General features: G+C 70.4%; 53 protein-coding genes (1 of these 53 only partly in view). 18 read left to right on the top strand and 35 right to left on the bottom strand.

Annotation, left to right across the window (positions count from 1 at the left end; genetic code table 11):
* The 4 genes in view from KF684_05960 to KF684_05945 are tightly spaced (at most 3 nt apart) and all read left to right on the top strand, a layout consistent with a single transcriptional unit that may run on beyond the window.
* Positions 1–1,179, top strand: the 3' portion of a protein-coding gene (locus tag KF684_05960) for a PilN domain-containing protein (GenBank protein MBX3352461.1). 153 nt of this gene lie to the left of the window's left edge; the window shows 1,179 of its 1,332 coding nt (coding positions 154–1,332); its start codon lies beyond the left edge, outside the window; its stop codon occupies positions 1,177–1,179.
* Positions 1,176–1,817 (top strand): hypothetical protein, encoded by a 642-nt coding sequence (locus KF684_05955; protein ID MBX3352460.1) that lies wholly within the window; start codon positions 1,176–1,178, stop codon positions 1,815–1,817. Before KF684_05960 ends, KF684_05955 begins: the two co-directional genes overlap by 4 nt.
* Before the next feature lie 3 nt (positions 1,818–1,820).
* Positions 1,821–2,612: a hypothetical protein gene (locus tag KF684_05950; GenBank protein ID MBX3352459.1), complete on the top strand. Its 792-nt coding sequence runs from the start codon at positions 1,821–1,823 to the stop codon at positions 2,610–2,612.
* Positions 2,612–3,415 carry a hypothetical protein gene (locus tag KF684_05945; protein ID MBX3352458.1) on the top strand — a complete coding sequence of 268 codons (804 nt, stop codon included), beginning with the start codon at positions 2,612–2,614 and terminating at the stop codon, positions 3,413–3,415. Before KF684_05950 ends, KF684_05945 begins: the two co-directional genes overlap by 1 nt.
* A 9-nt stretch (positions 3,416–3,424) precedes the next feature.
* Here the strand turns inward: KF684_05945 and mqnB are convergent, their stop codons facing one another.
* From mqnB to KF684_05900, 9 genes are all read right to left on the bottom strand, one after another.
* A complete protein-coding gene (gene mqnB / locus KF684_05940; GenBank protein ID MBX3352457.1) occupies positions 3,425–4,147 on the bottom strand; it encodes a futalosine hydrolase in 723 nt (240 codons plus the stop codon).
* Positions 4,144–5,067: a hypothetical protein gene (locus tag KF684_05935; protein ID MBX3352456.1), complete on the bottom strand. Its 924-nt coding sequence runs from the start codon at positions 5,065–5,067 to the stop codon at positions 4,144–4,146. The genes mqnB and KF684_05935 overlap by 4 nt, the downstream gene beginning before the upstream one ends.
* Entirely contained in the window at positions 5,064–6,122 is a 1,059-nt protein-coding gene (locus KF684_05930) for a bifunctional oligoribonuclease/PAP phosphatase NrnA (protein MBX3352455.1), read from the bottom strand. The genes KF684_05935 and KF684_05930 overlap by 4 nt, the downstream gene beginning before the upstream one ends.
* Positions 6,119–7,069 (bottom strand): hypothetical protein, encoded by a 951-nt coding sequence (locus KF684_05925; GenBank protein ID MBX3352454.1) that lies wholly within the window; start codon positions 7,067–7,069, stop codon positions 6,119–6,121. Before KF684_05925 ends, KF684_05930 begins: the two co-directional genes overlap by 4 nt.
* 77 nt (positions 7,070–7,146) lie before the next feature.
* Positions 7,147–8,418 (bottom strand): DUF1501 domain-containing protein, encoded by a 1,272-nt coding sequence (locus KF684_05920; GenBank protein MBX3352453.1) that lies wholly within the window; start codon positions 8,416–8,418, stop codon positions 7,147–7,149.
* Between the two features lie 13 nt (positions 8,419–8,431).
* The gene (locus KF684_05915; protein MBX3352452.1) at positions 8,432–9,979 is read right to left on the bottom strand and encodes a DUF1800 domain-containing protein; all 1,548 of its coding nucleotides are present in this window, start codon (positions 9,977–9,979) and stop codon (positions 8,432–8,434) included.
* Between the two features lie 73 nt (positions 9,980–10,052).
* Positions 10,053–10,610 (bottom strand): AhpC/TSA family protein, encoded by a 558-nt coding sequence (locus KF684_05910; protein MBX3352451.1) that lies wholly within the window; start codon positions 10,608–10,610, stop codon positions 10,053–10,055.
* A 5-nt stretch (positions 10,611–10,615) separates the two neighbouring features.
* Complete coding sequence (locus KF684_05905; protein ID MBX3352450.1) at positions 10,616–11,053, bottom strand: alkyl hydroperoxide reductase; 438 nt, start codon at positions 11,051–11,053, stop codon at positions 10,616–10,618.
* 94 nt (positions 11,054–11,147) lie between these two features.
* Complete coding sequence (locus KF684_05900; GenBank protein MBX3352449.1) at positions 11,148–11,705, bottom strand: OsmC family protein; 558 nt, start codon at positions 11,703–11,705, stop codon at positions 11,148–11,150.
* A gap of 183 nt (positions 11,706–11,888) precedes the next feature.
* On the opposite strand from KF684_05900, the gene KF684_05895 reads away from it, so the two are divergent.
* Complete coding sequence (locus KF684_05895) at positions 11,889–13,778, top strand: hypothetical protein (protein MBX3352448.1); 1,890 nt, start codon at positions 11,889–11,891, stop codon at positions 13,776–13,778.
* Positions 13,779–13,838: 60 nt separating this feature from the next.
* Here KF684_05895 and KF684_05890 read toward each other — a convergent pair whose 3' ends face one another.
* Complete coding sequence (locus tag KF684_05890; GenBank protein ID MBX3352447.1) at positions 13,839–14,816, bottom strand: peptidylprolyl isomerase; 978 nt, start codon at positions 14,814–14,816, stop codon at positions 13,839–13,841.
* Positions 14,817–14,940: 124 nt separating this feature from the next.
* Positions 14,941–15,732, bottom strand: coding sequence for a DUF1559 domain-containing protein (locus KF684_05885; GenBank protein ID MBX3352446.1), 792 nt, complete (start codon positions 15,730–15,732; stop codon positions 14,941–14,943).
* A 321-nt stretch (positions 15,733–16,053) separates the two neighbouring features.
* Between KF684_05885 and KF684_05880 the strand changes: the two genes are divergently transcribed.
* From KF684_05880 to KF684_05855, 6 genes are all read left to right on the top strand, one after another.
* Entirely contained in the window at positions 16,054–16,629 is a 576-nt protein-coding gene (locus KF684_05880) for a sigma-70 family RNA polymerase sigma factor (GenBank protein ID MBX3352445.1), read from the top strand.
* On the top strand, positions 16,626–17,432 hold the full coding sequence (locus KF684_05875; protein ID MBX3352444.1) for a hypothetical protein: 807 nt from the start codon (positions 16,626–16,628) through the stop codon (positions 17,430–17,432). Before KF684_05880 ends, KF684_05875 begins: the two co-directional genes overlap by 4 nt.
* 93 nt (positions 17,433–17,525) lie before the next feature.
* Positions 17,526–18,818: a CofH family radical SAM protein gene (locus tag KF684_05870; GenBank protein MBX3352443.1), complete on the top strand. Its 1,293-nt coding sequence runs from the start codon at positions 17,526–17,528 to the stop codon at positions 18,816–18,818.
* 1 nt (position 18,819) lies between these two features.
* The gene (locus tag KF684_05865) at positions 18,820–19,311 is read left to right on the top strand and encodes a hypothetical protein (protein ID MBX3352442.1); all 492 of its coding nucleotides are present in this window, start codon (positions 18,820–18,822) and stop codon (positions 19,309–19,311) included.
* Positions 19,308–20,084 carry a DUF2071 domain-containing protein gene (locus KF684_05860; GenBank protein ID MBX3352441.1) on the top strand — a complete coding sequence of 259 codons (777 nt, stop codon included), beginning with the start codon at positions 19,308–19,310 and terminating at the stop codon, positions 20,082–20,084. The genes KF684_05865 and KF684_05860 overlap by 4 nt, the downstream gene beginning before the upstream one ends.
* A 40-nt stretch (positions 20,085–20,124) precedes the next feature.
* Complete coding sequence (locus tag KF684_05855) at positions 20,125–21,579, top strand: SpoIIE family protein phosphatase (protein MBX3352440.1); 1,455 nt, start codon at positions 20,125–20,127, stop codon at positions 21,577–21,579.
* 27 nt (positions 21,580–21,606) lie between these two features.
* Here the strand turns inward: KF684_05855 and KF684_05850 are convergent, their stop codons facing one another.
* The 4 genes from KF684_05850 to KF684_05835 all read right to left on the bottom strand — a co-directional run bounded on the left by KF684_05850 (position 21,607) and on the right by KF684_05835 (position 27,655).
* Positions 21,607–24,339: an adenylate/guanylate cyclase domain-containing protein gene (locus KF684_05850; GenBank protein MBX3352439.1), complete on the bottom strand. Its 2,733-nt coding sequence runs from the start codon at positions 24,337–24,339 to the stop codon at positions 21,607–21,609.
* A gap of 79 nt (positions 24,340–24,418) precedes the next feature.
* Entirely contained in the window at positions 24,419–25,390 is a 972-nt protein-coding gene (locus KF684_05845) for a hypothetical protein (protein ID MBX3352438.1), read from the bottom strand.
* 146 nt (positions 25,391–25,536) lie between these two features.
* Complete coding sequence (locus KF684_05840; protein MBX3352437.1) at positions 25,537–26,151, bottom strand: hypothetical protein; 615 nt, start codon at positions 26,149–26,151, stop codon at positions 25,537–25,539.
* On the bottom strand, positions 26,141–27,655 hold the full coding sequence (locus KF684_05835; protein MBX3352436.1) for an alginate export family protein: 1,515 nt from the start codon (positions 27,653–27,655) through the stop codon (positions 26,141–26,143). The genes KF684_05840 and KF684_05835 overlap by 11 nt, the downstream gene beginning before the upstream one ends.
* A gap of 187 nt (positions 27,656–27,842) precedes the next feature.
* On the opposite strand from KF684_05835, the gene KF684_05830 reads away from it, so the two are divergent.
* Complete coding sequence (locus tag KF684_05830; protein ID MBX3352435.1) at positions 27,843–28,616, top strand: hypothetical protein; 774 nt, start codon at positions 27,843–27,845, stop codon at positions 28,614–28,616.
* Between the two features lie 29 nt (positions 28,617–28,645).
* The gene (locus KF684_05825) at positions 28,646–30,106 is read left to right on the top strand and encodes an aldehyde dehydrogenase family protein (GenBank protein ID MBX3352434.1); all 1,461 of its coding nucleotides are present in this window, start codon (positions 28,646–28,648) and stop codon (positions 30,104–30,106) included.
* A 92-nt stretch (positions 30,107–30,198) separates the two neighbouring features.
* Here KF684_05825 and ccsA read toward each other — a convergent pair whose 3' ends face one another.
* The 15 genes from ccsA to KF684_05750 all read right to left on the bottom strand — a co-directional run bounded on the left by ccsA (position 30,199) and on the right by KF684_05750 (position 47,588).
* On the bottom strand, positions 30,199–31,959 hold the full coding sequence (gene ccsA, locus KF684_05820) for a cytochrome c biogenesis protein CcsA (protein MBX3352433.1): 1,761 nt from the start codon (positions 31,957–31,959) through the stop codon (positions 30,199–30,201).
* On the bottom strand, positions 31,956–34,556 hold the full coding sequence (locus KF684_05815; GenBank protein ID MBX3352432.1) for a hypothetical protein: 2,601 nt from the start codon (positions 34,554–34,556) through the stop codon (positions 31,956–31,958). Before KF684_05815 ends, ccsA begins: the two co-directional genes overlap by 4 nt.
* 123 nt (positions 34,557–34,679) lie before the next feature.
* Positions 34,680–35,201, bottom strand: coding sequence for a DUF456 family protein (locus KF684_05810; protein ID MBX3352431.1), 522 nt, complete (start codon positions 35,199–35,201; stop codon positions 34,680–34,682).
* A gap of 136 nt (positions 35,202–35,337) precedes the next feature.
* Positions 35,338–36,216: a hypothetical protein gene (locus tag KF684_05805; GenBank protein MBX3352430.1), complete on the bottom strand. Its 879-nt coding sequence runs from the start codon at positions 36,214–36,216 to the stop codon at positions 35,338–35,340.
* Between the two features lie 228 nt (positions 36,217–36,444).
* Positions 36,445–36,681, bottom strand: coding sequence for a hypothetical protein (locus KF684_05800; GenBank protein ID MBX3352429.1), 237 nt, complete (start codon positions 36,679–36,681; stop codon positions 36,445–36,447).
* Between the two features lie 36 nt (positions 36,682–36,717).
* Positions 36,718–37,392 (bottom strand): thermonuclease family protein, encoded by a 675-nt coding sequence (locus KF684_05795; GenBank protein MBX3352428.1) that lies wholly within the window; start codon positions 37,390–37,392, stop codon positions 36,718–36,720.
* Positions 37,382–38,125: a hypothetical protein gene (locus tag KF684_05790; protein MBX3352427.1), complete on the bottom strand. Its 744-nt coding sequence runs from the start codon at positions 38,123–38,125 to the stop codon at positions 37,382–37,384. The genes KF684_05795 and KF684_05790 overlap by 11 nt, the downstream gene beginning before the upstream one ends.
* Positions 38,126–38,151: 26 nt before the next feature.
* Positions 38,152–38,748 (bottom strand): hypothetical protein, encoded by a 597-nt coding sequence (locus KF684_05785; GenBank protein MBX3352426.1) that lies wholly within the window; start codon positions 38,746–38,748, stop codon positions 38,152–38,154.
* Positions 38,749–38,810: 62 nt separating this feature from the next.
* On the bottom strand, positions 38,811–39,206 hold the full coding sequence (locus tag KF684_05780) for a DUF393 domain-containing protein (protein ID MBX3352425.1): 396 nt from the start codon (positions 39,204–39,206) through the stop codon (positions 38,811–38,813).
* Positions 39,199–40,692, bottom strand: a complete 1,494-nt coding sequence (locus tag KF684_05775; protein MBX3352424.1) for an aminotransferase class V-fold PLP-dependent enzyme — start codon at positions 40,690–40,692, stop codon at positions 39,199–39,201. The genes KF684_05780 and KF684_05775 overlap by 8 nt, the downstream gene beginning before the upstream one ends.
* 43 nt (positions 40,693–40,735) lie before the next feature.
* Positions 40,736–42,457: a M3 family oligoendopeptidase gene (locus KF684_05770; GenBank protein ID MBX3352423.1), complete on the bottom strand. Its 1,722-nt coding sequence runs from the start codon at positions 42,455–42,457 to the stop codon at positions 40,736–40,738.
* 105 nt (positions 42,458–42,562) lie between these two features.
* A complete protein-coding gene (locus tag KF684_05765; protein ID MBX3352422.1) occupies positions 42,563–43,873 on the bottom strand; it encodes a hypothetical protein in 1,311 nt (436 codons plus the stop codon).
* A gap of 74 nt (positions 43,874–43,947) precedes the next feature.
* Positions 43,948–45,378 carry a hypothetical protein gene (locus tag KF684_05760; GenBank protein MBX3352421.1) on the bottom strand — a complete coding sequence of 477 codons (1,431 nt, stop codon included), beginning with the start codon at positions 45,376–45,378 and terminating at the stop codon, positions 43,948–43,950.
* Positions 45,379–45,581: 203 nt separating this feature from the next.
* Positions 45,582–46,850, bottom strand: a complete 1,269-nt coding sequence (locus KF684_05755; GenBank protein MBX3352420.1) for a CCA tRNA nucleotidyltransferase — start codon at positions 46,848–46,850, stop codon at positions 45,582–45,584.
* Positions 46,851–46,946: 96 nt separating this feature from the next.
* The gene (locus KF684_05750) at positions 46,947–47,588 is read right to left on the bottom strand and encodes an RsmD family RNA methyltransferase (GenBank protein MBX3352419.1); all 642 of its coding nucleotides are present in this window, start codon (positions 47,586–47,588) and stop codon (positions 46,947–46,949) included.
* A 137-nt stretch (positions 47,589–47,725) separates the two neighbouring features.
* Between KF684_05750 and KF684_05745 the strand changes: the two genes are divergently transcribed.
* The 4 genes from KF684_05745 to KF684_05730 all read left to right on the top strand — a co-directional run bounded on the left by KF684_05745 (position 47,726) and on the right by KF684_05730 (position 50,478).
* Positions 47,726–48,034: a hypothetical protein gene (locus KF684_05745; protein ID MBX3352418.1), complete on the top strand. Its 309-nt coding sequence runs from the start codon at positions 47,726–47,728 to the stop codon at positions 48,032–48,034.
* Between the two features lie 40 nt (positions 48,035–48,074).
* Positions 48,075–48,497: a DUF2752 domain-containing protein gene (locus KF684_05740; protein ID MBX3352417.1), complete on the top strand. Its 423-nt coding sequence runs from the start codon at positions 48,075–48,077 to the stop codon at positions 48,495–48,497.
* A 102-nt stretch (positions 48,498–48,599) separates the two neighbouring features.
* The gene (locus KF684_05735) at positions 48,600–49,967 is read left to right on the top strand and encodes a hypothetical protein (GenBank protein ID MBX3352416.1); all 1,368 of its coding nucleotides are present in this window, start codon (positions 48,600–48,602) and stop codon (positions 49,965–49,967) included.
* 34 nt (positions 49,968–50,001) lie between these two features.
* Positions 50,002–50,478: a DinB family protein gene (locus KF684_05730; GenBank protein ID MBX3352415.1), complete on the top strand. Its 477-nt coding sequence runs from the start codon at positions 50,002–50,004 to the stop codon at positions 50,476–50,478.
* A gap of 99 nt (positions 50,479–50,577) precedes the next feature.
* Here KF684_05730 and KF684_05725 read toward each other — a convergent pair whose 3' ends face one another.
* The 5 genes from KF684_05725 to KF684_05705 all read right to left on the bottom strand — a co-directional run bounded on the left by KF684_05725 (position 50,578) and on the right by KF684_05705 (position 55,193).
* Entirely contained in the window at positions 50,578–51,264 is a 687-nt protein-coding gene (locus KF684_05725; GenBank protein MBX3352414.1) for a hypothetical protein, read from the bottom strand.
* 182 nt (positions 51,265–51,446) lie between these two features.
* The gene (locus KF684_05720; protein ID MBX3352413.1) at positions 51,447–52,130 is read right to left on the bottom strand and encodes a hypothetical protein; all 684 of its coding nucleotides are present in this window, start codon (positions 52,128–52,130) and stop codon (positions 51,447–51,449) included.
* Between the two features lie 236 nt (positions 52,131–52,366).
* Positions 52,367–53,050 (bottom strand): hypothetical protein, encoded by a 684-nt coding sequence (locus KF684_05715; protein MBX3352412.1) that lies wholly within the window; start codon positions 53,048–53,050, stop codon positions 52,367–52,369.
* A 311-nt stretch (positions 53,051–53,361) separates the two neighbouring features.
* On the bottom strand, positions 53,362–53,733 hold the full coding sequence (locus KF684_05710) for a hypothetical protein (protein MBX3352411.1): 372 nt from the start codon (positions 53,731–53,733) through the stop codon (positions 53,362–53,364).
* Positions 53,734–54,179: 446 nt separating this feature from the next.
* Positions 54,180–55,193: an IS110 family transposase gene (locus KF684_05705; GenBank protein ID MBX3352410.1), complete on the bottom strand. Its 1,014-nt coding sequence runs from the start codon at positions 55,191–55,193 to the stop codon at positions 54,180–54,182.
* A 288-nt stretch (positions 55,194–55,481) separates the two neighbouring features.
* On the opposite strand from KF684_05705, the gene KF684_05700 reads away from it, so the two are divergent.
* On the top strand, positions 55,482–56,087 hold the full coding sequence (locus tag KF684_05700; GenBank protein ID MBX3352409.1) for a hypothetical protein: 606 nt from the start codon (positions 55,482–55,484) through the stop codon (positions 56,085–56,087).
* Positions 56,088–56,133: the final 46 nt, after the last annotated feature.

Genomic DNA, 56,133 nt, shown 5'->3' with positions numbered 1-56,133 from the left:
GGCGCCGGGGGTTCCGGGGGCGCCGAAGCGATCGCGACCGAGGGCAAGGCGACCGGCGTGACGCTCGTCTGGCCTTCGCACCGGACGCTGCGTCGGGATGTGGCTCTGGGGGAACAGACTCTCGACGAGCTGCGCGCGGCGGTGTCCGAAACGCCCGACGCGTTCTTCCCCGTCTCGCGCGACGAGGCGCTGCTCTGGGACGCCCACGAGTACACCGACGCCGACGGCGTGCGCCGGGCCATCCTGTGCGCCGTGCGCCTGCGCGACATCGAGCCGGTGCTCGATCGTCTCGGGTCGGCCGGGCTGACGCTCGGGCGCATCGTCCCCAGCGCCGCGTCGTGGAGCGCGCTTCGCTACGCGTTCGACGAGATCCCATCTCGCGTGCTCGAGCGCGCCAGCGGCGGGTGGTCGATCGCCGAGTACGAGGGCGTGCGATGGACGGGCCTGCGCGCCGGTTTCGGCGCCCCGCCGCCAGACGCGAACGACGCCGACGCGATGTGCGACTGGTCCGCGACGCCGCAGGGCGTGGGCGAGTCGAGCGCGTTCCACCCCGGTTCGATGCACGCGGAGCACGCGGCCCTCGGGGCGGCGATGCTCGACCTTGCGCGCATCGACGCGCAGGACGGCGCGTCGATGCCCACGATCGACCTGCTGCGCGCGCGCCCGAAGCGCCGGTTCCGGCTCGGCGCGCTGGGCTGGTGCGGCGTGGCCGCCGCGGCGCTCGTGCTTTCGCTGCTGACGCTCAACGACGTGAGCGAGGCGCGAGCCACCGAGCGGGCGCGTGTGCTCGCGGCCGAGGTTGATCGCCTGCGACCGGGGGTCGAGCGCGTCGAGGCGCTGCGCGCACGCAACGACGCGCTGGTTCAGGCGCACAACCGGCTCGTGGGCATTGAATCGAACTACCGCCCGATGGCGCGCACGCTCGAAGAGCTCACGCGCGTCACGCCGGCTTCGTCGTCGTTCGACCGGATCAGCTTCGCCGACAGCGGGTTGAGCGTCCGGGCGATCTCGACGGCGACCGCCGACCTGATGGGCGCGATCGAGGGTTCGCCCCTGTTCGTGCGCGTGCTGCCGATGGGCGGGCGCAGCGTCGCGCCAGGCGGGGTCGAGACCGTCGATCTGGGCTTCAACTTCGAGACGCCCCCTCCCTTCGCGTCGGACGCAGGGGGGACGCCGTGATCACCGCCGAGTCGCTGCGGGCCAAGCTGCCGGCTGTCCTTCGCCCGTTCACGCGCGGCGTGTGGCCCTTCGTGTGGGTCGGCGTTGTCGCAGTCGGCGCGCTGGCGGTGTTCGGCGCCCAGACCTATGACCGCGCCGCGTCGGCGCGCGAGCGGGCGCACACCCAGGAACGCCTCGTCGCGTCGATGCGCACCCTGATCGCTTCGGAGCCCAACGAGCTCCACCGGGCCGAGACGCTCGCGTCGTGGCTGAGCTCCGGCGCCCCGGCGCGCGTGCAGGCCCCCAGCGTCGAGATCGGTCTCACGCGCCTGCGCGAGCGAATCCAGGCGATCGCGTCGTCCTCGGGCGAGGGCGTGCGCGTGCTCCCGGAGCGCGGCGTCACGATCCAGCGAGAGGTGCTCGTCGAGTCGCTGGGCGAGGGTCGTTCGGTGCATCTCGTGCGCGTCCCCATCGAGATCGAGTCCCCGACCATCGAGGGCGTTGCGCGATTCATCGAGCAGATCGAGCGCGTCGACACCCTCTGGCTGCGCCCCGGCAACGCGGAGCTGCAGAGGCGCCAAGGGCGCCGAGGCGACAGCGCGGAGCTGCGCATCACCGCGGCGTGGGCGATCATCGAAGTCACCCCGGAGGGCGCCTGACCCATGCCGAGCGTGACCCTTCGACTGTCGTCGCTGCGTCCGCCCTGGTGGAAGCGCCCCGGCGCGCTCGGGGCGATCGCGACCGGCCTGTGCGTCACGCCGCTGCTGCTGGCCGCGTGGCTCGCGCTGGCGCCGCAGAACCGGCTGCCCGAGGGCGATGCGCCCGGCGCGCCCCCGATCCTTACGCTGCGCGACTTTGATCGCAACGGTCTGAACCCGGAGGCCTTCGCGATGATCGCTCGCGGGAATGTGCTGTCCGGGACGCGTTCGGAGTTCACGCGGATGGAAGAGGCGGCGGTGGCGCAGGCCCCAGCGCCAGACCGCGGCGCGTCGGAAGCGGCCAAGCGCCTCGAGAACGCGAAGCGCGACCTCGCGACGCTGCGGCTGGTGGCGGTGCTACGCGTGGGCGGCGAATGGATCGCGCTCTTCGAGCCCGAGCGACGGGCCGCGCACGAGGACCTGCTGAGTCTTCGCGTCGGGAATGTCTGGCAGAACTGGTCGGTCGGCGCGATCACGCGCGACACGGTCCGCATGGGGTTCGAGGGGCACTCCGAGACGATCCAACTCCGGCCGAACACGGGGCGTACGACGCGTGCCGCGACGCCCACCCCCCCGCGCGGGCGCATCCAGGCCGAGAGCCGCCCTGTCGACGGCGCGCCGGTGCGCGTCGACCCGCCGATCTCGCGCAGCGATGCGCGCCGACTGCTGCTCGACAGCGTCAGCGGCGAGAGCGCCCGAGTGCGCGCCCTGACCGAAGAACTCCTCAAATCGCTTGATCGGGACAACGATCGATGATGAACACCCGCCGCCCCCGCCCGGTCGCCTCGCTGCTCGCCCTCGCCCTGTCGGCGGCGCTGCTCGCCCCCGGCTGCGGGAGAGAAAAGACCTCGGAGAACGCGCTCGCATCGGGCGCCGGGGGCGCCGGGGGCGCAGGGGCGTCGGTTGCGCCGACGCCTGCGCCCTTCGTCGTCTCGCGCGAGACGCCCGAGTATGCGGCGAGGAGCATCCGAGAGCTCACGCTGCGAGGGTTCGATCCTGATTTCCTCGAGCCGTTCGTGGACCCGAGCCAGAAGTGGCCCGAGCGCGAGGGCGGTCCCGCGGTCGGCGGCGTCCCGGCGTTCATCGGCTCCGCGCTGATCTATTACTCGCGTCTGGAGATGCTGATCGGAGCCGTGCGCGAGCGGTTCGGCGAGGAGGCCGCGGAGCGTGTCTCGGCGGACGCGAACTACTTCCAGCTCGAGGTAATCGGCAACGGCGTGCGCGAGATGTTCGCGGCGAGCGAGCTGAAGCAGCTTAACCAGATCGGGCCGATGGCCTATGTCGCGCCGCTCGACGAGAACGGCGAGCAGCTGGGCTACTCCCTGGTGTTCCGCGAGAACCAGGGCGAGTGGATGTGGGTGATGTACGAGGCGAACACGCCCTGGAACAACTCACGCATCGGCACGCTCTCGGGGCTCGTGGGCAAGCCCCTGCGCGACAAGGGCCCCGTCATGGCGCGCGAGATGGAGCGCATCGCGAACGGCGTGCGCGACAAGAGCATCGCCAGCGTCGACGAGGTCCTCGCCCAGGTCCGCGCGCTCGCCAGCACGCAGGGCTGAATCGGTCCATCAGATCGAGGCGCAGAACCGCGTCAGGCGCGCGAGCGCCGACGGGATGTCCCACCCCTGGCCCTCGCGGTCGCCCGTGTGGTTGCTGATCGCGCGGACCTCGACGAAGGGGACGCCCATCCGCATCGCGACCAGCCCGACGGCGGCGCCCTCCATCGCCTCGGCGAACGCCCCGGTGCGCTGCGCGATCTCGCGCGCGAGCGAGTCGTGGCCCGAGCAGGTCGACACGGTCGCGATCGCGCCGACGCGCTCCGCCATCGGCGCCAGCGCGCGAACGAGCGCAGGGTCCGACTTCGCGGAGACTCCGCCGCCCGGCATCGGCGCAAAGCCCATCTGCGCCAGGTCGCGGTAGCCGGAGGGCGTCGCGATGCCCTCGTCGGCGAACACCGACGCGTCGCCCACGATCAGGTCGCCCACCCCAAGCGCCGGCGAGTCGTCGCGCGGCAGCGAGCCGGCGATGCCGATCGACATGACCAGCCCGTGGCGCGCAGGGTCGAGCGCGAGCGCGGTCGCCGCCCCGGCGTTGGCCTTGCTCACGCCCCCGAGCACGAGGTCGACGCGATCGGTGACGCCGATGGGCGTCCACCACGGCGCGTCGTCGGGCAGCGCCGGAGCGCCCACCCCGCGCAGCGCGGCGTCGCCCTCGGCGCGGACCGCGACCACGAGGAGCGCGCGGCGGGAGCCGGTGAGGAACGGGTCGAGCGCGCGGGACGCGCCGGTCATCGGGCGCGGCCCTTGCGAGTCTCGCCAGCCCGGTCGTCCTTGCGGAAGATCAGGCAGTAGTTGAACCCGCGCAGGAAGAAGTTCTCTTCCACGGCGGCCTTCCTCCAGTTGCCCTGCTCCAGCTTCTTGTTGTGGCGCACGACCGCGATGATGTCCACCGGCGTGAACCGCTGGCGCAGCAGCGCGAACAGCTCGAAGCCGATGGGCATGAACTCCACGCCCGGGGAGTTGGGTGAGCGCTTCTTGAACGAGTCTGAGACATAGAGCCCGAGATAACGGTTGTTCTTCAGGACTCGGTGCGCCTCGTCGAAGACGCGCGCCATCGCGTCGTAGTACTCGCCACCGATGCGCCCCTTGGCGTCGGGCGCGCTCGCGTCGAGGCGGCCGAGGCAGCGCGGGTCGTCGGTGTAGTCGATGTGGGTGGAATAGGGAGGGTCCATGAAGACGAAGTCGGCAGTCGCGTCTTCGAGGGGCAGCGATCGCGCGTCGGCGCGGAAGATCAGGCCCGGGCGCTGCGACTGGGGGTTGAGGTCGTAGCCGAGTGCGCGCCGGGACATGGAGAGCGCGACATCGATCGTGGTGCCGCTGCCGGCGAAGGGGTCGACGACGAGCTGGCCCTCGCGCGTGTAGCGGGTGAGGAGTTGCCACACGACCCAGGAGGGCGTCGCGCCGGCGTATTGCTTGCCGGGGCGGTCGTCGCCCTCGTAGTGCTGGCTGGGGTATTCCCAGAGGGTTGTCGGGAAGACGCTGAGTTCGGGCTTCTTGAAGCGGGGTGCGCGCGGGGCCTGCTGATCCTGCGATGCCCCGGGCTTCTTGCCCCGGATCTGCGAGGGAGTGAGGTGCGTGCGCTTGGGCGCAGGGCGTCCGTTGGGATCTTCTCCCCCTGCTCCCTGCTGCCTGCTGCCTGCTCCCTTCTTCACCGCAGCTGCTCCGCGATGGTGGCGATGATGCGTTCGCGCGCCTCGTCGACGGGGATATCGGCGCGTGCGCCCGACGCGCGCTTGTGCCCGCCGCCCCCGAAGCGCTGGGCGACGATGTTCACGTCGACGTCGGGCTCTCCCGGCGTGGCGGGGGGCTTGCTGCGCAGCGACGCCTTGCAGGAGCGGTCGTCGACCTCGGTGAGCACGGCGGTGGCGCGGACGGTCGCGACGGAGAGGATGCGATCGTTGAGCGAGCCGGAGTCGGAGGTCTCGAGCCCGAGCTCGACGAGGTCCTTGCGCCGGATGACGATGGTGGCGATCTGGTCGTCGTGGTCGAGGCGGAGCGTGGTGAGCGCGCGCGCGAGGAGTTTGACGCGCTCGGGAGGGTCCGACTGCTCGCTGATGCGCATGAGCAGGTTGTGGTCGACGCCGGCGTCGAGCAGGTCGGCGGCCAGGTGCATGGTCGAGCTGCGCGTGTTGCTGTAGCGGAACCAGCCGGTGTCGGTCGCGATGCCCAGATAGATCGCCTCGGCGACATCGCCGGGGAGTTCGGCGGCGCTGCGCCGTTCGAGCAGGCCCACGCACACAGCGGCGACCATCTCGGCGGCGGCGGCGGCTTTGGGCTCGACCAGGCGCAGCGACGCGAGGTCGGCGTCGCCCGACGCGTGGTGGTCGATGATGATCGTGCGGTCGGCGTGCGCCTCGATCCAGGGAAGCGTCGCGCCCATCTGCTGGCGCGAGCCGGTGTCGACCATCACCAGCGCGTCGGGCTCGCGCGACGCGAGCATCGCGACCGGGTCGGAGCCCTCGGGCACGTGCACGCGCGGCGTGTCGCGCAGCAGGGGGTCGAAGATGTCGATCCACGGGCCGGGGAACACGGCGTAGGCGTCTTTGCCCAGGTGCAGGAGCGTGCGGACAAGGGCGAGGGTGGAGCCCAGCGCGTCGCCGTCGGCCTTGCGATGCGTGACGACCGCGACGCGCGTGGCGCGACGGAGCCGCTCGACGATCTGGGCCGTCGTGGCGTTGTTGGTGTAGGGCAGACCGTCGTGCGTCATGCGTTCGCTCCGGAAGCGCCGGCGTGTGCGTGGCCGGCGAGTTGTTCGGCGCGCGCGATGTCGCGCCACATCTGGTCTTTGAGCGTCTCGATCGACTCGAAGCGTAATTGGTCGCGCAGCCACGCGTCGAAGGCGAGCTCGATCGCCCAGCCGTACTCGCGTGATTCGTCGGCGAAACCCTTCCACCCGATGAGGTGCGCCTCGACCGACAGGGCGTGCTCTCCGAAGGTGGGGTTCGTGCCCACGCTGATCGCGGCGGGGTGCGTCGACCCGTCGGCCAGCGTGGCTCGCCCGGCGTAGACGCCCTGCCCGGGGGGAAGGCACTCGGTGGCGATGTTGGCGGTGGGGACGCCCAGTTCACGCCCGCGCCGGGCGCCGCGCACGACCGAACCCTCGATCGCGTAGGGGCGCGTGAGCACGCGGGCCGCGTCGGCGACGCGCCCGTGCGAGACGAGCCAGCGCACCAGCGTGCTGCTGGCAGGGACCTCGCGCGAGTCGCACAGCCGCGCGGTCGCCGGGGGGACGACCTCGACGCGAAAGCCGCGCGTCTCACCCAGCTCGCGGAGCGTGTCGATGTTCCCGCGCCGGCCCTTGCCGAAGTGGAAGTCGGCGCCCTCGACGAACGCGACCGGCGCGTGCTCGCGCACAAGGTCGTCGACGAACTCCTCGGCGCTGCGCTCGAGGATCCCCGACGAGGGATCGAGACGGACCACCTCGTCGGCGCCGGCTGCCCGGAGCGCGCGTTCGCGCTGCGCGAAGGTGGAGAGTTGTGCGGGGGCGCGCCCGGGCGCGAGGACGCGCAGCGGGTGGGGGCAGAACGCCATCGCGACGACGGAGGGGGAGTCCGCGTGGGCCGCCGCAAGCGCTCTCGCACGCGTGAGCAGGGCGACATGGCCGGCGTGGACGCCGTCGAAGTTGCCGACGAGTAGGACGGTCCGACGCTTCATGCGCAAGGGCGGAGCGTAGGGGGCCAGCCCGGGGGTGGGCCACCCATTCATGGAGTTCTGCGGCCCGGGAAGGGCCCTCAGGCCCTGCGGAACAGCTCCGCCTTGCGGAACGACCCGCCGAGCACCGCCCGGGGGTCGGCTTTGAGCCAGTCCTGCAGGACGCCGGTGTAGATCGAGCGGAAATCGATCTGGTAGCGCAGGTCGCCGTCCTCGAGGTCGCTCATGGGGGGGTGGTCGTTGAGGACCCCGGCGCGGACCATGGGGCCGGCGAGGAAGACCGGGGCGGCGGCGCCGTGGTCGGTGCCCCCGGAGGCGTTCTGGGTGACGCGCCGCCCGAACTCGGAGAAGCACATGGTGAGGACGCGCGCGTCGTCGCGCTGGGCCTTGAGCTCTGCGTAGAAGGCGCGGAGCGATTCGCTGAGCTGGGTGAGGAGCTGGGCGTGCCGGCCCTGAACGCCTCCCTGCTGGGCGTGGGTGTCGAAGCCACCGAGCGAGGTGTAGTACACGCGCGTCGGCATGCCCGAGCGGATCATCGCGCTGACGAGTTGGAGCTGCTGCGCGAGGGGGTTGCGCGGCCAGGTGGTCATGGGCGTCGCGCGGGCGGCGCTGCGGATGGTGTCGCTGGAGACCTGCGCGTCGAGCGAGGTGCGCGTGAGGAAGTCGAGCGTGGGGTTGGCCGGCGCCCCGTTGGCGCTTTCCGGCGCGAGGGCGTCGAGCGTGTCGCCTGTCCAGCGATAGAACTCGGGCGATTCGATGCTGACGGGCTGGCTGGTGCGCCCGAGCAGCGCGAGGGGCGCTTCGCGACCGAGCGAGATCGCGGGCGTGGGCTCGCAGGGCTGGGTGCGCGGGCGCGCGCCTGCGCATTCGTTGTCGACGAAGCGCCCGAGCCAGCCGGCGCCCGTGCCGCGCGGGTCGGCGGTGTGCCAGATGTCCATCGAGACGAAGTGGGATCGGTTGGGGTTGGGGTAGCCGACGCCCTGAACGACGGAGAGCAGGCCGTCGTCGTGGAGCGACTTGAGCCCGGTCATCGAGGGGTGGAAGCCGACGCTGTCGGTGAGCCGGATGACCTCGCGCTCGGGGATCGCGATGACCGGGCGTGAGCGGTGGTAGACCGAATCGCGGAATGGCACGACGGTGTTGAGCCCGTCGTTGCCCCCCGAGAGTTGCACGACGACGAGGACGCGCTCGTCGGGGACGCCAGGGCGTGAGCGCAGGTCGGCGGCGCCCTGGGCCATCGCGTGCGCGGAGCGTGCGAGGAACGCCGGGACGGTGAGCGTTGCGGAGGCGAGCGCGACGCCGCGCATGAGGAAGGAGCGCCGGGTCCACGCGTCGGGGAGGTACGGGTTCATGCGCGGCTCGCTTTCAGCACAGCTGGTACTCCGGGCGCGCGCCCACCGAGGCGAGCAGGGCGATGAGGACCGAGCGATCGACGCGTTGCGGCAGGGGATCGTCCGGCGACTCGAGGGCGAGGCGATCGGCGCACCACTGCGCGAGCGCGTCCTCGGCGGCGCGGGACTCGATCGGGAGCATCGCGGCGCATGCCGCGCCGGCGAGTTCTCGCGCCGTGCGCGCGTGCGCGAGCGAGGGGACGCCGGCCAGGGGGTCGTAGTCGCGCCCTCGCGCAAGGAACGCTGCGCCCGGGCGGTCGGCGTTGCGCGGGTTCAGGCCGGTGAGCAGGAAGACCACCGCGTTCTGACGCGTGAGCAGGGTGGAGGTGTTGATCCACGCGCGCCCCCCGGCCCAGCCGGCGACCGTGGGGGGGAAGAACAGGTCCTGCCCGCTACGCGCCATCGCGTCGAGGAGCAGGCGCGCGTCGCGCGGGGGCGTGCGCAGCGTGCGGAGCGTGCCGACGACGATCTCGACGGGCGATTTGATGTGCGTGGTGGTCGCGGCCTTCTCGTAGAAATGCCTCGACATGAAGAGGCGCGTCAGGGCGGGGCGGATCTGGTAGTTCGTCGATCGAAGCATCGCCGCGAGGGACGCGACGACGCGCTTCGTGTCGGCCGGGGCGTCGCCCGGCTGCGCCGGCGTTTCGCTGTCGACGAAGAAGCGGTACAGCGCGTGCGCGAGGAAGGGGGCGCACGCCTGCTGCTGCAGGATGAGATCGACGAACGCGTCGCCGTCGTAGCGGCTGTTCGTGCGGAAGAGTCGCTTGGGGTTGGGGTCGTGCCACTCGCGCCGGAAGAGGAAGTCGTTGCCCTCGAAGGTGTAGCCGGTGAGGGCGCGGGCGCCCTCTTTGATGTCGCTCTCGGTGTAGTTGCCCGGCCCGAGGGTGAACAGCTCGAGGATCTCTCGCGCGAGGTTCTCGTTGGGCGCGCGCAGGTTGGAGGTGTGATTATCCAGCCACGCGAGCATCGCCGGGTCGCGGATCATCGCGCGCAGCAGGTCGGCGAAGGAGCCCGCGCCGTGCTTGCGAAAGGTCTGGTTCTGCAGGTAGAGGTGGTAGCTGTTCTGGACCTTGCGGTAACTCGTGGCGAAGTGGCCGTGCCAGAAGAGCGTGAGTTTCTCTTCGAGAGGCCGGGGCGTGGCGATCATCCGTTCGACCCACCAGCGCCGTATCTCGCCCATCTGCTCGCGGTCGCGCCGTTCCATCTCTTCGCGGGCCGTGCGAAGGCGCGCGATGGCCTCTTCGTCGCGCCGTGCGCGGGCCTGCTGGAACGCGCGCCGGGTCGCTTCGTCGGGCGGGCGGATCACCGAGCGATCGAACTGGTCGTCGCGCGGCGGCGAGGGGTCGGGCGTGTTCGCGTAGTTGACGAGGGTGTCGACGGCCTTCGCGACGCCCAGCTCGGCCAGCCGGTGCGCGTCCTCGAGCGGCGCGCCGAGCCCGGCGCGTCGGAGCAGCGCGCCTGCCTCGCGCGGGCCGAAGGCCTCGTCGCGCACCGGGGCGAGATGGTCGGTCGGCTGGGCCATCGGCGGGACAACGCTCCGGGGACGCCCGTATTGCTTCGGCGATCCGGGGGGCGGGTCGTCGGAAATCGCGGGTTTAGCGCGCGCCGGCGAGGGCGATTTCGCAGTATTCGGGCCTGTCGGCGGCGGAGCGGTGCCGGAACGCCTGGGTCACCACGCCGTCGCGGATCATAAAGACCCCTGGCATCTGGAAGCCGTCCCCGACGAGTTTGCCCACCCAGTGGCGCCCCACGGTCGCGGCCCACGCGCCGCGCAGCACGCACTTGAGCCCGAAGAGCTGGGAGAAGGTCCCGCGCTCGAGCTCGAACGCGCGGTACAGCGCCCGGTCGGGGTCGGAGACCCGCTGCATGCCCTGCAGGCCGTATTTCGCGAAGTGGGCGGCGGTCTCGCTGTTCTCCGGCCCCATGTGCACGAGCACGAGGCGCACGCGCCGGGACTTGAGGTCGTCGCGCTTCTTCGAAAGGTCGGCGAGCGCCTCGCGGCAGAAGGTGCACCCGCTGTGGCGCAGGAAGACGAGCAGCAGCCCGGCGTGCGTCGCGTCGGTGCGCGAGAGTTCGAGCAGCGAGCGCCCGTCGTTGGCGCGCGTCGACGCGAGCGTGTCGGTCAGGGAGATGTGGTCGTGCTCTGCGCGCATCGGTCTCAGGCGTTCTCGGGGTGATGACGGCGCCAGGCGGCAAGGAGGATAAGGCCGAAGGGGACCCACCAGACAAGGTCGTTCGTCAGAATCGTCCAGCCGAATGACCAGGGGAATTGCCCGGTCGACGCGAAGTACACGAAGCCGATGGGGCCGAAAACCTTGCCCAGAAAGCCGACGAGCGTGATGGGCCAGTGCGTGATCGGGTCGCGGCTGGCGGCGAGGTAGCCCACACCGAACACGCCGATCACCATACCCAGGCACTGCCAGATCGGGATCCAGAGCGTGAAGTCATCGGGGTAGGCGATCCCGACCAGATCAAAGCCCTTCGTGGGGAAGAGCACGACCGCCGCGCCCCAGAGAAGGTTATAGATCCCGGCGATGACGAGGGTGGCGCGCATCCAGCGGGGAGCCGGCGGCGTCGGGTTGGCGGCGTGGGGCATGGCGAGTGTGTTCGCGGGCGGCGTGTCGCTGGGCGCACGAAAAACCGCCCGTGAAGGGCGGGCGGCTTTCCGTGAGGGACGCGTGCTGGCCGGTTCAATCGACGATCAGCGTGGGCTCGAGGCGCACGGGCCGGCTGACGTTGAAGAAGTTGGGCGAGGTGGCCATGACCATCTCGTGGATGCGTTCGAACTGCTCGCGCGTGCCGCTGCCCTTGATGCGGACGGTGTAGCGGAGCGAGTCGTAGCCGGGCTTGACGGTGGCGTCGAGTCCCAGGAAGCCGCGCAGGTCGAGGTTGCCGGCGCTCTCGATCTGGAGGGACTCGATCTCGATGCCTTCGAGCGCGCAGAGGGCGGCGTAGCCGACGCTCATGCAGGCGTTGAGGGCGGCCATGAGGACCTCCTGGGGGTTGGGGGCGGAGTCCTCGCCGCAGAGCTGGTTGGGCTCGTCGGTGTGGATCACGAAGCCGCGTGGGTGGGTCTCGCCGCCGAGGCGCCAGTCGTCGACGCGGGTGACGGTCTTGACGCCGCCCTGCCAGTTGGTGGTGACGCGGAAGCCGCAGATCCCGGAGCGATGGTCCTGGTCGACGGCGTCGATGAAGCCTCGCAGGGCGTTGGTGTCGATGCCGTTAAGGCGTTGCGTGGCGGTCTGCATGGTGTGACTCCTTGTGGTTCGGGCGGTGTGAGGCCGCCGGTGGCAAGGAGAAGCGGAATCCCGGGCCCGGGGGCGCCGCGACCCGCGGATTTTTTCGGAGGTGTACTCGCGTCGGCGCTGAACGAAGAATGCCCCGGACGCGTCACATGGGGTTGGCAAGCGTTGACGCGTGGAGGAGTTGCGATGCTGACACGATCGGTCGGGAAAGTGCTGCGAGGGAAGGCGACGCCCGTGCAGATCATGCTCGCGTGCGTGATCGGGGGGGCGATCGGCTTCCTGCCCGAGCTTTCAACCTCGGTCGGGCTGACAATCGCGCTGCTGCTGCTCCTGGTGGTGCTGAACGCCAACCTGGCGGTCGCGGGTCTGGTGGGCCTCGCGTCCAAGCTCGTCGGGCTGCTCGCGCTGCCCCTGAGTTTCGAGGTCGGGCGTTTCCTCCTCGACGGGCCCACAGGCGGGCTGTTCAAGGCGATGATCAACGCGCCGGTGCTCGCGCTCTTCGGGTTCGAGCACTACGCGACGAGCGGCGCGCTCGCGCTGGGCGCGCTGTTCGGGGCGGCGTGCGGCCTGATGCTGATCGCGATCGTGGGCGCGTTCCGGCGGAAAATGGCGACGCTCGAAGAGGGCAGCGAGCGCTACAAGGCGTACACGTCGAAGTGGTGGGTGAAGGCGCTGCTGTTCGTGTTCGTCGGCGGCGGGCACGGGAAGAAGACCTACGCGGAACTCGCGAACAAGCGGGTCGGGAACCCGATCAGGCCGCTGGGCGTGGTCTTCGCCGCGCTCGTGGTCGGGCTGTTCTTCATCGTGCAGTCGTTCCTGTCGGGCCCGATCGTCACGATGGCGGTGAAGCGCGGGCTGGAGCGTGCGAACGGCGCGACGGTCGACCTGGCGGGCGCGGACTTCGACCTTCGCAGCGGCCGGATGACGCTCACCGGTCTCGCGCTCGCCGATGTGAACGATGTCACGCTCGATTCATTCCGCGCATCGCGCGTCGAGGGCGCGATCAGCGCCAGCGACCTGCTGCGCAAGCGGTTCGCGATCGACACGCTGACCATCGCCGAGGGCGTGAGCGGGGCGAAGCGCGCGATCCCCGGGCGCGTGCTCAGGCCCGCCCGGCCCGCGCCCCCCCCGGACGACTCCGAGAAGACGCTCGACGATTACCTGCGCGAGGCGCAGCTCTGGAAAGAGCGGCTGGCGCAGGCCAGGCAGTGGATGGAGCGCGTCAGCGGGCCGGCGCGCGACCCGTCGGACGAGGCGCGCGAGACGCTCGAGGAGCGCCTGCGCCGGCGCGCACGCGAGCAGGGCTACGCGCGCGTCAAGGCCGATCATCTGCTCGAGGGCGCCCCGACCGTGCTGATCCGCGAGGTCGTCGCCGAGGGCGTGCGCGTGGAGAAGCTGCCCGGAGAGGTGTTCGACGTGCGCGGCGAGAACCTGTCAACGCAGCCATGGCTCGCCGGCCAGCCGCGCCTGCGCGTCGCGTCGCGCAGCGGCGACCTGCTCGTCAATCTCGGCGTGGACGAGCCCCGCCCCGGGGCCGCGGACGCGGCGCTGCCCCTCGAAATCGTCGTGCGCGGCGTGGCGGGCGATCGCATCGGCCAGGCGCTCAAGTTCGTGGGCGAGCCCCCGGTGCGCGGCGGGACGGCGGACTTCGTCGCGCGCGGGTCGATGCTTCGCGGCGTGATCGAGCTGCCGGTGACCGTGACGCTGAAGGACACGACGCTCTCGATGCCGCGCGTCGGCTCGGAGCGGGTGTCGAATCTGACCTTCCCGTTCGGGCTGCAGGGCCCGATGGACAACCCGCGCGTGATGGTCAGCGAGCAGGCCTTCGCCGACGCGCTGCTGCAGGCCGGCGCCGGCAAGCTGGCGGCCGAGGCGCGCTCGAAGGCGGACGAGGCGGTCGGGCGCGCCGCCGGGAAACTCGGCGAGCAGATCGGAGAGAAACTGGGCGAACAGCTCGGCACGGACGCGAGCAAGGGCGTGCAGGACGCGGCGAAGGGCGCGCTCGAGAGTCTGCTGGGCGGCGGGCGGAAACGCGACGAGGCGCCAAAGAAGGACGAGCCGAAGAAGCCCGAATGACAACACGCGCGACGATGTCGCGCGTGTCGGGGGTGGTTCGGGGTTGTCGAGTCGCGGCGATCAGCGCGCGGGTGTCGCGTCGATCGGTCGCGTCACGGGCTTGGGTCGCTCGGTGAAGGGCGGCGCGTCGACGGTGTAGGCGCGTCGGATGACCGGGGGCTCGATCGGGCGCTCGCCGCGGACGGGGGACTGCTCGAGCTTGAGGATGACATCGGCGCCGGAGACGGCTTCGCCGAACCCGGTGTATCGCCCGTCGAGGAACGAGGTGCCCTCGCGCGAGAGCGCGATGAAGAACTGCGACCCGTTAGAGTTGGGGTCGTTGGAGCGCGCCATGGAGAGCACGCCAAAGGTGTGCAGGAGGTTGCTGGCCTCGAGGTCGATGAAGTACCCGGGCCCGCCCGAGCCCTGGCCGGTGGGGTCGCCCGCCTGCACGACGAAGGGCGCGCCGTTGCGCGTCATCGCGACGATGCGATGGAAGATGATGTCGGTGTAGAAGCCGCTCTCGACGAGGTGGAGGAAGTTGAACGCGGTGTTGGGCGCCTCGTCGGGGCGCATCGCGAAGCGGATCTCGCCCTCGGAGGTTTCCATGACGACGTGCTTGTCGGTGTACGCGCGCAGGCCCGAGTAGACGGCGCCGGGCGTCGCCTGCCAGTTGATGGTGGCGTTGGCCGGGTTGGTGCCCTGGGCGTACTTGGGGGTGGTGAGGGGCTGGAGCACGACCGGCGCCCCGATGGCCGCCTCGCCCACGAAGAGCTGGGCGTAGAGGAGGCGCGGGCTGCTGGTCGTCCACAGGACGGGGAACAGCCCGGCGAGGTCGACCTTGCCAGCGTCGGCGTCGGCGGTCTCGGCCGGCTGGGCGGCCCCGTGCTGGAAGAGCCGGATCTGCACCGGGCCGGTTGTCCCCGTGGGGACCTCGACGGTCATGGGGATCGAGCGGCTCTTGCCGTAGTACATCCGGTCGGGGGTGAGCTGTGCCATAGCGTCGGCGGCGAGGAACGAGGAAGCGAGGACGGCGAAGGAAAGAAGGTCGCGTCGCATGCGTGCGTGGCTCCGTTAAGCGGGTGGCGAGTTGAAGGATACCCCGGCGAGCGCGCCGCGGAATGAGAAACGCCGCGAGGGTTCGCGGCGTTGCTGGGTGGATCAGTGGGTTGGACGCCCGGGATCAGCGCAGGTGCGCGCCGAGGCCTTGCGCATTGCCTGGGCCGGTCGGGGTGTTGGGGTTCCAGGGAAGGCCCGGGAAGCGACCGTCGTTGCCGTCCTCGAGGATGTGCCACGCGCGGGCGACCGCTTCAGCGGCGGTGGCGTCTGCCTCGGTGCGCGGGAGCGACTGGAGGATGGACCCGTCCGGATCGGCGGCCCACGCGACCGAGAGGTCGGCGAGGAGCACGTTGGCGCCGATGGTGTGGTTGAAGTCCTGCGCGGTGCGCATGCCGTCGGAGATCAGCGCCATGTTGGGGGAGAGATCGGTGAGGTACACCGGCCCGACCAATGCGCGGAAGTGGTAGTTGCCGACGATCGCGACGGAGTTGTTCAGCCAGGCGACCTCGTAGTTCTGGAACGAGTGCATGCCTCGATGGCTCGGGCAGTAGTAGAGCGTGGGGGTCCGCAGGTAATCCGCGGCGTAGAGCCAGCCGAGCCCATCCCAGTCGCCAGGGCCCTTGCCGGCGTGGAGGAGCATCATCTGGTGGGGGCGATAGGTGTCGGGGGTTGCGCCGGCGGCGAATTCGCTGCGAGGGAGCTGCCCGTTGTTGTCCTCGGCGTAGAGCGCGAGGCCAAGACCCATCTGTCGAACGTTGGAGCGACAGGCGACGCGGCGAGAGGCCTCGGCCGCGTGGGTGAGCACGGGCAGCATGATCGCCATCAGCAGACCGATGATGACGATCGAAACGAGCAGATCGATGAGCGAGAAGCCGGCGCGTGCATTGACAGACACGCGCGACATGGTCGCGTTCATCGGACGTCGTAGAGCGGCTTCCGCCGCGGGGCCCTTCAACAGAGCGCTGTATGTCGTCAAGGCGCTCACCTCCACTTGGTGACGGGCGTCGGGGCCCGTACACCTCAAAGTCTACCCGAACCTTCTCATCGGCACAACCCCCAAATCGGGTAAACAGTCGGGGAATCTTTGGGGAAGATTCTCGGACGGTTTCAGGGTATTGTTTGGCGACGAAATGGGTGGACGCGGGATCCGAACCAAAGATCCCGGCGTACAGAGACCTGTGCCGGCAGTGGGTAGCCGGTCTTGGTCGGGCGAGCCCCCGCAGGGCTCGGAGATGGGATGAGTGATCGGGCCGCCCAACTCGACGCGGACTACGAGCTGATGCAGCGCGTCAGCTTGGACGATGAGTCCGCGGTCAGCGAGCTATACGACCGTTTTGGTCCGTTGGTCTATCGCATGGCGTATCAGATGATGCCCACGCGGTCCGACGCGGAAGACGCGGTCCAGGAAGTGTTTGTCCGGCTCTGGCGGACCGCGGGTCGGTACGACCCCAAGCGTGCGGCGCTGGTGACCTGGGTGATGATGTTGTCGCGGCGCATCCTTGTCGATCGTCTGCGGCGCCAGAAAGCGCGGATCAAGGCGTCCACACTCAGCGACGCGATGCCTCCCCAGGCGTCCGGCGAGGTGGTGGGCGAAGGCGTGGAGCGCGACGAACGGTTCGCCGCGCTGATGAAGAAGATCGAACAGTTGCCCGAATTGCAGCGGATCGTTGTCACCCGTTCGTACCTCGACGGTATGACCCTGCGGCAGATCGGGATTGAGTTGAACAAGCCTCTGGGAACGATCAAATCTGCCTTGAGTCGCGCGCTCGTGCGTCTCAGGGAGAGGGGGAGTGGCGAGGAGATGGCGGCATGATTACTCGAGACCTCTTTGAACTTGCGTCGCTGGATGTCCTCGGTCTTCTCGACGACGAAGAGCGCCGTGAATTCGAGCGCGCGTTCCGCGCCGCGCCGCCCTCGGTGCAGGCGCAGGTCCGTCGCGAGCAGCTCCGCGCTGCGCACGCCGTGCAGTCCGACGAATGGCTGCCCGAGGTCGAGGCGCCCATCGGCCTGAAGGGGCGCGTCGTCTCGTCGGTGCGCGACGCGATCGTCGCCGCCCGCGCCGGAGAGTTCTCCGACCACGTCTCGCGCAAGATCGGGTTCTTCACCCTCGCCCTGCAGCGCAACGTGTCGCCCCTGTGGCGCGCCGCGTGCATCGGCCTGCTCACCGCGTCGGCGGTCCTGGGCGTCGCGCTCGTCCGCCAGTCGCAGCAGTACGACGGCATCCGCGAGGCGATCGCCGGCGACGCCGCGGTCAAGGCCATCGCCGAGCAGTACGGCGCGCGCTTCGCCTCGATCCTCACCGACCCGGCCTCGCAGTTCCGGTCCTTCAACGCGGTCCACGAGGACGCCGCCGGCGTCCAGGCCCGTCTCGTCGTCGACGAGGCCGGCGCCAACGCCTTCCTCGTCTGCAACTTCCTCCCCCAGCGCGACGACGGGTACCGTCTCGTCGTTCTCAACGCCAACGGGCAGGTCGAGCGCGAGGTCACCCGCTTCTCCCACGGCGGCGGCGTGAGCATCCGCGAGCTGGCCCTCCAGGGCCTCACCACCGCGACGCTCGCCATCATGCCCGGCTCGGGCCCCATGACGCCCGACCGCGCCCTGCTCATGACGAGCTGACCGGGTCCGGATATCCACGATTCCCCTCGGCGCCGGATGCACAGGTCCGGCGCCGCTTTGTTTTTGCGCGCCCGCCGCTCCCTATCATCCCCCATGAGCACCGCCGCTTCCGCCGCCTTCGCGACGCCCCTCGACCGGCCCGGCGCGGGCCACGCCGATCCGCGACTCGACGCGATCCGCGCCAAAGTGATGCGCGGCGAGCGCCTGTCCATGGACGACGGGCGAGTGCTCTACGCGACACAGGACCTGTGGACGCTCTGCGAACTCGCGGACATCGTCCGAAGGCGCCTGCACGGGGACGCGGCGTACTACAACATCAACCGGCACATCAACTACTCGAACATCTGCGCGCTGTCGTGCAAGTTCTGTGCGTTCCACCGCAAGCGCGGGCAGGAAGGCGCGTACGAGATGGACGCGGCCCAGGTCGCCGCCGAGGCGAGGAAGGCCCAGGACAACGGCGCGACCGAGGTGCACATGGTGGGCGGGCTGCACCCCTACCTGCCCTTCGAGTTCTACCTCGAGATGCTGCGCGCCGTGAAGGAGGCGGCGCCGAAGCTGCACATCAAGGCGTTCACGGCGGTCGAGATCGTGCACTTCGCCAAGCTCAGCAAGCGGTACAAGGCGACCGCCGGGCCCGAGCGCTACGAGGGCATCCGCGCGACCATCAAGGACCTCAAGGACGCGGGTCTCGGCTCGCTGCCCGGGGGCGGGGCCGAGGTCTTCGACGATCGCGTGCACGACGAGGCGTTCAAGGGCAAGATCCGCAGCGATGTGTGGCTCGATGTCCACCGCGCCTCGCACGAGCTGGGGCTGAACACGAACGCGACGATCCTCTACGGGCACATCGAGGGACGCGACGAACGCCTGTTCCACATGGACATGCTCCGGCGCTCGCAGGACGAGGCGCTGGCGCGGCTGGGCTACAGCGCCGACGCGAACGGCGCGATCACGCTCACGCGCGAGGGCGTCTCGCAGCCGACCCCGGCGATGAGCGCCAAGGGCGGGTACTTCCAGACGATCATCCCGCTGCCCTTCTTCCCCGACGCGAGCGAATTGGAGCACCTGCCCGGGCCCACCGGCGTCGAGAACCTGCGCACGCTGGCCGTCGCGCGGCTGATGCTCGACAACTTCCCCCATGTGAAGTCGTTCTGGATCATGCAGACGCTCTCGATGGCGCAGCTCATGCTGCAGGCCGGGGCCGACGACATCGACGGGACGGTCGTGTGGTACGACATCACGAAGGTGGGCGGGGCCAACACGCACCAGGAATCCAGCGTGTGGGACCTGCAGCGGGCGATCCGCGAGGCGGGCTTCACCCCGGTGGAGCGGGACACGCTGTACAGGCGGGTCGAGCGCGAGGGCGCGGAGTGGAGACTCGCGGAGTGAGATGAGACGCGCGGCGTTGCTCGCTTTCGCCTTTGTCGGCACCGCGACCTACGCCGCGAGCTTCGCGATGCTCGCGCCCGAGCAGCGACCCGAATGGCTCCTGCCCCTCGCGATCGGCGTGGCGATCGCGTCCACGCTGAGCTGGCCCATCCTCGGGGCGGTGCTGAAGGCGGCCTCGCCCGATCGGCGCACACTCGTCGCGTGGTTTGACGCGTGTCTCGTCACGATCGCGTTCGGCGAGATCCCCTTGCTACTGGCGGCGGGGTGGAACCTGATCGCGTCGTTCGTGCCGCCTTCGCCGGGCGCGTTGCTCGGAGCGCACCTCGGCCTGCTGGCCGGCTCTGACATCCTGATGGGCGTGTATTTCGCGAGCAGGGCGCCGGCGCTGGGGATGCCTACGCGCCGGGCGGCGCTGCTGTGGGTCGTGGTGATGAACGGAGTGTTCGGCCTGCTGCTGCTCGCGCTCGCGCGCCCGCTGGGATACTGGGCATGAAGATCCCGCTTCCCTTCCCGGTGACGATGCGCGGGAAGATCGATCACTGCGTGCTGATCTCGCTGCGGACAGAGTTGGAAGCGGTGCGCAATCTCGTGCCGCGAGGCCTGCGCCCGCTGACGAAGACGGATGCGAGAACCGGCGAGACGCACGCGTTCTGGAACATCGTGCTGTGCCACCTCGACTCGATGCGTCCGCGCGGCACGCCACGGATGTTGGGGGTGTCGTACCACCACGCCGCGATCCGGCTGATGGTGGAGGCGGATGATTCCAGCGCGACGGGGCGATCGGGCGTGCAGGGGTTGTACTTCCTGCGCAGCGACGCGGACCGTGCCCTGATCTGCGGGCCGGGGAACCTCGTGTCCGATTTCCGCTTCCACCGGGCTCGGGTGGAGCGTGCGCGAGAGGGTGTCGCGGAGCGATGGACGGTGCGCTCACGCGACGGCGGGGGCGACGCGGAGTGCGTGGTCGTGGACGAGCCGGGGGCGTTGGCGCCGGGTTCGCCTTTCGCGAGCGTCGAGGAGGCGCGAGGATTCCTGAAGTACCGTCCCATGGGGCTGGCGCCGAGCGCCGACGGGCGGCGGCTGCGCCTCGCGGAGGTGTTCCGCGCCGAGTCCGAATGGGACGAGCGGTTGGTGCGGATCGAGTCGGCGCGGTTCGGGTTTCTCGATGGTCTGGGGAGGGGGCGCCCGGTCGTGGAGGTCGCCACGCGGGTCGCGCCGATCGAGTACCGGTGGCGTCTTGGGCGGAGCATCGCCCTTGCAGGCGCCTGAAGGGGGTTTGGGCGGGATCGAGGATCTGGTACAATCCGGCGTGCCGCGACCGTCCCCTCGCGGCCTGGTCATGACAACGGCTCCCACCACGAGCAAGGTATCAACCCCGGATGCGCACGGCGCGCCCGGGCTGGCGAGCGACGCGATGCGACGCCTGCTGTCGGTCGCTCGGGCGTTGTCGGCGACCGACGACCTTCGCGAGGTGCTGTCGGTGATCATCGACGCGATGCGCGACCTGCTCGACGCGGAGCGCGCGACCGTGTTCGAGTTCGACGCGACCAACGCGGAGCTCTTCACGACCGTCGCGCACGGGCTGACGGCGTCCCCATCCGCCGCGAGCGCGACGCCCAACGGCGACGCGCCGCCGCTCGACACCCCGGCGCACGACCCGACGCGCGAGGGCGGGATCCGCATCCCCATCACCCGCGGCATCGCGGGGGAGTGCGCGCGCCACCAGCGCGTCATCAATGTGCCCGACGCCTACGCCGACCCGCGATTCAACCGAGAGGTGGACAAGCAGACCGGGTTCACGACTCGGTCGATCCTGGCGGCGCCCCTGATGGGCGTCGACGGCGAGCTGATCGGCGTGGCGCAGATCCTGAACAAGCGCGGGCGCCCGTTCAACGCCGACGACGAAGAGATCGCGCAGGCGCTCGCGTCGCAGGCGGCGGTGGCGATGAAGCGTACGAGACTCCTGCGCGACCGCCTGGTGCGCGAGAAGCTGGAGCGCGAGATCGAGGTCGCGCGCCGACTGCAGCAGCAGACCTTCCCGACGGACCTGCCCCGGCTGAAGGGCTATCAGATCGCCGGGCGCAGCGAGCCGGCGGACCGCACGGGCGGCGACGCGTACGACGCTGTGGCCCTCTGGAACGACAACGGTCGCTGGCGCGTGGCAGGCAAGGGCAAAGAGGCCGACGGCGCGCTGTTCCTGATGGCCGACGCGACGGGCCACGGCGTGGGCCCGGCCCTGTCGGTGACGCAGGCGCGATCGATGCTGCGGATGGGCGTGCGTCTGGGCGCCGAGCTCGACCGGCTCGCGCGCCACATGAACGAGCAGCTGTGCGACGACCTGGTGACGGGGCGGTTCATCACGGCGTGGATCGGCGTGCTCGACGCGCGGACGCACACGCTGCACTCGATGAGCGCCGGGCAGGCGCCGCTGGTCATCCACCGCGCCGCGGAGGATCGCTTCGAGGTGCTCGACGCGGATGTGCTTCCGATGGGCATCATGCGCGACCTCGAACTCCCGCTGCGTCGGCCGATCGCGCTGGGGCCCGGGGACTCGTTCCTGGCCCTGTCGGACGGCTTCTACGAGAGCATGGACGAGTCGCGCGAGCAGTTCGGGTGCAAGCGTGTCTGCGAGATCGTGCGCGAGCACGCGACCGGGGGCGCCGAGGCGGTGCTGCGCGCCGTGGAGGACGCGGTGCATCGGTTCACGAAGGGCGCACCGCCCGACGACGACCGGACCTCGCTGATCATCCGCCGCGCCGAGTGACGCGCCGGGGCGGGGGCTGAGAACAGGTTATTTCGAGCGGAGCCGGATCGAGAGGGGCGCGGCCAGGGGGTCGTCGCCTTCGCGCAGGTCTTCGATCGCGTCGCGCAGGCGATCGGCGGCGTCGTCCCGGCCGAAGCGGGCGAGGTGCTCGTCGAGCGCTCGCAGGCAGTCGTCGAGGTTCGCGGCCTCGAAGAGCCCGAGCGTCGTCGCCCAGTGCGAGGCCCGCTGCTCGTCGGGGGTGTCGTTTCGGAGTTCAAAGATCTCGACCGGGACGGACTGCCCGATGACGACGACGCGCCCGAGCCGGCGCAGGGTGCGCGCCGGGGGCTGTTTCATGAGTTCGCGCGTGCGCCCGTCGATCATCGCTTTGGCGCCGAACGCTTTGCACGCGCTCTCGAGGCGGGCGGCGAGGTTCACGGCGTTGCCGATCGCGGTGTAGTCGTTGAGTTCGGGCGGGGCGCCGCAGTCCCCGACGACCGCGACGCCGGTGGCGACGCCCACGCGGACAGAGAGGGCCATCGCGTCGGGGTCGCGCTCGCGCCGGTGGGCGTTGACGGTTTCGATCGCGTCGAGGCACGCGCCTGCGGCGGCGACGGCCTTGTCGGCCTGGGACGCGTCGTTGTCGAAGGCGGACCAGAAGGCCATGAGCCCATCGCCCAGGAACTTGTTGACATAGGCGTCCGCCTTCGTGAGCACGCCGGTGAAGGCGCGCATGCACTCGTTGATGGTCGCGACGGTCTGGGGCCCGTCGAGTTTCTCGGAGAGCGCGGTGAAGCCGGCGACATCGAGGAAGAGGACGGTGATCTCGCGCTGCTGCCCGTCGACGGCGAGCGCGTCGGGGTTGGCGGCGAGCCGGTCGACGAGCTGCGGCGCGACGCGCGCCTTGAACTGGCGCGAGATGCGCAGGCGATCCGCGCGCGACGCGGCGGCGTCGAGCGCCGTGGTGAGACCCCACACCGACACGAGCGACACGAGCGGCCCGACGAGGGGCATCGCGAGGTCGAAACTCCGGAAGCCGGCGTACCCGGCGCCCAGCAGCCACGCCGACGCGATCGCGAGCAGGCCCAGCAGCGAGAGCGATGTCGGCAACGACGCGACCAGCAACGCGGCGAGCACCCCCATCGCGAGGGAGAAGAACGGGCCGAACCAGCCCGGCGCCAGGGCCTTGGCGCGACCGGTCAGCGCCATATCGGCGAGGGTCGCGTGGACATCGACGCCGGGCGTGCGCGCCCCCAGCGGGGTGGGCACGAAGTCGGCGATCGCGCCCGACGCGTTCCAGCCGACGAAGCACAGGCGCCCTTCCACGCGACGGCGCAGCTCGGCCTGCGCCTGGGCGATCTCGCGCTCGCCCGATTCGATCGCGTGCTGGAGGCGCGTGAAGCGCTCGTACGGCGCGATGTACTCCAGCTCCTCGGCGCTGAGCTCGACGCCCTCGTCGAGGATCTCGCGGAACTCGTCCATCCGCAGCGCGCTGAGCTCGGCGGCGGCGGCGAACGAGCGATCGGTAAGACTGTCCTCGGGGACATCGTTGATCGACGCGACGATCGCGCGGCGCTGCGCGACGAGGCGATCGAGCGTGCGCCGGTTCTCGGCGAGACTCGCGCAGACGCCGATCGACAGGCGCTGCTCGCCGGCGCGATCGCGGTGCGCCCTGTGCGAGGGCCACGAGATCAGCATGCGCCCGTCGCGCAGCGGGATGGAGCGTCCGAGCGTCTCGACCGAACCGCTCGCGACGCGGATCGCGGTCGCCGGGTCTTCGTCGCGGTACGCCGCGGCCGCCGCCAGCCCGAACTGGGGCAGCGAGAGTGAATCGGTCACGACGCGGGTGGGGCGCATGCGTCGGACCGCGTCGTCGGGGTCGGGGGCGAAGTTGACGAAGCCGAAGGCCGACGCGCCCTGCGCGAGCGCGGGCTGGGGGGGCGTGACGCGCGCGTACCCGATCGCGTCGTCGAGGTCGAGGCGCGTGGGCAGGGGCGCGCCGGCGCGCGACGAGAGGATCGCGAGGGAGTGCGCCTGCGTCGCGGCGCGCTCGAGGAGCGAGCGCTCGGCGAAGCGCCCGGTGTCGGCCGCGATCGAGGGCGCCGCGACGCGCACGAGGTCCGCGAGGTCGTCGGGAGATGTCGTTGGGAGCGCTGCGCGGTGCTCGAGGGCGAGCGCGAGGGCGGCGAGGTGCTGGATCCGTCGCAGGCGGATGTCGGGGTAGAGGAAGAGCCCGTCGGGGTGCACGAATGGCCTGGACAGATCGGCGCGGAAGTGACGGAAGACGGTGTTCGCGATCTCGCGCCGGGTGGTGGTCGCGGCGGTCTGGAAGGCGTCCATCTCGAAGGGCGCGTCGACGGCGAGGACGGCGTGCGCGTCGGCGAGGGCGCGCGCGAGTGCGGCGTCGTGGTCGGCGCGGGTGAAGGTCTCGCCCGCTGCGCCGGCGACCCACTCCGGCTCGCTGGGGTCATCGAGGAGGAGATCGAACGCCACGGTGCGCGCGCCGGCGCGGGTCAGCTCGTCGAGCGCGTCGGCGAGGACGGAGCGCTTCCAGGGCCAGCGCCCGACGGATTCGATCGCGCCGTCGTCGATGTCGACCAGACGGATCTGGTCGGAGAGGGCGACGGTGTGGGGCTGGGCGAGCCGGAACCGCGCGTCGATCGAGCGGCGCTCGAACGGGTCGAAGACGCCCAGGTGCGCGAGCAGCGCGAGCAGCAGCGCGCCGAGGAGGCCCGGGAGGAGGACGCGTCGTTGCCTGGGCGCTGAGGGCGGTCGCGGCACGGTGGATCTGCGCGCAAGAACGCGGCGTGAACGACGCCGCGTGGGGTGCTTGTTCGCAGGATAGCGGGCGAGGGGCCGGTCAGTTCGAGGGGCGCGGGCCGGCGCTGGGTCGCGGGCCGGCGCTGGGCAGCGACTGGCCGCCGAGCGGGCCGATGGGGGGCCCGGCGCTGCTGCCGGGGTTGGGCGGCTGGTTGCCGAGCACGCCGCCGCCGCCGAACGAGAGCGAGGAGAGCAGGCTCTGCAGCACGGTGGATTCGAGGGCGACCTGCTGGTTGTTGCGCACGGCTTGCGCCTGCGAGGAGCCCTGCGCGTCGGCGGAAGTGGTGTCGGCGGGCGAGGTCGACGGGGGCGGCGCGACGGTGTTGTTCAGCGCCGCCTGCACGGGGTCGGGCATGCGGCTCGACGACATCGCGCGACCCGAGAGGGCGACCTTGCGCGAGAAGGTGAAGTAGCCGAGCTCGATCGCGTTGATGCTGTTGGAGCGCAGGCCCTCGACCTCGGCGCCGCGCATCGGGCCGTAGGCCATGCGGAACCCCGTGCCCTTCACGGCGAGGGTGCTGCTGGGCGTGAGGACCACGAAGTCGTTCTCGAGGCCGACCTGGTCGACCTTGAAGTCGGCCGATCCGCGGTTGAGCATCGCGCGGGTGATGAGGCGCCCGTCGATCTCTTCGATCGCGGCAAGGGTGATGTCGGACGCGGAATCGACCAGCAGCGTGGCGTTCTTGCCGACGCGCAGGCCGACGTTGGAGCGCAGCCCGGTGGACATCTGCGCGCCCGAGGGCAGCAGGTCGTCGACCTTGACGGCGCGCCAGTCGTCCGTGGGCGTCGGGCGCCAGCGTGCGCCGCGTCCCTCGACGAAGATCACGAGGGCCTCGAGCGCGACAGGCGCATTCTCGCCCGGCTGGGCTTCGGCCTCCGGGGTTGCGGGGGTGTCCGGGAGATCGAGGAGCGCCTCGGGGGGTGTCTGCGGGGAGGCGTCCTGCGCGAACGCGACCGGCGCGGCCGCAGCGGCCGCGAGTGCAGCGACGAACGTGAGTTTCCTGGCGAGCATGCGAACGAACCTCCCGCGAGTCGAGCCGACTCCTTGCCTTGGAGAGATTCTACGACAAAACCGGGCCCGGGCGAGCGGAAATCCCGAAATCCGGCGGGATCGAGGGTTGGCGCCTGCCGCCCCGGGGGGATGGGAGGGCCGGGGGGTTATCGGGGGGTTCGCTGGCGTTCCTGCTGGATGTCGCGGATCGGCTCCTCCAGGACGCCCCGCTCCTGGATCTGGCGGAGGCTGTCCTCGAGGGAGGAGGGTCTCGCCCCGGCGAGGAGCCGCTCGGCGCGTCCGAGGACCTCGACGAACTCGGCGCCGCTGAGCGCCTGCCATTCGGTGCGATCGGGCAGGACATCGAGGAAGATCAGCTCGCGGGTCGCGGCCCTGGGGGTGGGCCCCAGCAGGCGCATGGTGACCCCGCCGCGGACGCCGGTGATGCGCGTGAGCGCGACGGCGACGGTTCCGACCGAGACGGACTCGGTGGCGGGTGGGGTGTCGTTGAGGGGGATCCAGCCCTTGAGTCGGGCGGCGTCGACGCGCTGCTCGTAGGTCTCGTGGGGGTCTTCGCCGGTCGCGAACAGGAACAACGCGTGGAGGGCGTCGTCGTTGGTGACGATGGGCTGGGTGTCGAGCTGGGCGAAGAACTCCAGCTCGTCGGCGCGCAGCTCGTCGCGCGCGACGAGCGAGGAATCGACGCTGGTGCGCGCGCAGCCGGCGATGGCGCCCAGCGCGATCGCGCCTACGAGCGAGAGTGCGGCGAGGTCAGAACGCATAGGTGACTCCGATATAGACAAAGTCGCGTCGCTTGTCCTGGTCGCCCGGGATGGCGGCGCCCGGGAAGAACGCGCCGTAGCGGACGGTGGCGAAGAGGTCGGAGAAGATTCGCCAGTCGACGAAGAAGTCGACTTCGAAGCCGACGTAATGGCTGTCGTCGGTCGCGACGCTGATGGGCGCGTCCTTGTCGAGCTTGTTGAAGATGAACAGGTCTGCGCCGGCGCGGAGGTCGCCTCGCCGGGTGGTCCGGTTGACAAGGAGCGAGCTGCTGATGCCTGCGTGCAGGGTCAGGAGGTTGGAGACGGTCGGCGCCAGCGCGAGGCCGGTGTTGACGAACCCGAGCGAGTTGAAGGCGTTGTCTTTGGTGTTGGGCGCGTTGCCGCCGAAGGTGTTGCTGGCGTCGAGGCGGTCGTCGTCGCCCGATCCGGCGATGATGTCGAAGTCGAGGCGCGTGTCGCGGTCGTCGCGGAAGAGGTAGGTGAGCGAGGCGATGGCGGCGAAGGCGGAGATGTCGTCGCGCGTCTGCTGGACGGGCACGCCGCCGTCGATGAAGGAGTTGCTGAGGGTGTCGCCGAACTGGTAGACGCCCTCGACGCTGTAGCTCCAGGAGGGGCTGAGCGCGCCCTTGGAGCCGATGCCGAGGTAGCGGGAGTTGTAATCGAAGGCGGTCGGGAAGAAGCCCCCGATGTCGACGGTGCCGTCGTCGTTGTCGTCCTCCTGCGCGAGGAGGTAGATGAAGGGGGTGTGGTTGGCGTTGACGCGCCAGTCGAGCTGCCCGCCGTAGAACCATCGCGCCGTGCGGCTGTCGAAGGATGGGCGCGAGCCGTCGAAGTCGATCAGGTCGCGGGTGGAGGTGCGACCGCCGATCGCGGTGAAGGTGAACTCGCCGAACTCGAGGGTGAGTTGCCCGGCGTCGAGGGGCGCGCTGAGGGTGAGCCCGCTGTTCCACTGGATGTACTGGCGTCCGGCGCGGAGATTGAGGTTGAAGTCGGGTGAGGAGCTGCCCTGGGCCTCGATGAGCCCGCGGTAGTCGAACTCGTAGAAGGCGCGGTCGACGACGGGGTCGTTGAAGTCGTCGCCGTCGCCGTCGAAGGAGTCACCGGAGTTCCAGTCGTCGTACTGGAAGCGGAGGCGCCCGAAGAAGCGGTGCGCGCCGTCGAAGTCGGCGCGCAGGAAGACGCTGGCCTCGTACTGGCGCAGGGTGTGCGACTCGCTGAAGGAGTCGTCGATGACGAAGAGGCCGGCGCGCCCGATGACGCCCACGTCGATGATGGCGCGTTCGGAGATCTTCTGCCCGAGGCGCGCGTTCATGCGGTTCTCGACGTCGCGGTCGCGCATCTGCTGCTCGAGGCGCTGGAGGCGCTGGACGTCCTGCGACTGGGCGAGCGCCGACGCGCCGCCGCTGGTCGCGAGGAGGGCGGCGACGAGGAGGGTCGCGGCCGGGCGCCTGCGCGGGTCGGGGGCGGGGTCGTGCCGGACTGTCGGTTGGGTGGTCGAGGTCAAGGGTTGAACCTGCACGAGAGAGGGGTGGAGGAGGGGGGGGACCCTGTCTGCCCTGATGGGGATGGGCAGCATTGGAGCACCGTGTGGGGTACAGTGCAAGCGGACGGGCCGGCGTCGCGGCAAGGCGGCAGCGGCGAAAGGTCCTCGTCGGCGACGATGCGTCCCGACGAGCGGAGGTCGTAGACCAGTGCGGATCGTTATTCTCGGCGTCGGCGACGCCTTCACCGGAAAGTATTTCGGCTCGAGCGCACTCCTTCTGGGGCCCCGGGGGGCTGTGCTGCTGGATTGCCCCGATCCGATCCATCGCGTGCTGCGCGAGGGCACGGCGTCCCTCGAGACGCCGGTCGGCGCCCACGAGATCGACGACATCCTCCTGACCCACATCCACGGCGACCACAGCAACGGTCTGGAGTCCTTCGGCTTCTGGCGATGGATGATGCGCGAGCGGGGCGAGACGCCCACGAAACCCAGGGTCTGGACCAGCCCCTGGACCGCGGCGCGCCTGTGGGGCAAACTCGCCCCGGCTATGAGCGGCGAGGGTCGGCGCTCCGGGCAGCAGGGGCCCTCGACGCGGTCCATGGAGACGTTTTTCGACCTGAGGACCATCGAGCCCGGCCCGGCGCGGTTCGAGGAGGCCAGCGTCGCCGGCCTGACCGTCCGGGCCCGCTGGACCACCCACCCCATCCCGACGATGGGCCTGCTCATCTCGGACGGACGCGCGACGCTGGGCTGGGCGAGCGACACGGCGTACGAGCGCGAGCACATCGACTGGCTCGCCCAGGCCGACCTCATCGTGCACGAGGCCAACACCGGCCCGGCGCACACCCCGATCGACACCCTCAACGCCCTGCCCGAGGAGATCCGGCGCAAGATGCGCCTGATCCACCTGCCCGACGACTTCGACCCGGCGAGCAGCGACATCAGGGCGCTGCGCCAGGGCGAAGTCATCGATCTGCGCTGACGGCGCGACGAACGCCAAAGGAGAGCACCATGGATCTGCGCCAGTCGTACCCGGCCTTCCTCGCGGGCGAGGCCCACACGCGCGCCGAGTCGCTCCCGCTCACGGATAAGCGCAGCGGCGAGACGGTCGCCTCGGTCAGCAAGGCCTCGCGAGACGATCTCGCCCGCGCGATCGAGGGGGCGGCCGGCGTGTTCGAGCGGTTCAGGTCCACGCCGGCCCACGCCAGGCGCGCGGCGCTGACGCGGATCGCGTCGCTGCTGCGCGAGCGGAAAGAGGAGATCGCGCTCACGATGGCGATCGAGGTCGGCAAGCCGATCGCGCTGGCGCGCGCCGAGACGGACCGCGCGGTCGATACCTTCACGGGCTCCGCCGAGCTGTGCTCGCGCCTCGACGGCGTGATCCAGAACCTCGACGCGACCGTCCCGGGCGAGAAATACAGCGCGTATATCCGGCGCGTGCCCGTGGGGCCGGTGGGGTTCATCACGCCCTTCAACTTCCCGCTGAACCTGGCGGCGCACAAGATCGGCCCGGCGCTCGCGGTCGGCTGCCCCTTCGTGCTCAAGCCGGCGAGCCACGGGGCGGCGACCACGGCGCTGCTGGGCGAGATCCTGCGCGACGCGACGAGGGAGTGCCTGCCCAAGGGCTGCGAGGCGTGGTTCTCGATCCTCCCGCTCGCGAGCAAGGACGCGTCGGCGCTGGTCGAGGACGAACGCCTCAAGACGCTCTCGTTCACCGGCTCGGGCGAGGTCGGCTGGGGCCTGCGCGCGAAGGCGGTCAAGAAGCGCGTCGTGCTCGAGCTCGGGGGCGTGGCGTGCTGCCTCGTCGACGAGGGCGTGCGCGGGAAGGAGCTCGAGCGCGCGGCGGACCGAATCGTCTGGGGCGCGTTCGCGTTCGCCGGGCAGAGCTGCATCAGCGTGCAGCGCGTGTTCGCGCACACGAGCGTGCTGGGCGAGCTGCGCGGGCTGCTGCAAGAGCGGGCGGCGGCGGTGACGACGGGCGACGTGCTCGACGAGAAGACGCTCACGGGCCCGCTCATCAGCGAGGGCGACGCGCAGCGCGTGAAGGAGTGGATCGACGAGTCGTCGGGCGACGGCGCGAAGGTGCTCGCCGGTGGTCAGCGCGACGGGCGCTTCGTGAAGCCGACGATCATCGAGAATCCCGCGAAGGGCTCACGCCTGACAAGGGACGAGGTCTTCGGGCCGGCGTGCACGCTCGAACCGTTCGAGGAGTTCGGCGAGGCGCTGTCGCGCGTGAACGCGATGCCCTACGGCCTCCAGACGGGTGTGTTCACGCCGAGTCTCGACCGCGCGATGCACGCGTGGGACGCGCTCGAGGTCGGGGGCGTGGTGATCAACGATGTCCCGACCAGCCGCGTCGACGCGATGCCCTACGGCGGCGTCAAGGACAGCGGCGTGGACCGCGAGGGCCCGCGCTGGGCGATCGACCATCTCACGGAGATGAGGACGATGGTGGTGCGCGGAAGGGAGTAGGGAGCAGGCAGCAGGGAGCAGGAAGAGGCAAGGTCTTTGGCGCAAGCGATATCTTCTCTGCTGCTGCCTGTTCCCTGCTCCCTGCTCCCTTCTCAAGCATAACTGTGCAGCCCGCTGATCACGAAGTTGATGACGGTCCAGTTGAAGATCATGACGGCGCAGCCGATGATCGCGAGCCAGGCGGTCCAGAGGCCCTTGTCGCGGACCTTGAGCCGGACGTGGACGAGGACGACGAAGATGATGAAGGTGTTGAGGGCGAAGACTTCCTTGGGGTCCCAGCCCCAGGGGCGTCCCCACGAGTGATCGGCCCAGATGGCGCCCATGATGGTGCCGGCCCAGAGGAGGATGAAGGCGAGTTCGAGGAGGACCATGGTGGCGCCGTCGAAGACCTCGCCGGCGCTGATCTTCTTCTGCGCGCCCTGGCTGTTCATGGCGAGCATCGCGCCGGCGCCGCCGGCGCGGGCGAAGTCGGGCCCGCCCCCGCCCAGGCGGAAGAGCAGGTAGAGGATCGCGGTGACGGCGGCCATCGCGATGAGGACATAGCTGAAGATGATGACGTTGGTGTGGATGTAGAGCCACACGTCGTGGAGGATCGGCATCATGTTGCCGATCGCGGGCGAGAGGTGGAGCGGGAGGAAGTCGGCGGCCATGAGCGCGGTCATGGACGAGACGCCCGAGCCGAGGAGGAAGAGCGTGCGCATCGGCGCGCGACGGACGAGCAGCTCGAGCAGGATCGCGCCGGCGCCGCCGAACCAGGCGGCGGTGGTGACGGCCTCGAACATGTTGCTGTTGGGCCAGCGACCGGCGACGTACCAGCGCAGGAGTATGGCGGCGGTGTGCAGCGCGAAGGCGAGGGTGAAGAGCCCGACCCCGACGGCGCGCGCCTTGTTCCAGCGGTACACGAGGGCCATCACGAGGAAGACGATGCTGAACAGGTAGACGATCCAGACCCAGGTGAAGTTGTTGAGGTCGAGGTAGAGGGACTCGAACGCGAGTCGCCTGTCGGGCGGGTAGAGGGCCGGGTTGACGGCGCGCACGTGCGACGCGAGCTCGATCGCGGCCTGGTTCACGCCCTCGGCGTCCTCGGACAGCCACGCGAGCCGGAAGCGCGACCAGGTCGCGGAGAGATCTGCCGAGACCGCCGGGTCCATGCCCGGGACGACGCCGGGCATCGCGCCCAGCGAGGAGTGCGCGTCGTCGATGGGCGCGCCGGCGAGCGACTCGCCCTCCACGGCGCGCAGGGGAAGCCAGGGCGTCGAATCGTCGGCGCTCGGCCCGGGGGGCGGGATGAGGCGCAGGTTCTCGGCGAGCACCTGCGGCGTGCGCACCGCGAGGGCGTTGTTGAGCTGGTCGACGAACTTGGCGGTCCGGACCGCGTCGCGCCCCATGCGCGCCAGCACGGTGCGAACCTGCTCGTCGTTGGTCACCACGAGCGGCGCGATCAGCCCCGTGCGCATGAACACGGCGATGCGCTCGGGCGGGTAATCCGGGCGCTGCGCGAGCGCGCGAGCCATCTGCTGGCGGACCGCCTTGTTCTTGATGAACACCACGTCGGCGTCGACGTAGCGCTCGGGGCGCAGCATCATGTCGAAGTAGGTGAAGTCCGGGCGCTGCCCGGCGACCTGGTGCGGCCCCGAGACCGCGGTCATCATCATGTCGGCGAAGGAGTGGAACGACTTCAGGCGCCCTCGCGCGTGCACCGCGGAGTGCGCGATGGGCGAGAGGTCGACCTGCTTCGAGAAGGCGCTCGGCTCGGGGCGCGGCGGGCGGTTGGCCATGCGACCTGCGATCAGCGCCGCCAGGCCGGCGATCAGCAACGCCGCGACGATCGTGACGCGCGTGCGTGGGTTCATCGGGTCGCTCCTTCGGCGAGGGCGGGTTCGGGCGCGCCGGGCTTGTCTTCGACCTCGGGCTCGCTGGCGAGCAGTTTCGCACGAGCGCCCGGGCCGAAGTCACCGGCGAGGATGCGCTCGCGCACCTTTGCGACGCGCCGGCGCTTGATGACGGGCTTCACATAGAACGCGTAGATCGAGCCGAGCACGGACAGCGTGCCGCCGATGAGCATCGTGTACACGCCGTTGCGGTTGCCGACGCCCAGCCCGGTGAAGTTGAGCCCGGCGCTGGGCGAGCCGGTCTGTGGGCCGGCCGGAGGGTCCCACATCGCCTGGAAGAACCGGAACCCGCTGTACTGCCCGGGCTCGTTGGTCCGGATGCGCACCGGGTCGGCGCCGGGGTCCTGCGACGCGAAGCGCAGCACGGACTCCCAGTCGCGGATCGACGCGGTGTCGCCCGTGAATCCTCCGACATGCGCGTGGAGCACGAAGTCGTCGAGCTTGACCGGCGAGGGCAGGCGTCGGCGCTCGCGCGAGAACGCGACCTGCAGGCGACGCCCGTCGGGCAGGGTGACGGTGCGCGTCTCGAAGGGGAAGCGCCCGCCGTAGATGTAGTTGTCGTCGGGCAGCAGGTGGTGCGAGTAGGGGATCCAGAACGCGAAGGCGCCGGACGCGCCCGGGGGCGTGATCTCGAGTCGCGCCTGCGCGAGCTGGTTGCCCAGGTCGCGATCGCGCTGCTCGGGCGGGATGAGGCGAGGGCGCGTCTCGCGCTTCGAGTGCGCGCTGCCTCGGAGCAGCTCGAGCGTCACGGTGTCGGTGATCTGCACCGCCGCGCCCACCCTCAGCGGCACGCGCAGCGGGTCGCCGCCGAAAACGCCCAGGATCGCGGTGACCTCGCCCGGGCGCGAGGGCGTCGCGACGAGCGTCACCGCCGGGGGGAAGCGAGGCGGCTGATAAGTCGTGATCACGCGCATGTCGGGCGACACGCGGGTCTCGAGCGAGGGGTTCTCCGGGTCGGGCGTCGCGATGTCGTTGGTGATCGCCGGGTCGTCGGCGATCCAGCGCCGGATGACCTCGCCCTCGGGCGTCGTGATCTCGACATCGGCGAATGAGACGCGCAGGTCTTCGGTCAGGGGGAGTTCGTCCACAAGCCCCTTGACGCGCAGCGTGTAGCCCGTGTCGCCGATCGGGCGCGCCGTCGCGTTCGCGCCGACAGGGAACGCGCCGTCGAGGACGACCGTGTGCAGCGCGTCGTTGCCGGGCATCGAGAGGACGATGGTCGCCGGCTGGCCGCGACCGAGCCGGGCGATCTCGGCCTCGTCCTCGACCCAGCGGAAGACGAGGTTGCCGTCCTGCACGCTGGAGCGCGCCGGGTCGAAGGCCTCGAGTTCGTAGACCGCGACGAGCCCGCGCCCGGACAGACGCACGACGGCGAAGGGGTGGAGCGGGTCGCGCGCCGGGTCGCCCTCGACGCGACGCGATTCTTCGGGCGCGTAGCGCAGGTAGCCGCTGACGCGGATGCCCAGGTCGGCGAAGGGATCGGGGTTGCCCTCGTCGTCGCTGCCCGGCGAACGCGCGACGACGCGCAGCGGGTCGGGCGCGATCGGGTAGCCCGTGAAGGGCAGCCACACCTCGTCGAGATTGACGAGGTAGTCGTTGTATCGCGGCATGCGCGAGCCGGCGCCGGCTCCGCTCGTGGGCAGGGCGCGCTGCGTCCATTCGGAGCGCGGCGCGCCGTCGGCGTCGACCTCGCGCGTGTAGATCGCCCAGGTGTGGACCAGGTGGAACCACTCCTGCGCGTCGGGCGTGAGCGAGATGCGCAGCGTGTCGTCGACGATCGGGGTTCCGACGGCATTCCGCGCCCGCCCGCGCCCGGGGATGACATCCTCGGTGTACTGGGGGTAGCCGTCGAGGAGCTGGCGCACGAACCCGCGCGACGCGACGGTCTGCGCGTCGAGCTGCTCGTCGGAGCCGTACACCATGGGCATGTCGTGCGAGTGCGCCCTGGCCGCGTCGCCCCGGCGCACGAGCACCGAGACGGAATAGACCTGCTTGCCGGCGTCGCTGCCCGAGAGCAGGGGCCAGTTCGGGTCGGTCTGCGAGACCGAGTAACTCACGGGGACGCCTGCGCGCGTGGTGGTCTCGACGATTGCGCCGGGGAGCGCCGGCAGCGTGAGCGTGTCGTGGTCGGGGGATTCGATCAGGATCGCGCGCCGGAAGACGGGCGCGTCGCCCTCGACCTTGGTCGTGAAGTAGTAGACCGACCCGAGCGACATGATGATGATGCCGGCGTGGATGGTCCACACGCCCAGGTTGAGCGTGTTGAAGGGGATGCGCCGGATCGTCGCGACGATGAGGTTGACGCACAGCAGGGCGATCATCGCCGTGAAGGGCCACCAGTTGAACCACTCGAACTCGGAGAGTTCGAAGACGCGCCACTGGCGCACGATGTAGCCCGCGCTGCCGATCGACATGTAGATGAAGAGCGCGACGAGCGTCCAGATCCCGAGCCAGACGCTCGAGAGGAGGTGGACGACAAAGCCGATCGGGCCCGGCGCGCGTGGGAGGCGCCTGGCCGGTTCGGGCACATTGACGGGGGAGTTGGGCGCGTCGGTCATCGGGGAGTGATCGTCGCCTGTGAGTGGAGGGAGGGCGATCGCCGCGCGGGCGACGAACGGGAGGGCATTACTGTAGGACCGGAATCTTTGCGGGTTCACGCCTTTCGGGCGCGATCGGAGCGATCAGGGTATCGCCGCGGCGAGCACGAGCACGAGCGCGATCACGACATTCAGCGTCGACTTCACGACCGTCGCGACGAGCCGCCCGACGGCGGCGCCTTTCCCGACCTCGTAGGACTGGAACATCGTCCGCCCGTTCTTGGTGATCTCCAGGGCCGACGCACCGATTCCGGCGCCCAGGGCCGCGCCCAGGATCGTCCCGATCGGGAACAGGAAGGGCGCCCCGAGCACGCCCCCGATCACCCCTCCCACGATCGACGCGAGCGCGGCACGCTTCGACCCCCCGGCCTTGGACGCCCCGACGGCCGAGAGCACGAACTCCAGCAGCTCCGCCAGCAGCCCCAACGCCACGCACGCCCCGATCGTCCACCACGAGATGGTGCCCGACCGGATGAGCTCGGCCATCGCGCCGACGAAAATCGTCAGCCAGATCCCCGGGAGGCCCAGCAGCGTCAGCCCGACCCCGATGGCGCCGAACAGGGCGACGCCGAGAACGAGGGAGATCTGGAGGGTGGTGTCGAGCACGCGATCACTGTAGGGAAACGCGGCGCGGGCGTTTCAGGTGGGGCTCCCACATGGGTCTGCGGCGAATACCCGCCCGAATCACCGCAACGGATGCGGCGATTATGCGAGTCAGGTCGCTGAGGGATTCACCACCCGCTCACGCCGACGCCGACTGCTCTTCTGCGGGCGTCTCCGCCGGCTCTTCCGCCGGGGGCACATAGTTGGGCGAGTGCTTCTCCATCTCGAGGATCCACGCCTCGAGGGGGCTGAAGCGCAGCAGGTCGAGTTTGACCTCGCGCGGCTCGCCGGCGGTCTCGTCGAGGCGGAGCGTCACGAAGAACTTGTCCCACTTGCGCTTGTCGACCTCGGCGATCTGCGCCGGGGTGATGGCGCGTCCGCCCGGCATCGTGAGGGTGCGGGTTTCGGGGGCCCAGCGGAACTTCTTTGAGGAGACGCGCGTGAAGAGCACGAGCATCCAGGCGCCGCCGCCGAAGCCGGCGACGACGAAGATCCACTGCGAGGGGATGTCGAAGGCGGAAAGGGGCTTGGGTGGCGTCCGTGTGTCCCAGGCGGCGGAGAGGGTCTGGAGCCGCTCGGTGGGGTTCTCGAAGCGGGTGTGGCGCGGGTCGAGCCGGCCGACGCGTCCGAGGGAGGTGAGCCACTGGATCCTGGCGAGCTCGGCCTGGGCGATGAGGGTCGAGGTGGTGGCGTCGCCGCCGGTTGCTCGGGACTGGATGTCGCGTTCGCGTGCGCGCAGAGTGGTGAGTTCGTTGCGCGGGTTCTCGACGCTGGCGCGCAGGAGGAGCCCGGCGCGCTGGGAGGCCTCGAGGTATTCCTTCTCTCGGTACTCGGCGTCGGCGAGGCCTCGGTTGGGGTAGGCGATGGTGGCGTCGTAGAGCCCCCAGAAGCCGAAGGCGACGAGGACGGTGAAGAAGATGCCCATCTTGATCAGCCAGCCGCGGTTGAGGCGCGTCTCGGTCTGCTGAAGTGGGTCTGCCTGGGGGGCGTCGGTGGTGGGGGCGTTGTCGGTGCTCATCGCGTCGCTCGTTCTCGGACCAGGGCGTCTGGGGCCCTGCAGATGGCGTGTGTGTGAGCCGTCATCGGCCCGATTCCTCGCCCGCTTGGGGGGCTGGGAGGGGAGTGGCGTTCGGAGAATACCCCAGCGAAGCGGGAGCGTCCCGCCCGGGGCGAGGAAGGACGCGAAATCCCTGGGCGGCGTCGGGGGCCTCGGCCGGGGACCGGGGGGCCGGGGGGCCGGGGGCGGTCACCACTTCAGCGGGATGCGCGAGAACGCATCTTCCCACCACGCCCACGCGATCCAGCGGCCGAGCGGGTGCTTGCGAAGGAACACCCACCCGCCCGAGCGCACCGGGCGAACCGGGATCCGCGGCAGGTCGCTCTCGCGCTGGGTCATCGCCCAGGTCAGCCAGACGCTGGTGTGACGGCGCGCGAGCTCGCCCTTCTCCAGCATCCTTGCGCGGTTGTGGAACGAGATGCCCATCAATGAATCGTACCGGCCGCCGGGGCGCCGGGCTGCTCACGGCGGGTCTGCGGACCCGGCGCTCCAGATCCCCCTCGACGCGCGGCGCGCCTGGGTCTGCGCGTTCTCGAAGCGTTCGCTGTCGCGATGGGGCCAGCGCCCCTCGGCACGCGCGAGCCCCTCGCGCACCAGCGCGAGCGCGACCGACTCGTCGTCGATCTCCAGGTGGGCGAGCAGGCGCCCGTAGCGGTCGCGGCTGCGCGACGGCTCGAGGCGCAGCGTGACCGTGCGCCCCTCGACGAGCGCGCGCAGGCGCTCGGCGGCGTCGGTCGCGAAGGGCTCGGCCCGGGCGCCGTCGCGCGCCAGCTCGGGCGCGTCGATCCCCCACAGGCGCACGCGCGTGCCGGGGCGAGCGCGGTCGCGCGCGTCCGGGATCGCGACGATGACGGTGTCGCCGTCGACGACGCGCTCGACGATCGCCGTGGAGGCGTGGTAGACGCGCGCGTCGTCGGTGGGCGCGAGCAGCAGCCCGGTTCGATCGGCGATGAGGAGCGCGCCGAGCACGACGAAGATCGCGACGGTGAGCCAGGCGGTGCGTGCGCGAGCGCGCGCGTCGGGGCGTCGGTGGCGCGGGCGGCCGGAGGCGGCGCGTTCGATGTCGCGCGCGAGGCGCGAGGACCGGCGCGACAGGCGCCGCGCATCGCGCGCGATCCGGCCCGGGTCAGTCGTCATCGTCGTCGCGGTCCCGCTCGTCGTCGTCGGGGGTGGGCGGCTTGACGCGCCGGCGCGAGTCGGTGTCGTCCTTGGCGGTCTGCGCGACGGCGCACGCCTCGGCGAGCGCGTCGTAGACCGCCTCGCACTCGGGCAGCGTGCCGAGCCGGTCGACGAGCTGGTTGACGCGCGTCTCGGGGGCGCTCGCGTCGACGGAATCGACGGCGGCGGCGCCCAGCGACTCGAGCGCGCCCATGATCCACGCCGGCGTGGGAGAGCCCTTCACCGGGTCGATCCGTGCGCGGACCGTCGCCGGCCCGACCATCACGACGGGCCAGTGCCCGCTGCGCGTCTCGGGCTCGCGAACGACGACGATGGTCGCGACGCGCGCCGCGCGGGCGCGATCGCGCAGGTTCCTGCCGTCGATGCCGACCGCCGGGGGCTCGACGAGCCACAGCCCCGGCTCGGGGGTGTCTGTTTCGGGCACGGCGTCGACGCGATAGATCTTCCGGGCGCGCAGCGCCTCGTCGCGGATCGACAGGCGCGCCTCGCGCAGCGTGGGCAGCGCCTGCGCCATCGCGCGATAATCGCGACGCGCATGCGCCTCGATGAGGGCGCGAGACGCGAGCCGCTCGGCCTCGTAGGCGTCGTTGCGGCGCATCGCGTCGCCGGCCTGCACAAGCGCCTCCTCGGCGCCGTTCGCACGCTTCGGCTTGCGTTTGGTCGACTCTCGACCAGAGGTCGATTCACTCACGGCTCGTATTCCTTGCTGCACGCGCGTCAGCGCGAGAGCGATGACGACAGCGACTCGAACTTCGCGGACCAGCGCTCCGCCTGCTCGCACAGGTCGAACTCCAGCTCGTCGGCCAGCGTCGACCAGTCGTGCGACTCGACCGCGCGGACCACGGCGCGAAGACGCTCCGACAGCGACACCACCAGATCGGCCACGACATCGTCCTGGTTCAGGTCGATCGCCACCATCGCCGAGCCCTGCTCAAGCGCCTGGCGGACGGCGTCCCACACCTCGAACACCTCGCCCAGCAGGCGCGTCGCCTGCTCGCCCTGCCCGGTCTGGATCCGCTTCGCGATGGACTGCTGCGTGTCGATCAGGTCGTTGAGCGCCCCGGCGGCGTCGCGGAAGGTCGTCGCCACCAGGTCGCGCGGGTCGGCCGAGATCAGGCGCAGCTCGCTCGCGTTCGACGGGCGCGACAGGGCCTCGGCGTCCGAGAGGTCGTCGGGTGGCGTCGGCACGCCGTCCGCGAGCACCTCGACGATCACGCGCCCGCGCGATTCCGCCTCGGCGCGCCCGTGGTCCAGCGCTTCGCCCAGAGTCCCGGCGTCGGTCAGCAGCGGCGCGTCGTCAAGAAGTACTCTCATCACGTCCGATCATCGGCTCAACCGGTCCGCGACGCAACCCGGATTCTCTGACCCCGGCGCTTTCAAGCCCCCTCACCCCCGGAATCGGAGCCGGGGTGGATCGTGCAGGCGTCCCTCGCGCGCCCGGCGGCGACCCGCCCGTACACCCACTCCCCAGCGTGGCTGATCCCCGGCAGATACATCAGCAGCGCCGGCAGAAACCCCAGCGGCGTCTGCAGCAGCGCGCGGCGCATCGCCGGGTACCCCACCAATGCCGCCCCGGCGCGCGTGCGCATCGGGAGCCCGCGCATCGCCGCGTCGGGCGACACCGGCAGCTCGCCCGGGGGCGTGCGCGTCATGTCCTCGAAGGCCAGGCGCCCCAGCCAGTCGAGCCGGCGCAGCGCGCGGGTGCTCCGACGGCACATGCCGCAGGCGCCGTCGTAGTACAGCGTGTCGTGCCGGGGCAGGCGTTCAGACATTCCCGGCCTCTCGAGCGATGATCGCCCAGGTGCGTCGGATGTCTTCCTCGCCCACGCCGACGGCGCCGATCGCCATGCGGATCGTGTAGCGGCTCTCGCTCGTCTCCGGGTCGGGCAGCACGGTGTGCGACAGGAACGCCTCGCGCGTCGCGTTCACGCGCTCCATGAGCGCCTTACTGCGCGCGTCGGCGCCCTTGAGCCGGAAGGTCACCAGACTCAGGCAGCGGTCCGCCGGGCGCTCGAAGCGGTCGTCGGCGTCGACGAGGCCCTCGAGCAGCTCGCCCAGACGCACGTGCTCGCGGATGTAGGAACGCAGGCCCTCGACGCCGTAGTGGCGCAGCACGAACCAGAGCTTCAGCGAGCGGAAGCGCCGACCCAGGGGGATCTGCCAGTCGCGGTAATCGATCACGCTCCCGGCGTCGCTCGCCGCGTTGCGCAGGTACTCGGGCGTGATCGAGAGCGCGTCGATGATCGCCTCGCGGCTCTCGACCCACAGCGTGGAGCAGTCGAAGGTGGTCAGCAGCCACTTGTGCGGGTTGAACACATACGAGTCGGCGAGGTCGAGACCGTCGTTCAGCACGGGCCGGAACTCCGGGCAGACGCTCGCGGCGCCGGCGTAGGCGGCGTCGACATGCAGCCACGCGCCCCTCTCGCGGCAGATCGTTCCGATCGCGCGAACCGGGTCGATCGCGCCCGACGAGGTCGTGCCTACCGTCGCGCAGACGAACACCGGCGTGAGCCCGCGTTCGGTGTCCTCGCGCATCATGCGCGCCAGCGCGTCGGGGTCCATCGAGAAATCGGCGCGCGTGGGGACGAGCCGCAGGTTGCGCTCGGCGATGCCGGCGACGCGAGCGTCCTTCGCGATCGACGAGTGCGCCTGCGTGCTCGTGTACACGGTCATCGCGTCGATCGACAACCCGGGGAGCGCTCGCGCTGCGCGAGCCCTCGCCGCGAGCAGGCAGACGAGCGAGGACTCGCTCGCGGTGCCCTGGATCACGCCCCCGCCGCGCAGCGTGCGCCCGTCGCGGGTGGTCTGCGCGTCGGATCGGAACTTGTCGGGCAAACCCAGGATGTCCGCCAGCCAGTCGAGGACGCGGGTCTCGATCTCGGTGACCGCAGGGCTGGTGCTCCACATCATGCCCTGCGCGTTGAGGGCGCTGGAGACCATGTCGGCGAGGATCGCGGGCCCGGTCGTGTTGCAGGGGAAGTACCCGAAGAAGCGCGGGCTCTGCCAGTGCGTGATGCCGGGCAGCACGACGCGCTCGAGGTCGGCGAGGATCGTGTCCCAGCCCTCGCCCTTCGCCGGCGCGTGGCCGGGCAGCATCGAGGCGACTTGACCGGGCTCGACGCCGGCGCGCACCGGCAGGCCTTTCACGCGGTCCATGTAGTCGGCGATCCAGTCGACGACGCGCCGCCCGACCTCGCGGAACTGGTCGGGCGTCATGTGGGGGACGGGCGTGGGCGATGGGGTCGGGGGCGTGGTCATCGCGGATTGTTCACCCGCCGCGCACCCCACGCTTTCCGACGGTTCACTCCGGCAGCTTCGCGAGCTCCTCGCGGGCGGCGGCCATGAGGCGCTCGACCGTCGCCGACGAGAAATCGAACCGGGCGCCCGCGCTCTCGAACAGCGCCGGCAGCGGGCGGCTCCCCCCCAGCGCGAGCCCGCGGCAATACCCGTCGAGTGCCGCGTCGAGCCCCTTGTCGAGCATGATCCGCCAGAGCTGGAGCGCGCCGAGCTGAGCGATGCCGTACTCGATGTAGTACATCGGCACCGTGAAGATGTGCAGCTGGCGGTGCCACAGGGTCTCGAGCTGGCGCTCGAGCCCCGACCAGTCGACCTCGTGCCCGAAGCGGCGCATGAGGCCCAGCCACGCGTCCGTGCGCTCGCGCCGGGTGTGCCCGGGGTGCTCGTAGATCCACAACTGGAACGCGTCGATGGTCGCGATCCAGGGCAGGATGCTCACCACGCCCAGCAGCTGGTCGCGCCAGGCGCGCGTCAGGTCGCTCGCGTCGGGGTAGAACTCGCGCCAGCGAGGCATCGAGAGCATCTCCATCCCCATCGACGCGACCTCGGCGAACTCGATCGGCGCGTGCCGGTAGTGGACCAGCGGGTCGCGCTCGCTCAGCATCGAATGGAACGCGTGCCCCGCCTCGTGGATCATCGTGCGCACGTCGCCGTGCAGGCCGGCGGCGTTCATGAAGATGAACGGCTCGCGCGAGAAGTCGCGCACGTACTGGTACCCGCCGGGCGCCTTGCCCTTGCGAGACGCCAGATCGAGGCAGTCTCCCTCGCGCAGTCGGGCGAACAACGCGCCGAGACCCGATCCCATCCCGTCGAACAGACGCTGGCACTTCTCCGTCAGCTCTTCCGCGGTCTGGAAGGGGCGGAGCGGCTCCCGGCCCAGCGTGTCCACCGACAGGTCCCACGGGCGCAGACGCCCCACGCCAAGACGCTCGGCGCGCTCGCGGTCGAGCGTGCGCACCAGAGGCACGCAGTGCTTTTCGATCGAGTCATGGAACGCGCGGCAGTCGGCAGGCGTGTAGTCGAAGCGGTGCTTGGCGCGGAAGGCGTAGCCGATGTACGACGACTCGCCCGCGTTGCGAGCCAGCGCGGCGCGCTTCTCGAGCATCTGGTCGAACAGCGCTTCGAGCGCGTCGGCGTCGCGCATACGGCGCTCGGCGACGGCGCGCCACGCGCGTTCACGCAGTTCGCGCTCTGTCCGTTCCTGATAGCGAGCCATCTGGGGCAGCGTCTGCTCCCGACCCTCGAACTCGACGCTCATCGCGCCCATGATCTGCTCGTAGCGCTGGCTCATCTTCGCCAGGTCGGTCTGCAGCGGGACGTTCTCCTCGCGGAAGAGCGCGACGTCGGCGATCGCGTCGCGCGAGATCACGCCGTAGCGGGTCTCGTCGAGCGTGAACCGCTCGTGGAGCGCCACTTGCTTGCGGTCGAGGTCGAACCCGATCGTCTTGAGCAGGGGAGAGACCGTCTCGATGAACCGCGTATACGCAGCGGTGGACTCGGCGTCCTCGGTGTTGCGCGTGGTGGCGATGTAGAGGTTCGCTTCGGCCTCGGAGCAGGCGGCGTCGAAGTCGGATCGCTCCTCGAGCCAGCGCACGAAGTCGTCGGCCGACACGACGGGCCGCGACGACAGGCGCGCCGCGTGCTCGCGCACCGCGCCGGGGTCGCGCGCGTCGAAGGGCAGGGGTCGTGCTGCGGGAGACGGGGCGTTGTGGGGTGAGGTGCTCATCGGTGTCCGGGATATCGGCAGGAAGACGGCGCTCGGCGCACGCCGGGAAGAAAAACGGCCCTCGGTGGGAGGGCCGCGTCGGGACGGGCGGGGCTGGTTCGGGGGTCAGCGGTTGCGCGGGCGGGCCATCTCGCGCAGCTCCTCGTCGATCTCTCGCAGGCGCTCGGGGGTCAGACCCATGTAGAACTCCAGCGAGGGCGCACGACGCACCCACGAACGGATCTGCGACAGGTAGCGACGGGCGGCGCCGACGTGGCGGCTGCGCTCGACGTCGTCGCGGGCGGACTGCGCCGCCTGCACCTCGAGCTCGAGGCGCGAGCCCAGCGAGTTGATCTCGACCTGGGCCGCGAACACGTTGTCGCGGAATTCCCTCTGGTAGCGGTCGGCTTCCTGACCGACCTCGACCCACTCGCGGTCGCCCACGATCTGGCGCATCAGTTCTTCCCTGGTGTCGGCGACGCCCTTGGCGAACTTGTAGCGTGTGGCGTCGAGCGAGTTGAAGGTGAGGATGCGCCCCTTGGGGTTGACGATGTACTGGCCGTTCAGGTCGGGGCGCCAGGTGACGACGCCGTTCTCGTCGATGTCGGCCGACAGCTCCTGCTCGACCTGCATCGCGCGCATGACCAGGGGGGAATGCCCGCCGCGCGCCGCGATGCGCTCCATCATGAAGAAGACCTCTTCGAGCTCGCGCCCTTCGACAGCCTGGGCGCGACCGCCCTGCATGAAGAAGCCGGTGGCGGCGCCGAAGTTGCCCTTGCTCATGAAGTAGATGTCTTCGATCGTGTAGGCGGTCATCGCCGCGGCGGAGATAGCGCTCTCGATCCAGGCGACGACCTGATAGTTGGGCTTGATCTTGTCTTCGATCACATCGCTGAGCTTCTCGATCTCGACGAGCGCGCCGCCGCCGGAGTTGAATCGCAGCACGACGATCTGGGGTCGCTGGGCCTCGGGGAGCTTGTTGAGCATCTCGATCGAGCGCTCGAGCGCGTCGGCGTTCATGAAGGGGCCGACCATGTCCTTGTTCGGGGGCTCGCCGAGCGTGACGAAAGCGACGCGGACCGCGCCGTCGGGGATCGCGTCGGGCGAGGGCGTGCGGCGGGGGGCGCGCCGGTTGTCCTGGCCTGCCGGCGCGGGCGCGCCGGCGTCGGCCCGCTCGCTCTCGCGATCGATGGAGCGGATGTCCTCGCGCAGGATCAGGCGCCGGTTCTCGATGGAGCCGATCTTGACGAGGAGGTAGATGAAGCCGTCGCCCTCACGCTCGATGCGTCCCTCGAGGACGGTGCCGTCCTTCAGGGTGACCTTATCGGCCGCGAGCGCGTCGGCGACCGGGGCGAAAGCGATCGCCGCGAGCGCGAGCGTCAGGATCGCCACGGGCGACCGGAGCGCGTCGAGGATCGTTCTGGAGAATCGGGTCATTCGGTCGGACTCCGGGCGAGAGAGGGAGTGAGTCGTGTTCGTGTGCGAGGGCGCGTCGGGGGCGTCGGGGGTGATCAGCGGTTCATGCGCTGCAGCTGGAGGCGCAGCTCGGCGATGCGCACGTCGATCTGGGCGCGCTGCGAGCCGTCTGGGTCGAAGATCTCTTCGAACTGTCCCAGGGTGCTGCGCAGCTGCTGGAGGAGTCGGATCTCCTCGCCGATAGCGCGGCGCGGGTCGCGGGTGTTCCCGCCGCGCTGCGTGTGCGCCTCGAGGTCCTTGAGGGTGCGCTGGATGGTCTCTTCGGCGCGATCCACGCGGGTGGCCCAGTCGCTGAGGATGCGCTGCGAGTCGATCTCGACCTTCTGGAAATCCCGCCCGTAGCCGAGCTGGAACGCGAGGTCCTCGAGGGTGTTGGCGGTGCCCTTGGAGACATTGAGCTGGAGGGCGCGCTCGGCGTTGAGGTTCAGCACGTCGTTGCCGCGCCCGCGCACGATGTCTTCCATCTTGTCCTTGTTGGAGCCCTGCCCGTCGTCGGAGAGGACGATCCAGCCCTCGGAGAGTTCGGCGTCGGTGGGCTGGCGCTGCATGTACTCGATCTCGCCGCCGCGGATGCGGAACGCGAGCCAGTAGTCCTGGCGCGCCATGGCGCGGATGAGTTCGGGGGCGTAGCCGCCCGTGATCGCCAGGCCCTCGGCGTGGCCGAGTCGCAGGGAGATCTGCTTCTCGTTCACGCGCTTGTTGCCCATGTCGAAGCTCTGGAGGGTGCCGATCCCGCCCAGGCGACCGTCGTTCTGGAAATAGATCTCGGGGCTGACGAAGGGCAGGAACGCCGCGCCGCCCTGGGCCTTCTTGATCCAGAAGACCACGCGCTGGCCGTTGGCGATGGCCTGCTCGATCGCCGGCGTCATGCGCTCGATGTTGGCGACGAACAGCCCGTCGAACCCGCCGCGAGACTCGCTGTCCATCTCGATGATGATGACGTCCGGGGACACGGAACGGGCGCGCTCGAACGCCTGGAGCAGCGGCGTCTGGCTCACATCGCGCCCGAACTGGCCCTCGACCTTGAAGTGCGCCACGCGCGGAGCGTCCTCGGCGACATCGCGCCTCGCGTCGCGATCACGGGCGCGATCGCTCTGGCGCGTCGACCCGGGGGCCGCGGCCGGGGCCGGTGGGGCTTCCTGCTCCGCGGCGCCGCGCTGGATCTCCAGCAGCTCGGACTTGGCGTAGGTCGTCACGGTCGAGATCCCGGCGACGACGATCCGCATCTGGATGGTCGTGTCTGTTTCCTCGAGGATCTCGCCCTCGACGGTCCGCCCGTTCCGGAAGACGATCCGGTCGACCACCCTGGCCGCCTCGGCCTTGGCCCCTCGCGCCGGCTGCTGCGCCGACGCCTGGGGGGCGGTCGCGCTCATCGCGCCCACGGCGACCAGAGACGCGGCGGCGATCGCGGTCATCGACCGGAACAGAGAACGGACGGTCAGGATCGGCTGCGTCATGGATCGCATCGGGAACGATCTCCTCGCGTGAGGGGATGGGGCTGGACCGGGGCTTCGACCGGGGATTGGACCGAGGGCGCAGACCACCCCCACGGCCCGGGGCTCTGCATCGCCAAGTATACGGGCGAGCGCTGGACCGGTTCAGCGTGCTCGCGCCCAGCGGCGTGATCTGCTCATCAATAGAACGCGCCCGGGCCGGCGGTGTTCCGGGATCAGCCGTGTTCGCCGGTCGCCAGCACCCGTGCGCACAGGTCGATCGCCTCCTCGCGAGTCCGGATGCGTCCCTCCAGCTGCGCGTCGTAGGCCGCCTCCAGCGCCTGCTTGAACCGAGGGCCGGGCTGGAACCCGCGTTCGACGAGGTCGTCCCCGGTGGTCAGGGGAGTGGGGGCCAGGCCCGAGGGGGTCGCGGCCAGCGCCGCGACATCGGCGAGGACCGTCGCCGCCAGCGCGCCGTCGCGCCCCGAGACGACGCACAGGGCGCCGGTGAACGCCTGGCGCGACGCGAGCCGCTTGCGCCCCGCGACGCTGCGCGCCGCCCATCCCTCGGCGATCTCTCGCGTGAGCGCGAGTGTGTCGCGCAGGCAATCGCGCTCGTCGTTGCTCAGGCACAGCGCGGCGCGCAGGCGCGAGGGGGTCTGGGCAAGGGCGCGATCCAGGGCAAGCGCGTCGAGCCCCTGGCCCGACGCGTGCACGCGATCGACCACCCACGCGCCAAGGCACGCGCCGAAGGGCGCGTCGCCGGGCATCGCGCGGAGCGACGACAGGTGCGCCGGCCGGCTCGACTCGTCGAGCGTCGGCCCGTCGAGGCGCAGACGCTGGAGCAGTTCGGCCGCTGCGGCGCGCGTGGGGTGGGTGAGCATCTTGCGCAGCTCGTCGCCCACGCGCTCGCGCGACACGCCGGCGAGTTGCGTCGCGTGGCGCGAGATCGCCTCGCCGGTCGCGGGCTCGATCGTGAATCCGAGGCGGGCCGCGAGGCGCACGCCGCGCAGCGCGCGCAGGTGGTCTTCGGAGAGGCGCGCGTCCGGGTCGCCCACGGCGCGGATAACTTTGCGGTTCAGGTCGTCGAGCCCGCCCACCAGGTCCAGCACGCGCCCTCGCGGGTCGTCGCGCGTGTCGAGCGGGTCGAGGAACAGCGCGTTGATCGTGTAGTCGCGCCGCTTCGCGTCGGCGTTCGCGTCGCTGAAGCGCACCTCGTCGGGGCGCCGGCTGTCGGAATACCCGGATTCCTCGCGGAAGGTCGCGACCTCGACCGTGATGTCCTGCTCGCGCACGAGCATGACGCCGAACGAGACGCCCACCTCGTTGACGCGCCGGAAGAGCGGGCGCACCTCGTCGGGCGTCGCGCTGGTCGCCACGTCGTAATCCTTGGGCGACAGCCCCAGCAGTTCGTCGCGCACGCACCCGCCCGCGAAATACGCGACATGCCCGGCGTCGCGCAGACGCGCGACGATCCGCGTCGCGAACTCTCGGGGCGTGCTCATGCGGGGGCAGTGTACCGCGTCACGCAGGCATCAGACCCAGACCCCACTGCCTCTTCCTGCTTCCTATTGCCCATTGCCCATTGCCCATTGCCTTCTCTACTCCGCCTCGTCCTCGACATAATCCACCGGCGCGCGTTCGTCGGCGTGCGGCACGCCGGCCTTCGCGTAGAGGTGGATCGCCGTCGTCCCGTACGCGTGCGTCTCGGGACCCTCCGCGTCGTCGATCTTCAGCGAGGGCGTCGTCTTGTCCGCCAGGATCATGGGCCAGGGCGTGCGCAGCACCAGGAACCCGTCGTCGTCGAGCAGCCGGATCAGTCGCGACGCCTGCGCGAACACCCTCTGGCGACCGATCTCGGTTTCCATCAGCGCGTACGGCGGGTCCATGAACACCAGATGCAGCGGGCGCGGCGCGCTCGCCACGATCGACGCGCCCAGCGCGTCGCCCGAGATCACGCGGCAGCGGTCCCCCACGCCAAGCTCGGCGATGTTCTCGCCGATCACCCGGGCCGAGGCGCGTTCCTTCTCGACGAAGACGCATTCTCTCGCGCCGCGCGAGACCGCCTCCAGCCCGATCGCGCCGCTCCCGGCGAACAGGTCCAGCACCCCGGCGTCGTCGTAGTGCCCTCGCAGCAGAGTGAACAACGCCTCCTTGACCATCGCTGGCATGGGACGCGCCGCCGCCGTGTCGGGCGGGGACTTCAGTTTCCGCGAGCGGTGCTCGCCTCCGATGATCCGCATGGGCGAAGGGTAGGGGGCAGGCGCTCGACCCAGGCCGTCGCCCATACCCCCTTGCGAGGGGGGGGCTCTTGAGGTAGGTTCACCAGAGTCCGCGCCGCGCCTGGTCGGCCGGCGCGACACCGTTCAGGAGTCGCCGCGTGAACCAATATTCTCACTCTCCAGCCGGGATGCGCCCCCATCGCGGCGTGCTTGTGCTCGTCTTCGGCATCCTCGGGCTCGTCCTCTGCTTCCTCTTCGGGATCGCCGCCTGGGTCATGGGCGGCGCCGACCTGCGCCAGATGGACGCCGGGCACATGGACCCCGAGGGCAGAGGCCTCACGCAGGCCGGGAAGATCTGCGGCATCATCGCCGTCGTGCTCCAGCTCATCGGGATCGTTTTCGTGGCGGTCTTCTTCGGACTTGCCATCCTGGGCGCCATCGCCGGCGCCGCAAGCCAGGGGCCGTGACCGCGACGACCCCACGCCCGTGCTCGCCGGGTGACCGATGATGCGTGTGCGCCTCGAACGCGTGGATCGAGCCGTCGGCCTTCCGTGGTTCGGGGTCGTTGCGCTCGGGCTCTGGACCATCCTCGTCGGCGCAGGAGTTCTCCTCACCGCGTGGGGATGGATTGACCCTTCGCGCGCCCCGGCGCTGTGCCTCTTCAAGCGCGTGACCGAGGTCCCCTGCGCGACCTGCGGCGGGACGCGCATGGCAGCCGCCGCGCTGCGAGGCGACCCGCTCGACGCGATCCTCATCAACCCGTTCCTCGCCGTCGCGCTCGCGTGGCTTGCCGGGTGGCTTGTGCTCCGGCTCGGGCTCGGGAGGCGCCTCGTCGTCGACGCGCCGGGCTGGCTGCGCGTCGGCGCGTGGGCCTTCGTGGTCGGGGCGTTTCTGGGCAACTGGGCGATGCTGATTCTCCGGGGCGTGTGAAAAACACGCACCGTGCGTGTCGGGCGTCGCCGGCCCACGCCGGATTGATCCCCGGCCGGCGCGCCCGTTCTGCGCCGGGTCGCCCTTTGGAGATTCAGCAGCATGGCTCTCACGCGTCGCATCGTTCCGGCTGGGTTTCTCGGACTGTCGCATGTCCTGATGGCTTCGGCGGGCGCCGGGACCATCTATGTAGAGGCATCCGCGCCCGCCGGGGGCAACGGCGCCTCGTGGGCGACCGCCTACGCCGAACTGGCCGACGCGCTCGGCGCGGCCCAGGACGGCGATGTCCTCCTCGTCGCGCAAGGCAATTACCTCCCCGACCCGGCGCGGCTCGATCGCCTCAGGTCCTTCTCCCCACGCTCGGGCGTCACGGTCCGCGGCGGCTATCGAGGACTGGCCGGGGGCGGGAACCCGAACGACCGCGACCCGCGCGCCTTCGTCACCGTGCTCAACGGCGATCTCAACGGCGACGACGGCGATGACTTCACCAACCGCGACGACAACTCCGTCAATGTCGTGTTCCTCCGCAATGTCGAGCGCGTCGTGATCGAGGGCCTCACCATCCGGGGCGGGCGCGCCAATGTCGACTTCCGGCGCGACGGCGGCGGGCTCAACGCCGCGTTCTCCAAGTTCGTCGTGCGCGACTGCGTCTTCAGCGAGAACCAGTGCGAGTGGTACGGCGGGGGCATCGCGCTGCTCAACTCCTTCGCAGGCGAGATCGACATCATCAACACCTTCTTCGTGTACAACGCCGCCGGGCGCCTGGGCGGCGCGGTCGCGACCTACACCACCTCGCCCCGCTTCATCAACTGCTACATCGGCAACAACGTCGCCGCTTCGGGCGGGGGGTTCTACGTCAACCAGAACTGCGAGATCACCAACTGCACGATCGTGCACAACATCGTCGTCGCGTCGGGCGGGGGAGTGGGCGCCGGGCTCTACAACAACGGCGGGGTCCCGGTCGTCTCCAACTCGATCATCCGCGATAACACCGGGACCTCGGAGCTCCGCCAGTTCTGGAACCAGGGCTCCGGCGTCATCACCGTGCGCAACAGCACCATCAGCGGGCTCAACATCTACGCCGGGAACGGCAACGTGAACCTGCCGGCGAACTTCGCGAACCTCGCCGGGCCAGACGGGTTCATCGGGACCCGCGACGACCAGCCACGCCTTCCCCCCGGCTCGCCCCTCATCGGGCTGGGCGACAACGCGCTCGTCGCGCCCGGTGTCGCGACCGACCTGTTCGGCGGGCCGCGCGTCGTGGGCGATTCCGTCGATATCGGGGCCGACGAGTTCGGCTGCGTTGGCGACGCGAACGCCGACGGCGTGATCAACTTCGCCGACCTGAATGTCGTGCTGAGCAGTTTCGGGCTCACGACGGACCAGGGCGACCTGAACGCCGACGGCGTGGTGAACTTCAGCGATCTGAACCTGGTCCTGAGCGCGTTCGGCGCGTCGTGCGGGTGGTGACGAACCCGGGCCCGGCGCCGCCGTACGCTTGGGCATGGACAGAACACTCATCGACCGTTTCGAGCGGGGCGGGCCCGCGCTTCGCGCCGCGATCCAGGGGCTGACCGAGGACGACCTGCGCGCCAAGCCGGGCCCGGGCGCGTGGAGCATCCGGGAGCTGGTGATCCACCTGCTCGACAGCGACCTGGTCGCGCACGACCGGATGCGCCGCATCGCTGCGATGGAGAAGCCCCTGCTGATCGGCTACGACGAGAACGCGTATGTCGCGAAGCAGCCCTACGACGCGCTCGACTTGGACCTCGTGTGCGAGGTGTTCGAGTGCTCGCGGCGCCTGATGGCCCAGCACCTGCGCGCGCTGCCCGACGCGGCGTTCGCGCGCGAGGGCGTGCACAACGAGCGCGGCATCGTCACCCTCCTCGAACTCCTCGAGGGCTATGTCTGGCATGTCGAGCACCACCTCGGCTTCGCGCGCCAGAAACGCGAGCGCCTCGGCAAGCCGATGAGCCCCTGACGCAAAGCCCCCCTCATAAAGCGCCCGCGCCGCGTTCCCGCGGCGCGGGGCTCTCCATCGATCATGCGCCGCCTCTCCCTCGCGGCGCGCGCCGATCCGTTACGGAACGCTCGGAGGGGGGCAGACCGTCCCGAAGGCGCCCAGCACCTCGTTGAGGTCGGCGAAGTCCACCACGCCGTCGCCGTTCACGTCGCCGCGACAGCTCGGGCACGGGCGCCCGGGCGCGAACGCCGGCAGCGTCACAGACTCGCCCCCGGTCAGGTAGATCGTCACGAACCCGTCGTCGTTGACCTCGGTCGCGTCGGTGAACGCGAGGAAGATGCGCGACTCGGCGCCCGAGAAGAACGGGGGCGTCAGGAAGTCGTAATTGATGATCGAACCCGACCCGTTGCGATCCGCGAAGTTCGGCATCGCCAGGCCAACGCTGTCGGTCATCCAGTTCGCGTCGACCGCGACGCCCGTGAACGGCTCGGCCTCGACGCGCGCCACCACGCCGTTGAGCCCCGACACCGTGTTGCGGATCGCGTAGTAAAACCCGAGCGTGTTCGTCGCGTTGGAGCGGCGCACGATCTGCACCAGCTCGCCCTGGAACAGCAGCGCGCCGCCCCCGCTGAAGATCTGGAAGGGCTGCGTCGCGCTCGCGACCGCCGGGCCCACCAGCACGGGCTGGCCCGCGAAACTCGTGCCGGGGAGGAAGACATCGTTCGAGCCGGGGGGCAGCGGGGCGGCGTGCGCCGACGCGCCGGCGACGCACAGCAGCGCGAGGGTGATGCTGAATCTCTTCATGGTTCTGATCTCCGTGGGTGTGTGTACCTTGCCACACAACCACGCGTGAACGCGTCGCGAAACGCGACACGGAGTTCATGAGAAAATCGCCGGTCGCGCACGCAAGGCACGGCCGGCGAAACGGTTGGATCTTCAAGATCACCGACAAAAAATGCTTCGCCCGCTCGGCGCCCCGTCGTTGCTCACGGGCACGCGTTGCCGAAGCTCGTCAGCACGCTGTTCAGGTCGGCGAAGTTAATCACGCCGTCGCCGTTCACGTCGTTCGGGCAATCGGTGAGCGCCGGGATGTGCACGCCGCCGAATATGGCCGACTCGCCGGTGTTCAGCACGACGCGCACGATCCCCGTCTCGGTGAACGCCGCCCCGTTGCTGTGGACATGGAAGTAGCGAGATTCGAGGCCGGGCGTCAGCAGGGGGTTCGAGAAGATAAAGCTGATCTGCGCGCCCGTCGTGTGGACCCGCGACGCGAGGTTGGGCCCGATGACGCCGATGCCGTCGGTGCGGTACTCGACATTCGTCTGCAGCCCGGCGAACCCGAGGATGTCGACGCGCGCGACGCGCCGATCCCCAACCGCCTGCATGTCGCGCAGCCGGTACCGAACGCGGGTCGTCCCCAGAATGTCGGACCGGCGCGGCTCGGAAGTGAAGACGCCCTGGAACACCGGGACCCCCCCGTTGTCCAGCACCGTGAAGGGGAAGGCGCTCGCGCCGTCGGCGTTCACACCCACAAGCCACGGCTCCGCGGCGGCGGTCGTTCCGTTCAGGTTCACCACATCGCCCGGCTGGACAGGCACGGCCAGCGCCGACGGGCCGGCCAGCGCGGCGACACAGGACAGGACGGGCAGCATCATCGGGTTCAGTCGCATCGGGGTATCTCCTTGTCCGAAGACGCGGAAGCAGCGCCCCGATCACGCCACGAGATACAACAAACCCGGTTCTCGGAGCCCAGGGCCCAAAACAGAGCCGCGGGCGGCAGCACGCGGCTGGAGATCACCGCCCACCAGCGATCCCGATCCCTCGAAACCGTCCTGACGCACCACGGGAAGGCGTGATCAATGAACCACCGACGCTTCGAGCCGCGTGCTTCCGCCCGCGGCTCTGATCAGGGGCACGCCGTGCCGAAGTTTGTCAGCACGCTGTTGAGATCGGCGAAGTTCACCACGCCGTCGGCGTTGGTGTCGCCGGGGCACGCAATGCTGGGCGCAGGGACGGGGAGGCCGGTGATTTCCACGAGTTCGTTCGTGTTGAGGATGACGCGCGCGATCCCGGTCTGCACGAGCGGGGTTGCGCCCGAGAAGATGTACGAGGAGCGCGAATCCTGGCCGGCCGGGAGGCCGCCCGTGAAGAGGAAGGTCACGGTGTCGCCGTCGAGCGAGCGCCCGGCGAACGACGGGGGAACCGTCCCCGGCTCGAGGTCGCTGCGGAACTCGGCGTCGACCGAGCTCGTGCGCCACCCGGGGATCTGCACCGAGGTGACGGCCCGCCCGGCGACGCCGCTCGTGCCGACCAGCCGGTAGTTCGCGTACTGGACTCCGAATGGCAACGCCTGCACGAAGTCCACCACGAGCGTTCCGGAGAACACGACGGCGTTCGAGGCGTCGCGCACCTCGAAGGGCCGGGAAATCCCGCCCGAGACGCTCCCCTGCAGCCAGGGCGAGAGCGTGGGCGTCGTGCCCTCCAGCGCGAGCGTCTGGCCCGGCTGGAGCACATCGCCCGACGCCGCCCCGCCGATCAGGCCAAGGTGGAACGCAACCACACCGACAACCGCCACGCGATTCAGACGCATCGTGTTCACTCCTCTGCCTCGCGCCCCGGGTCACACCCCGGGTCGCGGCGGGGGGCATTATGACAAGCCGCGCTGATTTGCCAAGTTGGATCCCCCACCCCCCGGCGAGCCCTCGCGCCAGCCCCCCCGGAACCTCCCTCACGCATCACGGGAAGGCGTGATCAACGAACCACCAACGCTTCGAGCCGCGTGCTCCCGCCCGCGGCTCAGATCAGAAAGACAATCCGGATCAGAGCCGCGGGCGGCAGCACGCGGCCGGGGATCACCGACCACCAGCGATCACGATCCCCTCGGAACCGCCCTCGCACGCGTTATCGCGCACGCAGCTGCTCGCCCGACACGCCCAGCAGCCCCACGGTGAACCCCGCGTCCTTCAGGCGGCGCACCGCGCGCTGGTTCACCGCCAGCAGCGTCAGCAGGTTCACCACCGGGATCAGCATCAGCACGGTCACGACGACCGCCCACGCCCAGCCCCCGAGCCGGGCGGTCACCGCCGCGACCATCGCGAGCATCACGAACCAGAGCAGGAAATACAGCCCGGCCACGCCGCCCGCGAACGGGTTGCCGCTGGGCTGGAGCAGGACCGCCGCGAGCGCCGCGATATAGGCGAGAAGCACGACCAGGAGCCAGCGCTGGGCCAGCGCCAGGCCGCGGAGAGATTGGTTTCCTTCGTCGATCGCCACGCGTCGCTCCCTTCACGCAGGTGTCGTCACTCGCTGGTTGGGCAGTTTATTCGCCCGATTTCGCGCCGCCCGGCGCCCCGGGTCGACCCGACCTCGCGGCGACTCACATTCCGATGGAGACTCCAGCCACGAGCATCGGTGAGGCGAGGAGAGGGAGTGCAGAAAGTCAGAGGGCGGGGAGCGAAGCCCGAAGATCGGGTAGCCCTCATCTATGAAAGCCCGTTGCGTGTCAAGGGGAGATCGCGTCGCCGGGGCCCATTCATCTATCCGAGCGTCGGGCGTGAGCCCTTGCCCATGGTGGCGCTTCCGAGCGGCGTGCGCGGCTGCCCTATCACCCGACGAGCGTCTGGCCCAGAGGGCTCTCGAGCTCGCCGCGCACAGCGCGGGCCCGGCGTGCGATGTCCGTTGTCGGTCGGGTCGTTGCGTCGCGGGTTCTTCCTGGGGCGTCAGGTCATGGTGGGCTCCTGCATCTGGTGGTGGAGCCAGCGCACGAAGCGGTTGGCCACGGCGGCGGCGATCACGCAGGGGTGCTTGCCCGCCCGACGCAGACGCGCGGCCAGGGATCCCCAGCGTTGGTCGCAGCGGACGAGCCGATGGCCCAGCTCGATGAGCGTGGAGCGCAGCGTCGGGTCGCCGGCGCGGATCAGGCCCGAGTCGGCCACGCGATCGCCGCTGGAGGCGTTGCGCGGGCACAGGCTGCAGAACCGCGCGAGCTGCTTGCCGCTGCGGAATCGGTCGAAGCGTCCGACATGGGCGCGCAGCACCCACGCGGTGACCGGGCCCACGCCGGGCATCTCACGCAGGCGACGCACGACCGGGTCGTTGTGGGTGCGCCCCTCCAACGCGTGCTCGACACGCGTCAGCCGCTGAGTGAAGAAGGCGATCTGAGCAAGACACTCGTCGAGCACCAGACGCGACGCGTCGTCCAGGTCCAGCGTGTCGACCCACGCCAGCCAGGCGCGGGACCAGGGACGCGTCCGCACGCCCGCGGGTCGCCGGCGCAGGTCGCGGAGCAACGCGCGCAGACGGAGCCTCGCGGCGCGTCGCTGATCGATCAGGGTCTGACGCAGCCCCACGAGCCGACGCAGCTCGCGGATCGGGGCGGGCGCGAGCCAGACACGCGGGAGCCAGCCCACGCGGGTGAGCTCGGCGAGCACGCGTGCGTCGGCCATGTCGCTCTTGTCGGGGCTCTGCTTCATGCGTGCGACATAGCCCGGGTGCGCCAGGGCCACGCTCCAGCCGGCGTGCTCGACGAGCTCGTCGGCCAGGTCGGCTGCGCCGCAGCAGGCCTCGATGGCCACGCCGGCCACCGCCCCGCGTCCCGAGACGGCCTCGACCACCTCACGCCAGTGGTTGCCGCAGGGCCGGTTGTACAGGGCGCGGCCGGCGGCGTCGACCACGCACACACGGATGAACGACTGGTGATAGTCCAGTCCCACATACACTGAGGTCTTCTCCATGTCCGTTGCTCCTTTCGGTGAGTCGTTGTCACACAGGGACGGTGTACACCGCCCCACGACTCGGGAGCAACGGGCTTTCATGCCATCACCCCGGCCCTCTCCCATCTCGCTGCGCGAGACAGGAGAGGGAGCAGACAGAGCCGCGGGCGGCGGCACGCGCGCCGCGGCGACCACGGTTCAGCAGAAGACCAACCCATCCCCCTTTGAACACTCCCGCCAGACATCGCCGAAGAGAATGTGGTGCCCGCGAGTCCGATTTCGCCCGACCGCAACCGCAGGAGTCTCCCCATGCTTGGCGCACCGCAGATCCCCGCCGTTTCCCCCGACACCGGAGCGCTCGTTTCACTCGGGGATCTCTGGCTCCCGATCCTCCTGGCGACGGCGGCGGTCTTCTTTCTGTCGATGCTCGCGTGGACGGTCGCGCCGCACCACAAGGGGGAGGCCCGCCGCCTGGGCAACGAGGCCGATGTGCTCGCCGCCCTGCGCCGGCTGGGCGTCGCCCCGGGGATGTACTTCTTCCCGTTCTGCGAGGGGAAGGACATGAAGACCGACGAGGGCAAGCAGCGCATGAAGGAAGGCCCGTGGGGACGCCTGCAGGTGTACCCCAAGGCGCCGGGCATGGGCGCGTCGCTGCTCGGCTCGTTCGTGCTGTACCTCGTCGTGTCGTTCGCGCTCGGATGCCTGGGCATCCCCACGCTGCCCCGCGGCGCCGAGTTCGCGGTGGTCTTCCACACGATGGCCATCGCCGGCGTGCTCGCGTACACCGCCGCCGTCATCCCCCAGATCATCTGGTTCGGGCGCTCCTGGTCGATGTTCGTGGCGCACCTCGTCGACGGGCTGATCTACGGGCTCGCGACCGCGGCGATCTTCGCGTGGCTCTGGCCCGGCGCATAACAGAGCCGCGGGCGGCAGCACGCGGTCCGCAGTTCACTTCTTTCAT

It is taken from the genome of Phycisphaeraceae bacterium, assembly GCA_019636675.1.
Lineage (GTDB): Bacteria > Planctomycetota > Phycisphaerae > Phycisphaerales > UBA1924 > JAHBXC01.
The sequence above is the reverse complement of the archived record's forward strand: the minus strand, read 5'-3'. Positions and strand labels throughout refer to the sequence as shown.

What these genes read in the sequence shown, in the direction of transcription:
- KF684_05950 (MBX3352459.1), top strand. Translation starts at nt 1,821, where the DNA reads ATGCCGAGCGTGACCCTTCGACTGTCGTCGCTGCGTCCGCCCTGGTGG.
- KF684_05945 (MBX3352458.1), top strand. Translation starts at nt 2,612, where the DNA reads ATGAACACCCGCCGCCCCCGCCCGGTCGCCTCGCTGCTCGCCCTCGCC.
- mqnB (MBX3352457.1), bottom strand. Translation starts at nt 4,147, where the DNA reads ATGACCGGCGCGTCCCGCGCGCTCGACCCGTTCCTCACCGGCTCCCGC.
- KF684_05930 (MBX3352455.1), bottom strand. Translation starts at nt 6,122, where the DNA reads ATGACGCACGACGGTCTGCCCTACACCAACAACGCCACGACGGCCCAG.
- KF684_05925 (MBX3352454.1), bottom strand. Translation starts at nt 7,069, where the DNA reads ATGAAGCGTCGGACCGTCCTACTCGTCGGCAACTTCGACGGCGTCCAC.
- KF684_05920 (MBX3352453.1), bottom strand. Translation starts at nt 8,418, where the DNA reads ATGAACCCGTACCTCCCCGACGCGTGGACCCGGCGCTCCTTCCTCATG.
- KF684_05915 (MBX3352452.1), bottom strand. Translation starts at nt 9,979, where the DNA reads ATGGCCCAGCCGACCGACCATCTCGCCCCGGTGCGCGACGAGGCCTTC.
- KF684_05910 (MBX3352451.1), bottom strand. Translation starts at nt 10,610, where the DNA reads ATGCGCGCAGAGCACGACCACATCTCCCTGACCGACACGCTCGCGTCG.
- KF684_05905 (MBX3352450.1), bottom strand. Translation starts at nt 11,053, where the DNA reads ATGCCCCACGCCGCCAACCCGACGCCGCCGGCTCCCCGCTGGATGCGC.
- KF684_05900 (MBX3352449.1), bottom strand. Translation starts at nt 11,705, where the DNA reads ATGCAGACCGCCACGCAACGCCTTAACGGCATCGACACCAACGCCCTG.
- KF684_05895 (MBX3352448.1), top strand. Translation starts at nt 11,889, where the DNA reads ATGCTGACACGATCGGTCGGGAAAGTGCTGCGAGGGAAGGCGACGCCC.
- KF684_05890 (MBX3352447.1), bottom strand. Translation starts at nt 14,816, where the DNA reads ATGCGACGCGACCTTCTTTCCTTCGCCGTCCTCGCTTCCTCGTTCCTC.
- KF684_05885 (MBX3352446.1), bottom strand. Translation starts at nt 15,732, where the DNA reads ATGAACGCGACCATGTCGCGCGTGTCTGTCAATGCACGCGCCGGCTTC.
- KF684_05880 (MBX3352445.1), top strand. Translation starts at nt 16,054, where the DNA reads ATGAGTGATCGGGCCGCCCAACTCGACGCGGACTACGAGCTGATGCAG.
- KF684_05875 (MBX3352444.1), top strand. Translation starts at nt 16,626, where the DNA reads ATGATTACTCGAGACCTCTTTGAACTTGCGTCGCTGGATGTCCTCGGT.
- KF684_05870 (MBX3352443.1), top strand. Translation starts at nt 17,526, where the DNA reads ATGAGCACCGCCGCTTCCGCCGCCTTCGCGACGCCCCTCGACCGGCCC.
- KF684_05865 (MBX3352442.1), top strand. Translation starts at nt 18,820, where the DNA reads ATGAGACGCGCGGCGTTGCTCGCTTTCGCCTTTGTCGGCACCGCGACC.
- KF684_05860 (MBX3352441.1), top strand. Translation starts at nt 19,308, where the DNA reads ATGAAGATCCCGCTTCCCTTCCCGGTGACGATGCGCGGGAAGATCGAT.
- KF684_05845 (MBX3352438.1), bottom strand. Translation starts at nt 25,390, where the DNA reads ATGCTCGCCAGGAAACTCACGTTCGTCGCTGCACTCGCGGCCGCTGCG.
- KF684_05840 (MBX3352437.1), bottom strand. Translation starts at nt 26,151, where the DNA reads ATGCGTTCTGACCTCGCCGCACTCTCGCTCGTAGGCGCGATCGCGCTG.
- KF684_05825 (MBX3352434.1), top strand. Translation starts at nt 28,646, where the DNA reads ATGGATCTGCGCCAGTCGTACCCGGCCTTCCTCGCGGGCGAGGCCCAC.
- ccsA (MBX3352433.1), bottom strand. Translation starts at nt 31,959, where the DNA reads ATGAACCCACGCACGCGCGTCACGATCGTCGCGGCGTTGCTGATCGCC.
- KF684_05815 (MBX3352432.1), bottom strand. Translation starts at nt 34,556, where the DNA reads ATGACCGACGCGCCCAACTCCCCCGTCAATGTGCCCGAACCGGCCAGG.
- KF684_05805 (MBX3352430.1), bottom strand. Translation starts at nt 36,216, where the DNA reads ATGAGCACCGACAACGCCCCCACCACCGACGCCCCCCAGGCAGACCCA.
- KF684_05800 (MBX3352429.1), bottom strand. Translation starts at nt 36,681, where the DNA reads ATGGGCATCTCGTTCCACAACCGCGCAAGGATGCTGGAGAAGGGCGAG.
- KF684_05795 (MBX3352428.1), bottom strand. Translation starts at nt 37,392, where the DNA reads ATGACGACTGACCCGGGCCGGATCGCGCGCGATGCGCGGCGCCTGTCG.
- KF684_05785 (MBX3352426.1), bottom strand. Translation starts at nt 38,748, where the DNA reads ATGAGAGTACTTCTTGACGACGCGCCGCTGCTGACCGACGCCGGGACT.
- KF684_05780 (MBX3352425.1), bottom strand. Translation starts at nt 39,206, where the DNA reads ATGTCTGAACGCCTGCCCCGGCACGACACGCTGTACTACGACGGCGCC.
- KF684_05775 (MBX3352424.1), bottom strand. Translation starts at nt 40,692, where the DNA reads ATGACCACGCCCCCGACCCCATCGCCCACGCCCGTCCCCCACATGACG.
- KF684_05770 (MBX3352423.1), bottom strand. Translation starts at nt 42,457, where the DNA reads ATGAGCACCTCACCCCACAACGCCCCGTCTCCCGCAGCACGACCCCTG.
- KF684_05765 (MBX3352422.1), bottom strand. Translation starts at nt 43,873, where the DNA reads ATGACCCGATTCTCCAGAACGATCCTCGACGCGCTCCGGTCGCCCGTG.
- KF684_05760 (MBX3352421.1), bottom strand. Translation starts at nt 45,378, where the DNA reads ATGCGATCCATGACGCAGCCGATCCTGACCGTCCGTTCTCTGTTCCGG.
- KF684_05755 (MBX3352420.1), bottom strand. Translation starts at nt 46,850, where the DNA reads ATGAGCACGCCCCGAGAGTTCGCGACGCGGATCGTCGCGCGTCTGCGC.
- KF684_05750 (MBX3352419.1), bottom strand. Translation starts at nt 47,588, where the DNA reads ATGCGGATCATCGGAGGCGAGCACCGCTCGCGGAAACTGAAGTCCCCG.
- KF684_05740 (MBX3352417.1), top strand. Translation starts at nt 48,075, where the DNA reads ATGCGTGTGCGCCTCGAACGCGTGGATCGAGCCGTCGGCCTTCCGTGG.
- KF684_05735 (MBX3352416.1), top strand. Translation starts at nt 48,600, where the DNA reads ATGGCTCTCACGCGTCGCATCGTTCCGGCTGGGTTTCTCGGACTGTCG.
- KF684_05730 (MBX3352415.1), top strand. Translation starts at nt 50,002, where the DNA reads ATGGACAGAACACTCATCGACCGTTTCGAGCGGGGCGGGCCCGCGCTT.
- KF684_05725 (MBX3352414.1), bottom strand. Translation starts at nt 51,264, where the DNA reads ATGAAGAGATTCAGCATCACCCTCGCGCTGCTGTGCGTCGCCGGCGCG.
- KF684_05720 (MBX3352413.1), bottom strand. Translation starts at nt 52,130, where the DNA reads ATGCGACTGAACCCGATGATGCTGCCCGTCCTGTCCTGTGTCGCCGCG.
- KF684_05715 (MBX3352412.1), bottom strand. Translation starts at nt 53,050, where the DNA reads ATGCGTCTGAATCGCGTGGCGGTTGTCGGTGTGGTTGCGTTCCACCTT.
- KF684_05705 (MBX3352410.1), bottom strand. Translation starts at nt 55,193, where the DNA reads ATGGAGAAGACCTCAGTGTATGTGGGACTGGACTATCACCAGTCGTTC.
- KF684_05700 (MBX3352409.1), top strand. Translation starts at nt 55,482, where the DNA reads ATGCTTGGCGCACCGCAGATCCCCGCCGTTTCCCCCGACACCGGAGCG.